At 50.8% G+C, this 57,671-nt stretch carries 53 protein-coding genes and 1 other annotated feature (1 of these 54 running past the window's edge); of the genes, 38 read left to right on the top strand and 15 right to left on the bottom strand.

What is annotated here, in order from left to right:
* Both lon and yihA read left to right on the top strand, forming a co-directional pair.
* On the top strand, window positions 1-1,038 hold the final stretch of the coding sequence (gene lon / locus Psfp_RS06435) for an endopeptidase La (RefSeq protein ID WP_134217731.1). The gene continues 1,380 nt to the left of window position 1, outside the view; 1,038 of the gene's 2,418 nt are visible here — the last part of the coding sequence; the start codon falls outside the window, past its left edge; its stop codon occupies window positions 1,036-1,038.
* Window positions 1,035-1,640, top strand: coding sequence for a ribosome biogenesis GTP-binding protein YihA/YsxC (gene yihA, locus Psfp_RS06430; RefSeq protein WP_134217730.1), 606 nt, complete (start codon window positions 1,035-1,037; stop codon window positions 1,638-1,640). The genes lon and yihA overlap by 4 nt, the downstream gene beginning before the upstream one ends.
* Before the next feature lie 142 nt (window positions 1,641-1,782).
* On the opposite strand, the gene Psfp_RS06425 is transcribed toward yihA, so the two are convergent.
* Both Psfp_RS06425 and Psfp_RS06420 read right to left on the bottom strand, forming a co-directional pair.
* On the bottom strand, window positions 1,783-2,457 hold the full coding sequence (locus Psfp_RS06425; protein ID WP_134217729.1) for a hypothetical protein: 675 nt from the start codon (window positions 2,455-2,457) through the stop codon (window positions 1,783-1,785).
* A gap of 311 nt (window positions 2,458-2,768) precedes the next feature.
* On the bottom strand, window positions 2,769-3,845 hold the full coding sequence (locus Psfp_RS06420; RefSeq protein ID WP_190239257.1) for an ABC transporter substrate-binding protein: 1,077 nt from the start codon (window positions 3,843-3,845) through the stop codon (window positions 2,769-2,771).
* A gap of 136 nt (window positions 3,846-3,981) precedes the next feature.
* On the opposite strand from Psfp_RS06420, the gene Psfp_RS06415 reads away from it, so the two are divergent.
* From Psfp_RS06415 to Psfp_RS06405, 3 genes are all read left to right on the top strand, one after another.
* A complete protein-coding gene (locus Psfp_RS06415) occupies window positions 3,982-4,476 on the top strand; it encodes a TIGR04086 family membrane protein (protein ID WP_190239256.1) in 495 nt (164 codons plus the stop codon).
* 681 nt (window positions 4,477-5,157) lie between these two features.
* Window positions 5,158-7,809 carry a valine--tRNA ligase gene (locus Psfp_RS06410; RefSeq protein ID WP_134217726.1) on the top strand — a complete coding sequence of 884 codons (2,652 nt, stop codon included), beginning with the start codon at window positions 5,158-5,160 and terminating at the stop codon, window positions 7,807-7,809.
* A gap of 263 nt (window positions 7,810-8,072) precedes the next feature.
* Complete coding sequence (locus Psfp_RS06405) at window positions 8,073-9,356, top strand: folylpolyglutamate synthase/dihydrofolate synthase family protein (RefSeq protein ID WP_134217725.1); 1,284 nt, start codon at window positions 8,073-8,075, stop codon at window positions 9,354-9,356.
* Here the strand turns inward: Psfp_RS06405 and Psfp_RS06400 are convergent.
* Window positions 9,353-10,441, bottom strand: a complete 1,089-nt coding sequence (locus Psfp_RS06400; protein ID WP_134217724.1) for an endospore germination permease — start codon at window positions 10,439-10,441, stop codon at window positions 9,353-9,355. The two genes, Psfp_RS06405 and Psfp_RS06400, sit on opposite strands and share 4 nt — an antisense overlap.
* 81 nt (window positions 10,442-10,522) lie before the next feature.
* The gene (locus tag Psfp_RS06395; RefSeq protein WP_134217723.1) at window positions 10,523-11,611 is read right to left on the bottom strand and encodes an endospore germination permease; all 1,089 of its coding nucleotides are present in this window, start codon (window positions 11,609-11,611) and stop codon (window positions 10,523-10,525) included.
* A 238-nt stretch (window positions 11,612-11,849) separates the two neighbouring features.
* Between Psfp_RS06395 and Psfp_RS06390 the strand changes: the two genes are divergently transcribed.
* The 28 genes from Psfp_RS06390 (at window position 11,850) to leuS (ending at window position 40,030) form a co-directional block, all read left to right on the top strand.
* Window positions 11,850-13,613 carry a spore germination protein gene (locus tag Psfp_RS06390; protein WP_192895291.1) on the top strand — a complete coding sequence of 588 codons (1,764 nt, stop codon included), beginning with the start codon at window positions 11,850-11,852 and terminating at the stop codon, window positions 13,611-13,613.
* Window positions 13,597-14,856, top strand: coding sequence for a Ger(x)C family spore germination protein (locus Psfp_RS06385; protein ID WP_192895290.1), 1,260 nt, complete (start codon window positions 13,597-13,599; stop codon window positions 14,854-14,856). The genes Psfp_RS06390 and Psfp_RS06385 overlap by 17 nt, the downstream gene beginning before the upstream one ends.
* A 79-nt stretch (window positions 14,857-14,935) precedes the next feature.
* Window positions 14,936-15,163: a hypothetical protein gene (locus Psfp_RS06380; protein ID WP_134217720.1), complete on the top strand. Its 228-nt coding sequence runs from the start codon at window positions 14,936-14,938 to the stop codon at window positions 15,161-15,163.
* A gap of 104 nt (window positions 15,164-15,267) precedes the next feature.
* Window positions 15,268-15,525: a DUF4321 domain-containing protein gene (locus Psfp_RS06375; protein ID WP_134217719.1), complete on the top strand. Its 258-nt coding sequence runs from the start codon at window positions 15,268-15,270 to the stop codon at window positions 15,523-15,525.
* A 1-nt stretch (window position 15,526) separates the two neighbouring features.
* Entirely contained in the window at window positions 15,527-16,105 is a 579-nt protein-coding gene (locus tag Psfp_RS06370) for a Maf family protein (RefSeq protein ID WP_134217718.1), read from the top strand.
* A gap of 51 nt (window positions 16,106-16,156) precedes the next feature.
* On the top strand, window positions 16,157-16,855 hold the full coding sequence (gene radC / locus Psfp_RS06365; protein ID WP_134217717.1) for a DNA repair protein RadC: 699 nt from the start codon (window positions 16,157-16,159) through the stop codon (window positions 16,853-16,855).
* A gap of 22 nt (window positions 16,856-16,877) precedes the next feature.
* Window positions 16,878-17,909 (top strand): rod shape-determining protein, encoded by a 1,032-nt coding sequence (locus Psfp_RS06360; protein ID WP_134217716.1) that lies wholly within the window; start codon window positions 16,878-16,880, stop codon window positions 17,907-17,909.
* Between the two features lie 209 nt (window positions 17,910-18,118).
* Window positions 18,119-18,976: a rod shape-determining protein MreC gene (mreC, locus tag Psfp_RS06355; protein WP_134217715.1), complete on the top strand. Its 858-nt coding sequence runs from the start codon at window positions 18,119-18,121 to the stop codon at window positions 18,974-18,976.
* 3 nt (window positions 18,977-18,979) lie between these two features.
* Window positions 18,980-19,471: a rod shape-determining protein MreD gene (gene mreD / locus Psfp_RS06350; protein WP_134217714.1), complete on the top strand. Its 492-nt coding sequence runs from the start codon at window positions 18,980-18,982 to the stop codon at window positions 19,469-19,471.
* Window positions 19,472-19,638: 167 nt separating this feature from the next.
* A complete protein-coding gene (gene mrdA / locus Psfp_RS06345) occupies window positions 19,639-21,597 on the top strand; it encodes a penicillin-binding protein 2 (protein ID WP_134217713.1) in 1,959 nt (652 codons plus the stop codon).
* A gap of 160 nt (window positions 21,598-21,757) precedes the next feature.
* Window positions 21,758-22,165 carry a septum site-determining protein MinC gene (gene minC, locus Psfp_RS06340; RefSeq protein WP_243120509.1) on the top strand — a complete coding sequence of 136 codons (408 nt, stop codon included), beginning with the start codon at window positions 21,758-21,760 and terminating at the stop codon, window positions 22,163-22,165.
* Between the two features lie 90 nt (window positions 22,166-22,255).
* Window positions 22,256-23,050 carry a septum site-determining protein MinD gene (minD, locus tag Psfp_RS06335; protein ID WP_134217711.1) on the top strand — a complete coding sequence of 265 codons (795 nt, stop codon included), beginning with the start codon at window positions 22,256-22,258 and terminating at the stop codon, window positions 23,048-23,050.
* Between the two features lie 19 nt (window positions 23,051-23,069).
* A complete protein-coding gene (minE, locus tag Psfp_RS06330) occupies window positions 23,070-23,342 on the top strand; it encodes a cell division topological specificity factor MinE (RefSeq protein WP_134217710.1) in 273 nt (90 codons plus the stop codon).
* A 115-nt stretch (window positions 23,343-23,457) separates the two neighbouring features.
* Window positions 23,458-24,639, top strand: a complete 1,182-nt coding sequence (rodA, locus tag Psfp_RS06325) for a rod shape-determining protein RodA (protein ID WP_134217709.1) — start codon at window positions 23,458-23,460, stop codon at window positions 24,637-24,639.
* Window positions 24,640-25,047: 408 nt separating this feature from the next.
* A complete protein-coding gene (locus tag Psfp_RS06320; RefSeq protein WP_134217708.1) occupies window positions 25,048-25,788 on the top strand; it encodes a M23 family metallopeptidase in 741 nt (246 codons plus the stop codon).
* Window positions 25,789-25,810: 22 nt separating this feature from the next.
* On the top strand, window positions 25,811-26,683 hold the full coding sequence (locus Psfp_RS06315; protein WP_134217707.1) for a M50 family metallopeptidase: 873 nt from the start codon (window positions 25,811-25,813) through the stop codon (window positions 26,681-26,683).
* 394 nt (window positions 26,684-27,077) lie between these two features.
* A complete protein-coding gene (locus tag Psfp_RS06310; protein WP_134217706.1) occupies window positions 27,078-28,922 on the top strand; it encodes a TIGR03960 family B12-binding radical SAM protein in 1,845 nt (614 codons plus the stop codon).
* Between the two features lie 2 nt (window positions 28,923-28,924).
* Window positions 28,925-29,614 carry a TIGR03936 family radical SAM-associated protein gene (locus Psfp_RS06305; protein WP_134217705.1) on the top strand — a complete coding sequence of 230 codons (690 nt, stop codon included), beginning with the start codon at window positions 28,925-28,927 and terminating at the stop codon, window positions 29,612-29,614.
* An 84-nt stretch (window positions 29,615-29,698) separates the two neighbouring features.
* Window positions 29,699-31,393, top strand: a complete 1,695-nt coding sequence (locus Psfp_RS06300) for an Rne/Rng family ribonuclease (protein WP_134217704.1) — start codon at window positions 29,699-29,701, stop codon at window positions 31,391-31,393.
* 154 nt (window positions 31,394-31,547) lie between these two features.
* Window positions 31,548-31,859 carry a 50S ribosomal protein L21 gene (rplU, locus tag Psfp_RS06295; protein ID WP_134217703.1) on the top strand — a complete coding sequence of 104 codons (312 nt, stop codon included), beginning with the start codon at window positions 31,548-31,550 and terminating at the stop codon, window positions 31,857-31,859.
* Window positions 31,860-31,908: 49 nt separating this feature from the next.
* Window positions 31,909-32,175, top strand: coding sequence for a 50S ribosomal protein L27 (gene rpmA / locus Psfp_RS06290; RefSeq protein ID WP_190239235.1), 267 nt, complete (start codon window positions 31,909-31,911; stop codon window positions 32,173-32,175).
* 138 nt (window positions 32,176-32,313) lie between these two features.
* Window positions 32,314-32,892 (top strand): Spo0B domain-containing protein, encoded by a 579-nt coding sequence (locus Psfp_RS06285; RefSeq protein ID WP_134217701.1) that lies wholly within the window; start codon window positions 32,314-32,316, stop codon window positions 32,890-32,892.
* A gap of 20 nt (window positions 32,893-32,912) precedes the next feature.
* Window positions 32,913-34,181, top strand: a complete 1,269-nt coding sequence (gene obgE, locus Psfp_RS06280) for a GTPase ObgE (protein WP_134217700.1) — start codon at window positions 32,913-32,915, stop codon at window positions 34,179-34,181.
* 125 nt (window positions 34,182-34,306) lie between these two features.
* Window positions 34,307-35,431, top strand: a complete 1,125-nt coding sequence (gene proB, locus Psfp_RS06275; protein WP_134217699.1) for a glutamate 5-kinase — start codon at window positions 34,307-34,309, stop codon at window positions 35,429-35,431.
* A gap of 88 nt (window positions 35,432-35,519) precedes the next feature.
* Window positions 35,520-36,146 (top strand): nicotinate-nucleotide adenylyltransferase, encoded by a 627-nt coding sequence (gene nadD / locus Psfp_RS06270; protein WP_134217698.1) that lies wholly within the window; start codon window positions 35,520-35,522, stop codon window positions 36,144-36,146.
* Window positions 36,147-36,252: 106 nt separating this feature from the next.
* Window positions 36,253-36,507, top strand: a complete 255-nt coding sequence (locus Psfp_RS06265) for an RNA-binding protein (protein WP_134217697.1) — start codon at window positions 36,253-36,255, stop codon at window positions 36,505-36,507.
* A gap of 120 nt (window positions 36,508-36,627) precedes the next feature.
* Complete coding sequence (rsfS, locus tag Psfp_RS06260; protein WP_134217696.1) at window positions 36,628-36,984, top strand: ribosome silencing factor; 357 nt, start codon at window positions 36,628-36,630, stop codon at window positions 36,982-36,984.
* Between the two features lie 76 nt (window positions 36,985-37,060).
* Window positions 37,061-37,342, top strand: a binding site (T-box leader).
* A gap of 204 nt (window positions 37,343-37,546) precedes the next feature.
* A complete protein-coding gene (gene leuS, locus Psfp_RS06255; protein WP_134217767.1) occupies window positions 37,547-40,030 on the top strand; it encodes a leucine--tRNA ligase in 2,484 nt (827 codons plus the stop codon).
* Window positions 40,031-40,361: 331 nt separating this feature from the next.
* On the opposite strand, the gene Psfp_RS06250 is transcribed toward leuS, so the two are convergent.
* From Psfp_RS06250 to Psfp_RS06205, 10 genes are all read right to left on the bottom strand, one after another.
* Entirely contained in the window at window positions 40,362-41,441 is a 1,080-nt protein-coding gene (locus tag Psfp_RS06250) for an ATP-binding protein (protein ID WP_134217695.1), read from the bottom strand.
* Window positions 41,442-41,476: 35 nt separating this feature from the next.
* Window positions 41,477-41,776, bottom strand: a complete 300-nt coding sequence (locus Psfp_RS06245; protein ID WP_134217694.1) for a hypothetical protein — start codon at window positions 41,774-41,776, stop codon at window positions 41,477-41,479.
* Complete coding sequence (locus Psfp_RS06240) at window positions 41,757-42,779, bottom strand: V4R domain-containing protein (protein ID WP_134217693.1); 1,023 nt, start codon at window positions 42,777-42,779, stop codon at window positions 41,757-41,759. The genes Psfp_RS06245 and Psfp_RS06240 overlap by 20 nt, the downstream gene beginning before the upstream one ends.
* Window positions 42,776-43,498: an ATPase domain-containing protein gene (locus Psfp_RS06235; RefSeq protein WP_134217692.1), complete on the bottom strand. Its 723-nt coding sequence runs from the start codon at window positions 43,496-43,498 to the stop codon at window positions 42,776-42,778. The genes Psfp_RS06240 and Psfp_RS06235 overlap by 4 nt, the downstream gene beginning before the upstream one ends.
* A gap of 6 nt (window positions 43,499-43,504) precedes the next feature.
* Entirely contained in the window at window positions 43,505-44,890 is a 1,386-nt protein-coding gene (locus tag Psfp_RS06230; protein ID WP_134217691.1) for an ATPase domain-containing protein, read from the bottom strand.
* A gap of 214 nt (window positions 44,891-45,104) precedes the next feature.
* Entirely contained in the window at window positions 45,105-46,895 is a 1,791-nt protein-coding gene (locus Psfp_RS06225) for a sigma 54-interacting transcriptional regulator (RefSeq protein WP_134217690.1), read from the bottom strand.
* A 287-nt stretch (window positions 46,896-47,182) separates the two neighbouring features.
* On the bottom strand, window positions 47,183-47,728 hold the full coding sequence (locus tag Psfp_RS06220; RefSeq protein ID WP_134217689.1) for a 2-oxoacid:acceptor oxidoreductase family protein: 546 nt from the start codon (window positions 47,726-47,728) through the stop codon (window positions 47,183-47,185).
* Entirely contained in the window at window positions 47,715-48,560 is an 846-nt protein-coding gene (locus tag Psfp_RS06215; protein WP_134217688.1) for a 2-oxoacid:ferredoxin oxidoreductase subunit beta, read from the bottom strand. Before Psfp_RS06215 ends, Psfp_RS06220 begins: the two co-directional genes overlap by 14 nt.
* A gap of 16 nt (window positions 48,561-48,576) precedes the next feature.
* Window positions 48,577-49,716, bottom strand: coding sequence for a 2-oxoacid:acceptor oxidoreductase subunit alpha (locus Psfp_RS06210; protein WP_134217687.1), 1,140 nt, complete (start codon window positions 49,714-49,716; stop codon window positions 48,577-48,579).
* A gap of 1 nt (window position 49,717) precedes the next feature.
* A complete protein-coding gene (locus tag Psfp_RS06205; RefSeq protein WP_345789057.1) occupies window positions 49,718-49,936 on the bottom strand; it encodes a 4Fe-4S binding protein in 219 nt (72 codons plus the stop codon).
* A gap of 272 nt (window positions 49,937-50,208) precedes the next feature.
* Here Psfp_RS06205 and Psfp_RS06200 point away from each other — a divergent pair, with 272 nt between their 5' ends.
* From Psfp_RS06200 to Psfp_RS06180, 4 genes are all read left to right on the top strand, one after another.
* Complete coding sequence (locus Psfp_RS06200) at window positions 50,209-50,880, top strand: DUF421 domain-containing protein (protein ID WP_134217686.1); 672 nt, start codon at window positions 50,209-50,211, stop codon at window positions 50,878-50,880.
* Window positions 50,881-50,960: 80 nt separating this feature from the next.
* Complete coding sequence (locus Psfp_RS06195; RefSeq protein WP_134217685.1) at window positions 50,961-51,608, top strand: ComEA family DNA-binding protein; 648 nt, start codon at window positions 50,961-50,963, stop codon at window positions 51,606-51,608.
* Window positions 51,609-52,226: 618 nt separating this feature from the next.
* Window positions 52,227-54,701: a DNA internalization-related competence protein ComEC/Rec2 gene (locus tag Psfp_RS06185; RefSeq protein ID WP_134217683.1), complete on the top strand. Its 2,475-nt coding sequence runs from the start codon at window positions 52,227-52,229 to the stop codon at window positions 54,699-54,701.
* Between the two features lie 150 nt (window positions 54,702-54,851).
* Window positions 54,852-55,541: a UbiX family flavin prenyltransferase gene (locus Psfp_RS06180; RefSeq protein ID WP_348981109.1), complete on the top strand. Its 690-nt coding sequence runs from the start codon at window positions 54,852-54,854 to the stop codon at window positions 55,539-55,541.
* Window positions 55,542-55,616: 75 nt separating this feature from the next.
* Here Psfp_RS06180 and Psfp_RS06175 read toward each other — a convergent pair whose 3' ends face one another.
* Window positions 55,617-56,825 (bottom strand): PucR family transcriptional regulator, encoded by a 1,209-nt coding sequence (locus Psfp_RS06175; protein WP_134217682.1) that lies wholly within the window; start codon window positions 56,823-56,825, stop codon window positions 55,617-55,619.
* A gap of 605 nt (window positions 56,826-57,430) precedes the next feature.
* Here Psfp_RS06175 and Psfp_RS06170 point away from each other — a divergent pair.
* A partial coding sequence (locus Psfp_RS06170) for a hypothetical protein (RefSeq protein ID WP_134217681.1) occupies window positions 57,431-57,671 on the top strand: 241 nt, incomplete at its 3' end.

Here is a 57,671-nt window from a genome sequence, read left to right as displayed (position 1 = left end):
TCCAACGTTATGTTCATCACCACCGCCAATCTCCAGCATAATATTCCCCGCCCGCTGCAGGACCGGATGGAGATTATCTACCTGTCCGGTTACACTGAGGAGGAAAAAGTGCAGATAGCCATGCGCTACCTGTTGCCCAAACAGATTAAAGAGCACGGGCTGGACAAAAGCATGTTGAAGATGACTGAGAATACGATCCGTAAAGTAATCCGCGAGTATACCCGCGAATCCGGCGTGCGCAACCTGGAAAGGCAGATTGCCACCGTTTGCCGCAAGACTGCCAGGCAGATCGTTTCAGACAAGGTCAAGAAGGTCCAGGTGACACCTTTGAACATTAACCAGTTCCTCGGTACGCCCCGCTTCCGTTACGGCGTGGCTGAACAGGACGATCAGGTGGGTGTTGCCACCGGTCTGGCCTGGACGGAAGTGGGCGGCGATACCCTGGCAATTGAAGTAACCATCTACAAGGGCAACGGCAAGCTTACTTTGACCGGCAAGCTTGGCGATGTGATGAAGGAATCCGCTCAGGCCGGCTACAGCTACATCCGCAGCCGGGCTGTAGAGTTGGGAATTGATGAAGAGTACTATGACAAGCAGGATATCCACATCCATATTCCCGAAGGGGCTATACCTAAGGACGGTCCCTCGGCCGGCATATCCATGGCTTGTGCCCTGGCTTCGGCCATTACCGGGCGCAAGGTGCGCCATGATGTAGCCATGACCGGTGAGATTACCCTGCGCGGCCGAGTTTTACCCGTGGGGGGCATCAAGGAAAAGGTGCTGGCCGCCCACCGGGCCGGAATAAAAACTATCATTATGCCGAAGGATAATAAAAAGGATCTGGATGAGATTCCTAAAAAGGTCAAGGATAAAATGCATTTTGTCCTGGTTGAGCACATGGATCAAGTCCTGGATGAGGCCCTTACCGAAAAGGAGTTTGAGCCTGTCGACTTATCAGATACCTCTCCCGTAGTGCCGCAACCGCCTGCCTACCAGCCGGCAGTAATAAACGAGGGAGGCGCCCATATCCCTTCATGAAAATAACAAGCGCCGAATTTGTGACCAGTGCGGTCAAACCGCCTCACTACCCGGCCGGGGAACTGCCTGAAGTCGCCCTGGCCGGGCGTTCCAATGTAGGGAAATCTTCCCTTTTGAATAAGTTGATCAACAGGAAGCGCCTGGCTCGTACCAGCAACACTCCCGGCCGCACCAGGTTGATCAACTTTTTCCTGGTTAACGGCATCTTTCATCTGGTGGATCTGCCTGGCTACGGATATGCCAGGGTACCGGTCGGAGAGAGGGATAGCTGGAGGAAGATGATTGAGAGCTATCTTAAAACCAGGCCAAACTTGAAAGGGGTTTTGCTGCTGGTAGACAGCCGCCACCCCCCTACCGCAATGGACCTGCAGATGTATGGCTGGCTCAAGTTTCGCGGGCTCCCCGCGGCGGTGGCGGCAACCAAGGCCGATAAGCTCTCGCGCTCCAGGCTGCTGCAGTCTCTCAGAGTAATCCGGGCGGAACTTGCGCTGGCCGAAGGAGACGCCCTGATCCCTTTTTCAGCTGAAACAGGACAGGGTCGTGAGGAATTACTAGAAGTAATAAACCGCTGGACAACCACAACAAACCTACATAACGCGTAACATTTAATCTCAAGTTTCGACCGGCTTTCAATCGCACAAAAACTGCGTAGCAGTTTAAGGGATTTCTACTGCATTTCTTGTGCGAATTAATTCGCACTGTCTAGTTTCTTGGCTGTAGGGGGGAACCATTATCTTGGTTCCCCTAATTATTTTGGTTTTTTTCAAGCTCGGTTTTTGACTCTGCAGGTGTTGTCTTCTTAGCCGGTGTTTCAGGGGCTGTTTTACTTGGGGCGGGTGTTGGCGTTGGGGTAGGCGAAGGCGCAGCCGGGGTGGGGGTCGTAGGCGCAGGAGTCGCCGGAGTCGCCGGAGTTGTGGTGGAAGGGGAGGGTGTGGCCGGTGTTGGTGTTGTCTGGGTTACGGTTGCTGTTTTGGTGATTTCAAAACCCACTCCGTTGATGCTCCTGTTGCTGGTCAGGTTCAGGCTTACAGCTGTGACCGGATTGCTTTTGTCCCCCTCCTTGACGCTGGTGTATTTTGCCTTGACGTCCAGCCACACGAAGTCCTGGGCCGGAATCTTTTGAGTGATGTCCGTGATTTCCACCCTGCTGCCGGTGGCTTTTTCGCCGGCGCTGGCCAGGAGATAATTGGTCCCGTTGACCTGTACCCAGGTTGCCTGTTCCCTTTTGGAAATATCGGAAGCAATATTCTTTACTACATCCGGAGCATTATTCAAATCAACCGGGCTGAAGCCCACTTTCGATGTTTCAGGGACTACCAGCGGCTTGGGGGCTGGTTCCTGCACCTGCTTTTGAGCCAGACAACCCGCAGTGCCAAGGCAGAAAATAATAAGTAGAAGCCCAATCATAATTTTTTGCATTGCAAAATACCCTCCCATCGTTGTTTCTTATATTTTTTTCTGGGAGGATTAGATTAATACATGGGATGTGGGACGTGAGACGTGAGACAGGTGAGTATCCTGCGTTCCAATACAGTCAATGATTAACCTGGTGAAGTACCTGGTAGCCGCCCCAAAAATGTCTGTGCGAATTCATTCGCAAAGACACACAAGGAATGCATTTGAAATTCCTTAAACTGTACGCAGTCTTTGTGCGATTGAAATCGCACCTATATCAAAACCAACTTAAAGATGATAATGTGGGCGCATATTTTCATTGGTGGACGGATTTTCTATTGAAATACTCGCTGGAAGAGGTTTTTCTTCGGCTTTGGTTCTTCCTTAACATAGACTACGGTCTGTACCGCTTGCTGGGCAAAGTCATTTATTACCGCGGTTTCATATGCTGTTGGTGAAGTTATTTCACCAGCTTTTTTTGCGGCCGCCTGAAACTTATCATAAGATTGCCTGGGAATCAGAGGGTCGCTGGACCACACCCCAAGCGTACGGTAGCGTTCAATGGATTTAATTAATACCTGCCGATCGACGTTGGTAAAGAGTGGGGCGACCACCTCAGCAGCCTCTTCTGAGCTGTGTTGGCCGAGCCAGAGCTGGGCTTTGTAGATAGCATTGGTAAACCGTTGAATTACAGCCGCTTTGGACTCGATGTAGCCCGGCAGGGCGGCGTAGGCGGTTACTACCATGTCACCGGTGATGATGCCGACTGACGCCGCCACTCTTCCGTAATCTTTTGATTCTGCCAGGCTGGCGGCAGGCTCCAGCAGTTGAATATAGTTGCCGGTTCCGGCCCGGAAGGCTCCCAACCGAAGGGTATCAGGGATATTATGATAGATGCTCACGCTTCGGTTGGGTGTTTGTCCCTGTTGCCGCAAGGCCTCTTCCAGGGCAATTTCAGAGCTGTCATCCTGGGAGCCCCCGATAATTGATTTATCTTTAAGGTTTTGCCACTGAAAGTTGTCCGCATCTTTTCTGGCCAGGAGGAAGGATCCGTCTCGCCTCGCCAGGGTGGCAAATACTTTAGGCTGGGGGCCTTTGGCGCCCGGATTGAAAAGTATTTTCTGCAGCCCGCAGAGGGCAATATCGGTTCTTCCGTCAGACAGGGCGGCCCTGATAGCCTCCTGGCTGGTAGTAGTTATGCTTACGGAGAGGTCTTGTTCTTTAAAGTAGCCCAGATTTAATGCCAGGTACTGGGGCAGGAAATACGGTGAGCGGACAGACTCCAGCACCCGGACATTTTCTATATGTGTAACGGGGGCAGGTTCTTTGAGGCTGTGTCTGACACCCAATCCGATTACACTTATTAAGAGCGCCAAGAGCAAAATGTTTTTACGCCCGAGCAACCGCTTCAATTTGTCCCCTCCCAACAGTTTACTGTTTTAACATTTTTATTTTTAGTTTAAGGTTTTCATGCTAAAAAGAGAGGTCGTCCGAATAATCTCCGTTAAATCGCATAAGTTAGTATTAAATGGAAGGGGAGTGATAATTATGAAAAATCTCACTTTGATGAGCTGGACTGCCGAAAAAAAACCTCTGGTCAGAAGGATTAAGCCGGTCGCCGTCATGTCCGGCCTGGCCTGGGCTTTCAGCGCCACCCTGGCTGCCTGTATCCTGATGTATGCCTGGGTAGTACTATCGGCTAGCCCGGTTTATTATTTGGGGGCACTGATTATTGCCGGCGCGGTCCTGGGCGCGCTCGCCGGCGGGATTGCGGCAGGACGGGCGGCCCGGACACTTGGCTTACTGCACGGGTTTTTGGTGGGTTTGTGCTACGGTCTGCTGCTTTTGGCCCTGTTTATGCTGGGAAGCAATGCTGGCTTTGTCCCTGTGGAAATAATGGCGCGGGCGCTGTTACTGGGGATTGCAGGAGCTCTGGGCGGTTTATTGGGAATAAACATTCAGTTTATGGTAAACAGGAGGCTGCCTGAAAGGGCTGGAAGAAAATTTTTGCAGAAGGATTTACTCTTCCCCCGGAGAAACTAAAGCTAACGTTATCGCCAGACCGCTGTCTAACTAAAGCAGCAATATCAGGCCACGGAGTTTTTTGGGAGCGGTGGCCTTAATATATTAAAGACCAATTTAGTACAACGTAAGCATCCACAAGTTCGGCGCTAACGTGCCGTGGGCAATTGAAATCGCACGCACATGAACACTGGAGAAATCATGGAGGTTTCATCCTGTGCCGGCGTTGCGTCAGCGTCAGCGGTTGTGGAGCCGGCCTGAATTTTCTCCGGACCATTTGGGAGACTTATTCTATTGTTGACACTGGCCTTTAAAATAGTTAAGATGTTGGAAAATAGTTATATTTACCGGCGATGAAAGGGAGGGGAGTGTCTCACGGGGACCGGCTTTTAGCTTCCAGAGAGGGAGACCCCAGGCTGTAAGGTTTCCTGCCCGTGTTTACTCCTGTCGCCCCGGAGTCCCCGCGCTGAATTGTAAGTAAGCACGGGCGGGCCTGCCCGTTACAGCTTTGTTAAAGAGCCGCCTATTGGGTACGGGACGTGGGACGTGAGAAGCCGGAAACCCGCGAACCGATCTTTTTTGGTGGAATTCAGGGTGGTACCGCGGATGAACCCCTTATCCGTCCTTGAGGCGGAAGGGGCTTTTGTTTTTGTGAGTGCAGAGGTGAATTTTATTAATATGTAATGTGGGGAGTGAGGCTTTTTGCCAAAATTTGATTTGCCCAGTACTTATGATCCCCGTGCGGTCGAAGATAAATGGTATAGCTATTGGGAGCAAAACGGGTTCTTTCACCCTGAGGTCAACCCTGAACAGGAGCCGTTTTGCATTGTCATGCCGCCGCCCAATGTAACGGGACAACTGCACATGGGTCATGCCCTGGATAATACATTGCAGGACATCCTGACCCGCTGGCGGCGCATGCAGGGCTACAACGCCTTGTGGGTACCGGGCACCGACCATGCGGGTATTGCCACCCAGGCCAAGGTGGAGGAACAGTTGGCCAAGGAAGGACTGACCCGCTACGATATAGGCCGGGAGGCATTTTTAGAAAAAGTGTGGGAATGGAAGGAACAGTACGGCAACCGGATTACTGCCCAACTGCGTAAGTTGGGTGCTTCCTGCGATTGGCGGCGTGAGCGCTTTACCATGGATGAGGGCTGCTCGGAGGCGGTGCTGGAGGTATTCATCAAGCTCTACCAGCGGGGGCTGATATACCGCGACTATTACATTACCAACTGGTGCCCCAAGTGCGCCACCACGATTTCCGACATAGAAGTTGAGCACCTGGACCGCCCGGGTCACTTGTATCACGTAAGGTACCCGTATAAAGACGGAAGCGGTTATATTGTGGTTGCGACCACACGCCCCGAGACTATCCTGGGTGACGTGGCTGTCGCGGTACACCCGGGCGATGAACGCTATACCTCGCAAGTGGGCAAAACATTAATCCTGCCCATAGTTGGCCGGGAAATGCCGGTTATTGCCGACGAATACGTCGATCCCTCTTTCGGAACGGGCGCTGTGAAAATTACTCCCGCTCATGATCCAAACGACTTTGAGGTTGGACACCGTCACAACCTGCCTCAAGTTATTGTAATCAATAAGGAAGGGAAAATGAATGAAGCCGCAGGTGAGCGCTACAAGGGGCTGGATCGTTACGAGTGCCGCAAGAAAATTGTGCGGGATCTGGAAGCGGACGGTTTTCTGCTCAAAACACAAGACCATACCCACGCGGTGGGGCACTGTTACCGCTGCAACACTGTTATAGAACCGATGCTTTCACGCCAGTGGTTTGTTAAAATGAAGCCTTTGGCTAAACCGGCTATTCAAGCGGCCAGGGAAGGCCGGGTAGAGTTTATCCCGGAACGGTTCACCAAGATCTACCTGCACTGGATGGAGAACATCCGTGACTGGTGTATCTCCCGTCAACTCTGGTGGGGACACCGCATCCCGGTATGGTATTGTCAGGATTGCGGTGAAATAATCGTATCCAAGGAACCGGTCAAAAACTGCTCCAAGTGTGGCAGCGGGCACTGCGAGCAGGATCCTGACGTGCTGGATACCTGGTTTTCCTCTGCCCTGTGGCCCTTTTCGACGCTGGGCTGGCCAAAACAGACCTTGGACCTGGCTTATTACTATCCTACCTCGGTCATGGTCACCGGGCGCGATATCATTTTCTTCTGGGTGGCCAGGATGATATTTTCCGGCCTGGCTTTTATGAACGAAGTCCCCTTTCCGCAAGTTTTCATTCACGGTCTGGTTATGGATGCCCTGGGACGCAAGATGAGCAAGTCTTTGGGCAATGGCGTGGACCCCATTGATGTGATCGAGTCACACGGAGCGGACAGCCTGAGGTTCATGCTGGTTACCGGCAACACACCCGGCAATGACCTGCGTTTCCATTTTGAAAGGTTGGACGGCGCCCGCAACTTTGCCAACAAGCTTTGGAACGCTTCCCGCTTTGTGCTGATGAATTTGGAGGACTTTGAGCCGGAAGGTCGGCCCGGTAAGTATTCCCTGGCCGACCGCTGGATCTTGAGCCGTTACCAGAAGGCAGTCGCTGAGGTGACGGGCTTCCTGGAGTCTTATGAACTTGGTGAAGCGGCCAGGGTGCTCTACGAATTTATCTGGAACGAGTTTTGCGATTGGTACATTGAGCTGGCCAAACCGCGGCTGTATGGTAAAACCGGTAAAGCCGACCGTGTTACCGCCCAGTACGTGATATCTTCGGTTTTAAAAGGGACGTTGGAGCTCCTGCATCCCTTTATGCCGTTTATTACCGAGGAGATCTGGCAAAACCTGCCGGGCCGCGGCTTAACCATCATGCGGGCTGCCTGGCCGGTCGTCCGCGGTGAACTGGTGGACCCGGAGGCGGAAAGCGAAATGGAACTGCTGATGGATGTCACCAAGGCCATCAGGCATATTCGCAGTGAGATGAACGTCCCGCCGGGACGCAAAGCCGAAGCTCTATTAGTGGCGCCCGAGGACACCACGCGGGCATTGGTGATGAAGAATGCAGGGTATATTGAAGGGCTGGCCGCAGCTGAGCTGAAAATAATGACGTCCTTGCCGGGTGTACCGGAACAGGCAGCCCATGCTGTCACCCGCGGCCTTGAGGTATTCGTCCCGCTCAAAGGGTTGATCGATGTGGATAAGGAAACTGCGCGTCTGGAGAAGGAACTGGCCTCGGTTGAGAAGGACCTGGTCCGGGTCAAGGGCAAGCTTAGCAACCAGGGCTTTCTCGGCAAGGCTCCGGCTGACGTGGTGGAAAAGGAAAAGGCCAAGGAAGAGGAGCTATCCGGAAAGTCCTCCGCGATCAGGGACAGGCTGGCTGTACTGACGGGGGGCAAATAGGGCGTAGGTCGTAGGGCGTAAGGCGTAAGTATGATATGCATTCCTGTGGGGGCAAGATTCGTTCCGTGCCGGGTGTCTGACGGGTTAGAGATGTGGGCTTGAAATAATGTGAATATATCAATGAGCCCGTATGTAGGTGCGAATTCATTAGCACCTGCATTAAAACCAGCTAAGGAAATAAATGGTTACACTTATACTAGGTTGATTATGATGAAAGGAAGCAGGAGAACCGTCCCCTTGCTTCCTTCTAATGAGGCGATGAAGTGAAATTCCATGAGGCTATGGAGTATGTGGCAAGCCTGGGCAAGTTTGGTTTTAATTTCGGGCTGGAACGTATTGAGGAGCTTTTGGGCAGGCTGGACAATCCCCACCGCAAGTTAAGCATTATTCACATTGGGGGAACCAACGGCAAAGGCTCCACCACAGCGATGCTGGCCGCTATCCTGCAGGAAGCGGGTTACCGGGTGGGGACCTTTACTTCACCGCACCTCCATTCTTACACGGAGAGGTTTCGTATCAACGGGGTCAACATACCGGAGGAAAGCATAGCCGCGCTGATTAGTGAACTCCGCCCGCACCTGGACGCCATGGTGGCGGAAGGGTTTGAACACCCGACCGAGTTCGAGGTGGCTACTGCCGTGGCTTTCCTTTATTTTAACCGGGAGAAGATCGATTATCTGGTCCTCGAAGTGGGGCTGGGGGGGGCTATCGATTCGACTAATGTAGCCATGCCCCTGCTTTCGATCATTACCAATGTGGCGATGGACCACATGGATTACCTGGGCCATACGATCAGGGAAATTGCCGGGGTAAAAGCCGGTATCATAAAGCCGGGGGTTCCGGTGGTGACGGCGGCTGAAGGAGAGGGGCTCGATGTGATCGAGGAGGTCAGCCGTGAGAATAATTGTCCTCTCATCAGGGTGGGCCAGGATATTACATGGGAGCATATCTCACGTTCTCCGGTTGCGCAGAGATTTACCATCCGGGGGCGCGTAAGGGTTTATGAAAACCTTACGCTCCACCTGATCGGCAGGCACCAGCAGGTCAACGCGGCCACTGCTGTGGCGGCCGCCGAAATTTTGACGGAGCTGGGTGTGTCAATCAGCCCGCCAGCGGTACGATCCGGACTGGCGGCAGCTCGCTGGCCCGCCAGGCTGGAAATCATGCGCCGGGAACCCCTGGTGATCATAGATGGCGCTCACAATTTTGCCGGCGCCAGATCCTTGCGCCTGGCGCTGGAAGAAACCTTTCCCGGCAGGAGCATAGTGCTCTTAATCGGCATGCTGGGAGACAAGGAGCGGGCCAGGGTGGTCGCGGAGCTGGCACCGTTGGCCAGGGCCGTGGTAGTGACCAGACCCAACAGCCCCAGGGCGGGGAACTGGCAGGAACTGGCGCGGGAAGCTAAACGCTACACTCCTGGGGTCTATGTGATAGAGGACATAAGTGATGCGTTGGACAAGGCGCTCTCCCTGGCGGGTCCGGAGGAGTTGCTGTGTGTCACCGGCTCGCTCTACATGGTGGCTGAGGCAAGGGAACTGCTTATCTAATACTTCGGTTTAACCCCCCTGATGATGGCGATGAGCAGCAAAGCCAGCGGGAGCGCCCATTCAAAAAGATAGGCGAATGGGGGGAAGCCCTTTGTGATGTGGGTGGGAATTTCAACGACGTTTTGAAAGGACAAAATTGAGAAGGCGGTTAGAATAACACCAATGGGCAAAACTATGGGCTTGTAATCCCTCAGGTTCAATAGCTGGGCGGTACCCAAAACTGAAACGTAATAAAATATTGCCAGCTTTGTCAGTAGTCCTGCCGTCCAAAGGATCACAAATAAAGCGTCAATTCGTAAAAATCCGCCCAGTAAAATTTCACTTGGAATCATAAAAGTTGGATATCTCAGCCGGGTGACCTCCCGTCCAAATACCGTAATATTGGCGATTTCGTCGATTACCAGTAAGAAACCCAGAATTATCACCGACCAGATACCTATTTTTCTCCCCTGGTGGGGTTTCGACAGGTAAGGCAGAATCATGCCCAGGAGCAACATTTCGCCCATCCATCCCAAAGGTGTAAGCGAAGCCAATAAAACCGGCGCAAAACCGTTTTCCAGCACGGGCAGAAGGCGGGAATAATCCGCCTTCTGCAAGCCGAATAAGATTATCACTGTATAGAGGGTAATCACCCAGGGTAAAAGCAATTCCGATAACCTGCCGATCACTTCCAGGCCGGAACGTACAGAGTAAGCCGCTAACAGGACGATTATTGTGTTGAAAATTAAAACGGGCGTACGAGGCATAATTGTTGCGCTGAGCAGTTCACCGAATTCCCTGATGATCACCCCGGAGCTCTGAAAAAAGAAAAACAGATAAAGAACGCCTACGGCTTTGCCGGGCCAACTACCCAGGATATCCTGTGTGTACTCAATCAAGGACTTGCCGGGAAACCTCCGGCCAAGCGCCGTAACCAGCAGGATTACAACGATTCCGGAAACAGCGGAGACGACAGGCGTAAGCCAGGCGTCCCTCAGGGCGGACCTGGCCGTTACGGCAGGGAGAGCCACTACAGCAGTGGCGCCAACCAGGTTTATTAAAATAAGTGCCAGCGCTATGCCGGATATTTTGCCCCTCTCAAGCATCTATTTTAACTCCTCTATCCAAAGTCCGTATTCGTTCAAAAGCCGGGTAAACCTGCCTGACTTTGTCGGCTGATTTTGGTTTTAATACTTTGGTTTCAAACCTCTGCCAGCGGCGATAAGCAGCACAGCCAGCGGGATTACCAATTCCACCAGGTAGGCGAACGGCGGGTAACCGGTTGTCGCATAGGCGGGGATACCTGTTGAGTTTTCTATAGATAAAATTGATAAGGCGGTCAGGATTACACCTATAGGTAGAGTTATTGGCTTGTAATCTTTCATGTTAAGCAGCTGCGCGGTACCCAATACCGCAGCGTAATAAAACAGGGCTATCTTGATCAGCATCGTCACCAGCCAAATAATAACAATAGCAATGTCGACACGTAAAAACCCGCCGATTACCATTTCATTTACTATTGTAAAACTGGGGAAAACCTGCCGGCTGGTGGAGGGGCCGAAGATAGCAGTGTTAAGAACGGCGTCAGCTATCAATATAGCCCCTATAATTATCACCGACCATATTCCCATCCTTCTCCCCTGCGAGGGCTCTGCCAGATATGGCAGGAACATTGCCAGAATCATAACCTCCCCCCGCCACGCCGAAGGCGTGATCGAGCCTTGAAGAACAGGCTTGAAACCGTTTTCAAGCACGGGCAGGAGGCGGTGAAATTCCGCCTTTTGGAAGCTAAATAATAACAAAATGACGTACAATATGAAAACCCAGGGAAAAGTTAATTCCCACAGTCTGCCGATTACTTCCAAACCGGAACGCACCGCGTAAGCAGCCAAAAGGACAAATATTGTGTGAAGAACTACAATGGGTGTGTGAGGCATCATCATGGTTGTAATCAGTTCTCCAAATTGCCTGATGATTACCCCGTTGGTATGGATGAAAAAGAATATATAAAGAACAGCAACGGCTTTTCCGGGCCAGTTGCCCAGGATAATTTGCAGGTATTCGATGATTGTTTTACCGGGAAACCTGCGGCCCAATTCGGTAACGAGCATGATTACGACGATTCCCGGGATGGTGCTGATAACTGGTACCAGCCAGGCGTCCCGCCCGGCAAATTTAGCCGTTAAGGCTGGTAAAAACACCACCGCCGTCGCTCCTACGAGATCTATTAACAAGAATACCAGCGCAATACTGGAGATTTTCCCCTTTTCAAGCAAACCTTCTCGCTCCCGTAAATCATAATGATATGGCCATTACCATAGTATCCCTTGCGTGGAGGGATATATTCTTTTGGCAGGCAATAAGTGGTGATGAACTTGCGTACCGCTATATTTTTGTTATTTCCGGTAACTGCTAATAATTGAAGATTTATTAGCCATAATAGTGATTAGCATAATAATGAAGGAGTATATGAAACTTCTTTTTCTTATTGGGTATTCCAACGGGGGATGCGTTTTGAGGTTAAATATTTTTTCCGGTCTAATCAGAAAAGCGGCTAAAAAGCCGGAACCTGGCACAAGCGAGCCTGGGTCTGTAGATAGCAAAGTGTTTAAGGATGAAGAATTGAAAAACGAAAAGATCTCCAGGAGCCTTAAAAAAAACGTGGAGTACCTGGATACCATCTTGGGCCGGAATGTAGACGCCGTGTTCAGAGAGTTCAGGCTGGGCGCGGGAAAAAAAGAGAACGCCTGCCTGGTTTACCTTGACAGCCTCACCGACGAGACCCGGATCAGCGAAAATATTTTAAAACCGCTGCTGCTGGGGGTGGCTGGAATTGACAGTCCTGGCGATAATTTAACAGATGTAGTTGGAAAATCAATTTTAGTCGCCGCCGAAATCCGCTCCAAGGTCTATAATATGCAAGACGTTGTCAGTGAAATACTGTACGGGGGTACGGCTTTATTTATCGATGGCTGTGAAGAGGCTGTCATTACTATCCTGAAAGAGTGGCCTCAGCGCCCGGTTGATAAAGCCGATGTGGAAGGGACGGTCCGCGGGCCAAAGGAAAGCTTCAACGAGATCATTAGTGTGAGTACCTCCCTGGTCAGACGCAGGCTGCGCACACCCAATCTTGTCATCGAGGGTCTTAACCTGGGACGCATGACCCACACTTCCGTTGCCGTCGCCTACCTGAAAGGAGTGGTCTCTCCCGGACTTCTCAAGGAAGTAAGGCAGCGGATCGACCGGATCGATATCGACGGGATTCTGGAAAGCGGCTATATCGAGGAGTTAATCCAGGACGATCCTTACTCCCCCTTCCCGCAGATAGCTTATACCGAAAGGCCGGACCGGGTGGTGGCGGCTCTCCTGCAGGGGCGGGTATGTGTCTTTACCGACGGCACTCCGATGGTGCTTTTTATGCCGGCCACATTCAGTGACCTGGTTCAGAATCCCGAGGATTACTATGAACGATACCACTTTGCTACCATGATCAGGCTTATACGGTCGCTGGGTTTGGCGGTAGCCCTGCTCCTGCCATCTTTTTATATTGCCATAACCACCTTTCACCAGGAGATGATTCCCACCCAGCTACTGATCAGTATCGCCGCGTCCAGGGAAGGGGTGCCTTTCCCCGCCCTGGTGGAGGCGTTGATTATGGAAATTACCTTTGAAGCATTAAGAGAGGCCGGATTGAGGCTGCCCCGGGCAGTTGGCCAGGCAGTCAGTATCGTCGGGGCGCTGGTCATCGGCCAGGCGGCGGTACAGGCGGGTATTGTATCTCCATTGATGGTGATTGTAGTCGCTGTAACGGGAATAGCGTCATTTATGAGCCCTTCTTATAGCCTGGCCCTGGCGCTGCGGCTGATCCGCTTTCCACTCATGTTTCTGGCCGCTACCCTGGGTCTGTTCGGGGTGATGACCGGAGTTTTGGCGATGCTGATCCACCTGGCCGGCTTGCGTTCTTTCGGTGTGCCCTACCTGTCGCCCCTGACCCCTTTGAAAATTTCCGATCTTAAAGACTTCGTGGTCCGCGCGCCGTGGTGGGCTATGCATAAGCGTCCGTCGGAGCTTGTAAAAAGGAATGTAAGGCGGATTGCTCCAGACTTAAAGCCGCAACCTCCCACAGGGAGTGGCGATGAAAAGGCCTTTGCGTCAGGCCATGAGAGTGCCGGTCCCAATGCCAGTACCAATGGCTCCGGCAAACATGACAAGGTCAGGACACCTGCCGTCTCCAGAGCCGGGTCGAAAGGGGGCGGCGGAAGTGGGCAAGGGGCTTAAATGCCTGATTTTATGTGCGCTGATAGTTGTTACGGCTTTAAGCCTTCAGGGATGCTGGGATCAACAGGAAGTTGAGCGGCTGGGTATCGTCCTTGCCACTGCCATGGACCAGGCGCCGGACGGCAGGGTAAGGCTTACAGTCCAGGTGATCAATCCCAAGGTCGTGGCAGGTGGCGGCAGGGGCGGAAGCGCTGCAGGGGAGCCAACCATAGGCAGCTACCGGAACATAAGTACTGAAGGCAGCACAATTTTTGACTGCATCCGGCGTCTGTCTCTGGAAGTGCCTTATGAACTTTACTTTGCCCACAATATGACCCTTCTGATTTCTGAAGAGTTGGCCAAAAACAGAGGTATCGAAGAAATTATAGATTTTTTTGAACGCAACCCGCAGATAAGGCGCAATAACTATATCCTGATTGCCAGGAGCGACATAAGCAGTATTTTGGAAATGCCGGGACAAATAACACTCACTCCATCGCAACGTATAGCAGGTATAATCAGACACCAAAGAATGAGTTCTTATTACCCTGAGATTCAACTGGGGGACTTATTGGAATTAATGGAGACTGAAGGCAGCGCTGCCTACGCAGCCGGAATACAAGTGGAACCTAATGAGGTTGATGTGCGGGATAAAATATCGGGAGGTTGGTCCTCCAAGGAAGGACGCCCAAAACCAATTGGCACAGTTATAAAAGTAGGCGGCACGGCGGTTTTTAAAGGCAACAAGATGGCCGGCTGGCTGGACGAGAGGGAGAGCCGGGGACTGCTCTGGGTAAAGGGTAAAGCTAAAGGCGGGGCGATTACCGTACCCTGCGGCAGCGGTAACGGGAGCGGGGAAGGCCCGCGTCTTTCCCTGGAAATTATACGTAACGGCTCCAAAATTGAACCGGAACTTACTGAAGGTGAGTTAAGTGTAACTGTAAAGGTAAATGTACAGGCAAATATCCTGGAGGCCGAATGCCCGGAGGAACTGGATAAGCCGGAGGTTATCGCAAGCATTGAACAATCACTGGCTGCCGCTGTCCAGGGTGAGGTGGAGGCTGCTTTGAGCAAAGCGCAAAAGGAGTACAACACCGATGTATTCGGGTTTGGGTCGGCTGTCCATCGAAAGTACCCGGGGATCTGGAAAGAAATAAAGGAGAATTGGATGAATGTTTACCCCGGTCTGCCTGTATATCTTGAGGTTGACGCCAACATCCCCCGCACCGGTCTGATTACCAAGCCTGCTCAGGTACGACGTTAAGACCTGGTAAAGCGGCTATATCGGGGCGGCCGGAAAGCTTTTGGTGCGTGAAAACACATGAAAACACGGAGGCTTTAACATGATAGTTTTACTTGTCCTGGTATTTATTGCCATAATTGCTTTTGAAGCGCCTGGCCTGGTGAAAAAGAAAATGTGGCGGGAACTGGTTGCTTTCAGCGTGCTGTTGCTCATAGGTATGGTCCTCAGCTTCGGGCAGGCATTGAAGCTGCCTGTGCCCAATCCCACCAAAGGAATAGATGCGGTTTTTAAGCCGGTCACCCAATTTATAGAGAGTATGCTGACCTGATTTTAAAATATCGACCATAGCTTGTCATTAAATACTTGAAATGATAAACTGTTATAGAAGTATGTGCTTATTCGAGCTCTTTTTTTTGATCCGGGGGTATTTTTATGGCTAGAAGCATAAAAAATACGGGAAGTGTCTGGGTTCTTGTCCTGCTGCTGCTGGTGGGTGGGTTGAGTGGCGGGGCACTTGGCAATGCTCTGGCGCCGTCCCTCCCGTGGCTGAATTCGACCACACAGGTAGGTTTAAAGCCCTCTACCCTGGACCTGCAGTTTTTCAACCTGACCTTTGGGTTTACTTTTGCTCTCGGGCCGCTGACCGCCCTGGGGATGATCTTAGGCTACATTGTCTACCGCAAATTGTAAGATGGACGCTAAAATTGTACTTGCTTCATCATCGCCCCGCCGTGCGGACCTTTTAAAGCAAGCCGGGCTGGAGTTCAACATCATGGTCAGTGAGGTTGATGAAACCCCCACCCCCGGCTTGGCCCCGTACGAACTGGTCGAGCTGCTCGCTTTAAGAAAGGCGAACGCTGTTGCAGGCAGGTTGATCAACGGGATCGTCATCGGCGCCGACACTGTGGTTGTTCAGGGCGGCCGGATCCTCGGCAAACCTTCCGGGCCGCAGGAAGCGGTTGCTATGTTACGTCTCCTGCAGGGAAGCGGACACGAGGTCTATACTGGAGTTGCCCTGGTGAACGCCGCCTCACGCGAAACGTTGGTAGGGCATGAGCTGACACGTGTATTTTTTAATTCGCTGACAGAAGAAGAAATCTCTCGTTACATAGCCACCGGTGAACCTTTGGATAAAGCTGGAGCGTATGGTGTTCAGGGTTTGGCGGCTCTCTTTATCAACCGTCTGGAAGGATGCTATACCAACGTGGTTGGCTTGCCCCTGGCCAGGCTGGCAAAAATGCTGAAACAGATAGGCTATGAAGTTCTTTAATACCACCTAAAATTGTAGGTACCTTCGTATTGTTATGGGGAGCGGTTGCCTATGGTTTCCGTTACATACCGGCTTACCCTGAAAGAGCTTCCCGAGGATACCCGCCCCCGGGAGAGGCTGTTGAAGGAAGGGGTCGAGGTCCTGTCAGATATTGAGTTGCTGGCCATCCTTCTGGCGACTGGTTCCCGCGAAGCCACCGCTCTGGAACTGGCTTCCCTGGTTATATCCCGCTTTCACAGCCTCCGTTTGCTGGGGGACGCTACGGTAGAAGAGTTAAGTGGGGTTAAGGGAGTCGGTCTTGCCAAAGCCTGCACGATTAAGGCTTCTTTGGAACTGGCGAGGAGGCTGTCTCAGTTCACAGACCAGCCGCGCCCGGTGATTACCTCGCCGGATGACGCAGCCGGGCTGGTTATGGAGGAAATGCGCCGTCTTGACCGGGAGCATTTTAGAGCTCTGCTGCTCAACACCAGAAATCAGGTCATCGGTGTGGACAAAGTTTCAGTTGGTACACTTAACTGTTCCACCGTTCACCCCAGGGAGCTATTTCGCAACGCGATCAAGAGAAGCGCCGCATCTATCATTTTGGTGCACAATCACCCTAGCGGCGACCCTGCGCCCAGCCGGGAGGATTTGGATATTACCGGCAGGCTCAGGGAGGCGGGAAAGATTGTCGGCATAGATGTCCTAGACCACATTATTATTGGAGATAATAGGTTTACCAGTTTCAAGGCCAAGGGGCTAATAGAGTAATATTTCAGAGAGGGGCCGGAACATGCGCGTCGGTCTGTTTTCAAAAGATATGGGGATGGATTTAGGTACCGCTAATTCCCTGGTGTATGTCAAGGGAAGAGGAATTGTAATCAGAGAGCCGTCGGTGGTAGCCATCCAAAAGGACAGCGGCCAGGTATTGGCCGTAGGTGAAGAGGCAAAACGGATGATTGGCCGTACCCCAGGCAACATCATTGCTATCAGACCGCTCAGGGATGGTGTCATTGCTGATTTTGATGTTACCCAGAGCATGATCAAGTATTTCATTAACAAATCACTGCGTAGCCGCACTTTCCTGGTCCGGCCGCGAGTGGTTGTAGGGGTTCCCTCCGGTGTAACCGCCGTAGAGGAAAGGGCGGTGCGCGAGGCGGCTTTACAGGCCGGCGCCAGGGAGGCTTACCTGATAGAGGAACCGATGGCCGCCGCCATAGGCTCGGGACTGCCCGTGCACGAGCCCACCGGCAACATGATTGTAGATATCGGCGGGGGTACTACAGAGGTAGCTGTTATTTCTCTTGGCGGCATCGTAACCAGTCGAAGCATACGCATTGCCAGCGATGAAATGGATGAAGCCATTATCAATCATGTCAAGAGAACCTACAACCTGATGATCGGTGAGCGCACGGCAGAACAGATAAAAATGCAAATCGGCACGGCTTACCCAATTCAAACCGTTGAAACAGAAGAAGTTAGGGGCCGGGACCTGGTTACCGGCCTACCCAAAACAGTCTCAATAACTTCTGAGGAAATCTATAAGGCTCTCTCCGAGCCTGTGTCCAGTATCATCGAGTCGATCAAGGCAACTCTTGAGCAGACCCCCCCGGAACTGGCCGCCGACATTATGGATCGCGGCATCGTTATGGCCGGTGGCGGCTCGCTCTTAAGGGGACTGGATCACCTGGTCAGTGAGCAGACCGGCATGCCGGTACATCTGGCGGACGAACCTCTCCTGGCCGTGGCTTACGGGGCCGGGCGAGTCCTGGAAAACATTGACGTCCTGCGCAAAGTGTTGATCCAGCCTAAAAAGCTGGCGTAGCGGTCGTCGGTCATCAGATGTCTGACGTCGGTATATGCTGTATTCCTTTAGGGTCAAAGATTAAGATAACTGCTGGTACTGCTTGTGGCACGAGAGATAGTGCCCGGCATACTAAGCAATATCCAAAAAAATGTGGGTACGAATTCATTCGCACAGAGATTTGCTTGTTTGTTACAAATCATTAAGTATTGTTGGGAGTGAGCAATGGGGTGGGTTGGGTTACTGCCAAGAGGCTGTTTTTCCTTGTTATCCTGGTGGCGGTCACTCTGGCGGCCATACATGTTACCATCCCTGAGCCGGCCCGGCTCACACCTCTGGGTTCTAAATTCAGGGATGTTCTCGCGCCGGCACAGTCCGGCTTAACCTGGCTCAGCAGGCAGGCCCGTCAAGTTGTTTCCCTGCCTGTTTCTTTGTACGGGGCCGCCGAGCGCAGCCAAGCCCTGGAGCAGGAGGTAGAACGCCTGCAGAGCGAGATTATCCAGTTGAATGAATATAAGGCTGAAAACCAGAGGCTGACCGACCTGCTAAACTATAAGCAGGTGATGGTCCAACAGTACGACCTGCTGGCTGCTTCGGTAATTGCCAGAGACCCGGGTAACTGGTTTGCTACCGTAACGTTGAACCGGGGCAGCCGTGATGGCGTGCGTGAAAACATGACTGTCCTGACCCCGCAGGGGTTGGTGGGCAGGGTTATAACGGTTACCAACGCAAATTGTGAGGTTTTACTAATAACTGACCCGCGCAGCGGAGTGGGTTCACTTATACAGGAAACCCGTACCCCCGGCATTGTTGAAGGCACTGTCGGCAGTTCCGGAACGGCCCGCATCATACATATACCCAATGACGCGCAGGTTGAAGAGGGGCAGGTTGTGGTGACATCCGGACTTGGCAGTATTTTCCCCAAAGGTATACCCATCGGTCAGATTGCCAGTGTCAGTATAGAGTCGGCAGGCCTGTTTAAAAGTGCGGATATCCGACTCTTTGCCGGCGTGAACCAGCTGGAAGAGGTGTTAATCGTTACCAAGGTATACCCCGAGGCCGATACTCCCCCGGCGGGAGGAGGTTAGGAAATGCCGCTTCCTTTTTTGCTGATCTTGTTGCTGGCAACATTGCTCCTGCAGACTTCGGTGCTGGAAGTTGTGTCTGTGGCGGGGGTAAAACCCGACCTGGTCATGCTTATTGTAGTACTCAACGGCTTCCTCTTGGGTCCCAGGGAGGGGGCTTTTTTGGGTTATATCAGTGGCATAGTTGAGGACCTCTTTTTAGGGGAGTACATCGGTCTTAACGCTATATCCAAGATGGCCGCGGGTTACCTGGCCGGGGTGGCCGGAGAACGACTTTACAAAGAGAATATAATGGTTGCCACTGGTGTAACCTTTTTTTCTGCCGGCGCCGGCCTGCTGGTGAACTACCTTTTGCTTTTTTACCTGGACTTGCACGTGTCCCCATACTATGCTTTGCTGAGGTTGGCGCTGCCGACCGCGGTTTATACTTCACTTTTGGCTCCTTTCATATTTGGTCGCATATTTCGTTATTTACAGGTGCGCGGCAAAGATTTTTAACGGCCTTCGTACCCATAAGGAGTACCATAAAAATGCAGGCGCGCATTTTATGCCTCCGTGGCGTCGCGACAGAGGCGCTGGCACTAGCTTAGCAATCCGCCTCTTAAGTTTGATCTTCCTCACTTTTACTTGATATCACCTCTTATCCGGAAAGGAGGGACATTATTATGGAAAGAAAATTGATGGAGAGAAAAATGCAGGTCTTCCTGGTGATTGTCTGTGCTATTTTCGGCCTGCTTACAGTTAGATTGTTTTACATGCAGCTGCTCCAAAACGATAAATTTTCAACCCTGGCCAGGGAAAACCGGATGAGACTGACCAATATAACAGCCCCCAGGGGAGAGGTGTTCGATCGCTATGGGGTGAAACTGGTGGGCAATGAACCTGTCTATACAGTTTCCCTGGTTAACCTTGCCGGTGAGAGCGTCGATGATGTCGTATCCAGGCTGGCCTCCATAATGGGTATAAACCCTGTGGAAATTGAAGAAAAGATTGCAGATCAAAAGCAGCTCTATGAGCCGGTAAAGATTGCAACCAGGGTATCCCCGGAAATTGTAACCAGAATTGAAGAGCAGCGGCTGGAACTCCCCGGGGTCGTAATTGATATAGAGCCCCAGCGGCAATACCCCAGCGGCAGCATCCTGGCCCATGTGATGGGTTATGTGCGGCAGATCAACCCGGAACAGTTGGCGGCGCACCAGAGCGAAGGCTACAAGATGGGGGATCCCTTCGGTCAGTCCGGCCTGGAATATACCTACGAAAAGTACCTGCGCGGACAGGACGGGGGCAGGCAGGTCGAGGTTGATGCAAAGGCCCGGCCGGTAAGGGACCTGGGGGTTAAGGAACCGGTGCCGGGCAACAACCTGGTCCTTACCATCGACCAGCGGGTGCAAAAGGCAGCGGAAGAAGCCCTGGACAGGAGCTCCCAGCTGGCTGTCAGCCAGGGCTATGGCGAAGCGCGCGCCGGGGCGGCGGTGGCCCTGGACGTAAACAGCGGTGCGGTGCTGGCGATGGCCAGCTACCCAAGCTACGATCCGGTCAAATTGTCCGGGTTGTTAACCCAACAAGAATCCGACGAAATCTTCAACTCGCCCTGGAAGCCCATGTTAAACCGGGCGCTGCTGGCCTACCCGCCGGGTTCAACCTTTAAGATGGTGGTGGCCATGGCCGGCTTGGATACCGGAAATACCACCCTTGAGTCAACCATCTCCGATCCCGGCTACTTTTTCTGGGGCAGTGCTTTTAATGACTGGAAACTGGATGGCCACGGCACGGTAAACCTGATCAGGGCGATCAAGGTTTCCTGCGATACCTATTTTTATCAATTGGGCCTGCGGATGGGCATCGATGACATTGCCCGTGTGGCCAGGGAATTCGGTCTGGGTGAAAAGACAGGGATCGAGCTGCCCGGGGAAGAAAGCGGTGTAGTGCCTGGTCCGGTCACCAAGACCGAGCAATGGATTCCCTATCTAAGCGCGGATGATACAAAAAAGGTTAGAGAAATTCAACAGCGATATAATGACCTGCTGGAAAAAACCACGGACGAGGCCCAGCGCAAGACGCTTATGAGCAAACGGTCGGCTGAATTACGGGCGGTCGAATGGGAATTGGACTGGCATGACTATGACACCATCATTTCCTCCATCGGGCAGGGCGACAACCGCTACACACCATTGGAACTGGCCAATTATATCGCAACCCTGGCCAACGGAGGCACCCGCTATAAACCGTACCTGGTGCAGAGGGTAGTCAGCCCGGACGGCCGGCTTATCCAGGAAAACAATCCGGTTGAGCTGGGACATGTGAGCGTCTCCCCGGAAGCTATGGCCGCGGCCAGGCAGGGCATGCTTGAGGTGACCTTGCCGCCTGACGGGACTGCGTACGGGTTCTTCAACGGGTTTCCCCCTGTTGCCGCCAAAACCGGTACCGCTGAGGTTTACAATCGTGACTCCCACGGCCTGTTTGTGGCCTTTGCCCCCTATGAGAAACCGGAAATTGCCGTAGCGGTGGTGATGGAACACGCAGGTCACGGCGGGACCATTGGCGGGCCGGTGGCCGAGGCGATGCTGGCGGCCTACTTGGGTTTGCCCATACCCGGACAGAAAACGATAAATAGTCCCGAATAATGAAATCTGACCCGTTTTATCCTCATTAATGGTGGGAAATTGTCACAAAACGTTTTTCTTTCCTTAGAAGGATTTGGTTGCCTCCCGTAGAATAAACTGATAGTTGCTGTTTATGGAGGAGATAACTGTGGCCTATTTAAGAGGGAGCGCCCAGGGAGATATCCTTTCGGGTTTTGGTCAGAGCAGCCAGGCCGATGATAACCTGGTTGACGAAAATACAATTTTGGTCCAGCGCACCCTGCGTTCCGGCCAGAGTGTCCGTTACAGCGGCAATGTGGTTATCCTTGGGGATGTCAATCCGGGTGCCGAAGTGGCGGCAACCGGCAATATAATCGTTATGGGCGCCCTGAGGGGTGTGGTGCATGCCGGGGCCAACGGCGACGAAACAGCAGTAGTGATGGCCTTCCGTCTGAATCCGACGCAATTGAGAATTGCCAATCACATTACCCGCCCGCCGGATAACGAAACGGTGGATATGGATTTGCCGGAGATAGCCCGGATCAAGGATGGGGTTGTCACCATTGAAGCTTTTCAGACCGGCGGAGAGCGTCAGGGGAAGGCTATCTAAGGGTCCACGCGTCTTAAATGATCAGTCGTCTAAGGGAGCCGTATTTTTGATAACGGCGTGTCACCACTTAATAGAGGAGGAGCTTTACGAATGGGTGAAGTAATCGTTATTACTTCCGGTAAGGGCGGAGTGGGCAAAACCACCACCACGGCCAATATCGGCACAGGCCTGGCAGCTTTGGGTTATAAGGTGGCGCTGGTCGATACCGACATCGGCCTGAGAAACCTGGATGTGGTCCTGGGACTGGAGAATAGAATCGTATATGATATTGTGGATGTCACCAGCGGCAGTTGCCGCCTTAAGCAGGCCCTGATCAAAGACAAGCGCCTGGAAGGGCTGCACCTTCTGCCGGCGGCCCAAACCAAAGATAAGACTGCGGTTAGCCCTGACCAGATGCGTCAGCTCTGCGAGGACTTAAAAAGCGATTTTGATTTTATCATCATCGACTGCCCGGCGGGAATAGAGCAGGGTTTTCGCAATGCCATAGCCGGGGCGGACAAGGCCGTGGTGGTGACCACCCCCGAGGTATCGGCGGTGCGGGACGCCGACCGCATTATCGGCCTTTTGGAAGCTGCCGATTTGCGCGAGCCGAAGTTAATCATCAACCGGATCCGGCCTAAAATGGTCAGGCAGGGAGACATGATGGGCATTGAAGACATCATTGATATTCTTGCCGTGGACCTTTTGGGGGTCATTCCGGAAGACGAGATGATCGTCATAACCACCAACCGTGGCGAGCCTGTGGTTACCGATCAAAACACGCGGGCGGGACAGGCCTACCAGAATATAGTCCGCCGTGTTGCAGGCGATGAAGTGCCGATGATGAACCTGGATGAAGAAAGCGGCTTCTTTAAAAAATTGAAGAAAATAATTGGCCTGAAGTAGCAGGAAGGGGGCGCTTTAAGTGCTGGATTTACTGAAAAGGGTCTTTAGTAGGGATAGCGGAAGCAAGCACGTGGCCAAGGAGAGGCTGCGCCTGGTTCTGGTACACGACCGGAGCAGCATATCACCCCAGTTGCTTGAGACTTTAAGGTCCGAGTTGATCCAGGTTATCTCCAACTACATGGACATCGATGAAAACGGTCTGGAGGTCAGCCTGGACTCCAGCGGCAATACAGTGGCGCTGGTGGCCAATATTCCTGTGGTGGGCATGAAGAGAACTGGTACAGCCTATTAGTTTTCGGTAGTGAATTAATACCAGTCCGTTATGCATATAGCGGGCTTTTTTTGTGTAAAACAGTGTAATATAATATAGTGTAGTATGTTTAAAATTATTAGAAAGCGTGCTGACTATGTTTACCCAAAGCAGACTGCTAAAAAAAGTAGACTATACCCTGTTATTGACGGTCACCACGATCATCCTTTTCAGCCTGGTGATTATTTATAGCGCCACCAAACCAACCGAAGTCCTGCCGGTGGTTGATGGTGTGAACAATAGCGGCGATGCATTCGCATCTGTCAGAAGACAATTGATAAACATCGTCCTTGGTTTTGTGGCCATGGGGATGGCGCTGTACATCCATTACGAGGATCTGGCCAAGCACACCAAAACCCTTTATATCCTCAACCTGATCATGCTGGGTGCGGTGCTCTTTTTTGGTGATTCGGCCCTGGGGGCACAGCGCTGGATAGAAATCGGCCCTTTTCGCTTTCAACCTTCGGAATTTTCAAAGCTCATCATTATCATCTGTTTTGCTGCCTTTTTGAATTCGCGACAGGGCAGGTTAAACAGCTTCAGGGACCTTTTGCCCTGCTTTGCCTTTATCGGCGTGCCTCTGCTGTTTATTTTGAAACAGCCGGATTTGGGTACTTCCCTGGTGTTTATGGCCATCATGTTCGGGATGCTTTTTGCAGCGGGAGCGCGGCCTTCACTGTTAATCGGTTTGCTCCTGGGTGGTTTGACCCTGGCTATCCTGTGGATCGGGGCTCATTTTTGGCTGGAGGCCCACAATGGTTTTAATCTCTGGATACCTTTAAAGGAATACCAGTTAAAACGACTGATCATTTTTATCAATCCCTGGCAGGACTGGCACGGAGACGGCTACCATATCATTCAGTCCCAAATTGCCATCGGCCAGGGCGGATTGTTCGGGCGCGGCCTGTTTAACGGCAGCCAGACACACGGGAACTTTCTACCGATTCAGGAAACGGACTTTATTTTTTCAGTGGTGGGGGAAGAACTGGGTTTTGCTGGGTCGGTATTTCTCCTCTTTTTGTTCTTTGTGTTGATCTACCGGTGTATCTTCATCGCCATCAACGCCAAGGATAATTTCGGCTTCCTGCTGGCGGCCGGCGTGGTATCCATGCTAACTTTTCACGTCCTGGTTAACGTGGGTATGACTGCTGGGATTATGCCGGTAACCGGTATCCCATTACCGATGTTCAGCTACGGTGGAAGCAATATGATTACCAACCTGGCGGCTCTCGGTATTCTTCTCAATATCAACATGCGAAGGCAAAAGATTGTATTTTAACGGAAGCAGGGGGACGGTTCTTTTGCTTCCTTTTCTCTAAAGATAGCCGTACAGCTGTTCAGCTCACAGTGCGAATTCCAAAAAAAGTGCAAATTTATTTGCACAAATGTAACATTAAGTTGCCGCAAGTGCGGCGCTGGCAGGACTGAAACCGTACTTGCATCGCCATGTTTTCATGATCGTGGCGCCGTGCTAACGGCGCCGGCAACTCCCTGAAACGATCGGTCTATCGCGACCAATCGATGGTTTTCATGCACTGCCGGTTCGTTGCGGTAGGTGTATAATAATATATTAATTTTTGTGCGCTATCTTCTGAGCCTTCGGGCTCTATTTTTATGAGAAGGACTGTCATATTTCCTATATAAGGAAATATACTTTATCAGACAAGCCTTCACGGGGGGATATACTTTGAAAGGTACAGGTATTAAGCCAAGCGGAGCATTCAAGCCGGAGGACCTTATGTCCGCCTACCGGCCTCCTCACTGGAAGAAGCCAAAGCGTGTGATCTATAAAAGCCATAGCCTGTTCAGGATTTTTGCGGCGCTGCTAATCCTGGTAGTTTTCCTTGCTCTCAAAGAAACCGCCAACCCCTGGGGTGTTGAAGCCAGGGAAACCCTCAAGGGTGTCCTGACCACAGAATGGAATTACCAGCCTGTATTTGACAGGGTGGTCCAGTTTGGTCTGGAAATAGCCAGTACTGACTGGCCTTTGCTCAGCAACCCCCAGCCTGTTATTTCTAAAAACGGTCTGACCGCTGCGCCGGAAAGCCTGCAGGTTCCGGTCTCCGGCCAGGTGGTGCGTGGCTATGGTATGGTTACGGATCCCATTGACAACATGGAGCGTTTTCACTCGGGGATTGACATTGCCGCGCCGGTGGGCAGCCCGGTGAGAGCGGTACAGGACGGTACGGTACAGCGGCTGGGAGACAGCCCTGAATTAGGCAAGTATATCTTGATCGAACACGCACAGGGTTCTTTTTCCTTCTACGGTGAACTGGCGCGGTTGACGGTGGAGGAAGGACAGTCTGTCCAGGCCGGGCAGGTCATAGGTGAGGTGGGAACTGCCGGTGATATCCCCGGAGGGGGACTGCATTTTGAAATGAGGGAAAACAATAAGCTCATTGATCCGTTAACCAGGTTGCAGTTTTAGGTAAAGAGGAAGGGGATTTTCTTTGAAAGTCGGCCGCATAAATGGCGTGAATATCAACCTCAACAATGGTTTTTTGGCCCTTCTGGGGCTGTTTTTTATAGCCGGGGTGCTGGGTAAGGGGCTGATTGCCTTTGCCGTGGTACTGCTCCATGAAATGGCCCATATAGCGGCGGCCCGTTGGTTTGGAGTCAATGTTTCCGATGTTGAACTATTGCCCTTCGGCGGTGTAAGCCGCATCGGCGGTGAGGTAGTGTTCGATCCTTCCAGAGAAGTATACGTGGCTGCTGTCGGCCCTGCCACCAACCTGCTGCTGTTTGGACTGGGCACCGCACTGAAAAACAATGGGTTGTGGGACAACGACCTCGGCCCTTTCTTCCTTCAGTGCAACCTGATGGTGGCTGCCTTTAACCTGCTTCCGGCGCTTCCCCTTGACGGCGGGAGGGTTTACCGGGCTTACCTGGCCAGGCGCATAGGCTTTAAAAAGGCGACTTACCGGGCCGCAAGGTGGGGGCAGTTCTGGGGCGCGGCCATCGTGCTGGGTGGAACCGCGGGGCTGGCTGCGGGAATGTCCGGGCTCGATATAATGGTAACCGGCCTTTTCCTCCTTTATGCCGCTACAAATGAAAAGTCCCTGGCTTCATACCATTTTATCAGGCACCTGGCCCAGAAAAAAAAGGAACTGGCCTCGGCCGGCGTGTTGCCGGGCGAGCCGCTGGTTTCGTTTGATACAGTCCGATTGGGAGATATCATCCGGTTGTTCGTCCCCAAGCGCTTTCACCTGGTCCTTCTTGTGGATAAAGAGTATCAGTATCGCGGTGTGGTCAGCGAGGCCCAGATTGTTGACGCCCTGCTTAAAGACGGCATAGATAGCCCTGTCGGCAGACTACTCAAATAGTAATTGTGGTTTTATTTACATAAAGTTGGTGAATGCCATTCATTGTACCGTGTTAAAAGCAGGTTAGATTTTGGTCGTAGGGCGTAAGGCGTAAAAATTGTCGTGGGACGTGGGTATGATAATATTCTCCGGGTTTAAAAGACCCAATAGAAAAGCAGTATAATCTACGCCCTACGACTGTTAGGTTGTGGTTTGTTCTCAGGTAGCATGATAGCTGTCCCCTTACTTCTAACGCCAGACCTGCCTCTTATTTTGGATGCAGGTTTTTATTGACTGGTTGTAGAATAACCTGTACCGGAATATTCTTCCGGCTTTTTTGGGTTATACTATTGGTAGAGTATTGTTTGACCCGCTCGAAAAAGGAGTGACGGAGAGTTTAGGAGATATAGAATATATGGATGTGCTTGATCAGATACTGCCCCTGGTAAAAAAACCCGCCCGTTACGCCGGGGGGGAATGGAACGCAGTCCACAAGGAGTGGAGCGATGTGGACTTAAGGGTGGCTTTTGCTTTTCCCGATGTCTATGAGGTGGGTATGTCCTACCTGGGGCTTCAAATTTTTTATGAGATTGTAAACCGGCGCGTGGATACCTTAATGGAAAGAGTCTTTGCGCCCTGGCCTGATATGGAAGAAAAAATGCGGGAGTACAATCTCCCCTTATTCAGCCTGGAATCCCGCCGGCCGGTGGGGGACTTCGATGTGGTGGCATTTACCCTGCAGTACGAGATGTCCTTTACCAATGTGCTTAATATGCTGGAGCTGTCGGGTATTCCCCTGAAATCCACGGAGCGGGACGAAAAATGCCCTTTGGTGATAGCCGGGGGGCCTTGTGCCTTCAACCCGGAGCCAATGGCTGCTTTTATCGACCTCTTCGCCATAGGCGAGGGGGAGGAGTTAATCAGTGAATTGCTGGACAGTGTTCGAAAGGGAAAGCAAAGGGTTCTTCCACGCCAGGACTTTTTGCTTGAGGCGTCAAGGCTTCCGGGTGTGTATGCGCCGGGGCTGTACCGGGTCGAATGCCGGACAGATGGAGCTGTGTCAAAGGTGAAACCGGTACAGGAAGGTGTGCCTGCCAGGGTTACCAAAAGAATAGTGCGGGATTTTGATCAGGCGCCTTTTCCCAGGCGGCCGCTGGTCCCTTCCACCGAGGTGGTGCATGACCGGATTATGCTGGAGGTGCTGCGGGGCTGCACCAGAGGATGCCGTTTTTGCCAGGCCGGCATGCTCAACCGCCCGGTGCGTGAAAAAAAGCCTTCGACCGTGTTGGAACAGGCCGCCGCACTGGTGGAGAGCACCGGGTACGACGAGATTTCTCTGACCTCTCTCAGCACCAGCGACTATACACCGGTCAGCAAGGTTATTAAATCCCTTCTTGATCAACACGCCCAACGTGGGGTGGGGGTATCGCTTCCTTCCCTGCGGGTGGATAACTTTTCGGTGGAACTGGCCAAGGAGGTGCAGCGGGTGCGGCGCTCCTCGCTGACCTTTGCCCCCGAGGCCGGTACCCAGCGGCTGCGGGACGTCATCAATAAAGGTGTTACCGAAGAAGACCTGCTTGAAACCACCGCCGCGGCTTTCAGGGAAGGCTGGCGCGCGATCAAACTATATTTTATGATCGGCCTGCCTACGGAAACAGACGAGGACTTGGACGGCATTGTCCGGCTGGCCAAAGAAGTGCTTGACCTTGGCCGCAAAGCGCGTGTACCGCGCAACAAGCTGAGGGTTACGGTAAGCGTTTCATCTTTTGTCCCCAAGGCGCACACGGCTTTCCAGTGGGAGCCCCAGGATACCCTTGCCGAGCTTAAAAGGAAACAGGATTATCTGGCCGTCCGCTTGAAGGAGCGCGGCCTTGTCTTCAACTACCATGACGCCGGGCTAAGCTTCATGGAGGCGGTTTTTGCCAGGGGGGATCGCCGGCTGGAAACAGTTTTAATCCATGCCCTGGAGTTGGGCTGCAAGTTTGACGGGTGGTCGGAGTATTTCAATTTGGAACGCTGGCTGGAAGCCTTCCGCATGTCCGGCCTTGAGCCGGCCTGGTACGCAGGCCGCCGCTATGATTATGAAGACCCTCTGCCCTGGGACCATATCAACAGCGGTGTTTCCAGGCGCTACCTGGCGGAAGAGCATCGCCGGGCCCTGTCGGGTATGACCACTGTAGACTGCCGGACAGGAGACTGTCCAGGCTGCGGGCTGTGTCCAGATCTGGAGGCCAAACCCAGTTTGGCGGGGGGGTTATAAATATGCCTGTGTACCGTATGATGTATGCCAAGGAAGGGCCTGCCCGCTATATCTCCCACCTGGATTTGTTGAGGACTTTTGAGCGGGCGGCAAGGAGGGCCGGGTTGCCCATAGCCTTTACCAGCGGCTTCAACCCCCATCCCAAAATAGCCTTCGCGGCCCCTCTGGCGGTGGGAACGGCGGGGGAAGCAGAGTATGCGGACCTGGAGCTGGTCAGGGAGGTACCTGTGTCCTCCATCCAGAGAGACTTGTCCGGGACACTGCCGGAAGGCTTGCGCCTGGTTGAGGTGAGAAGGATTGGGGAGCGGGCGCCCGCCCTGATGTCTATGGTTGAGCGTGCTACCTACCGAGGCGAGGCCAGGCTCAATAGCGCGGTTAGCCAAGGTGCTTTGGACCGGGCTATAGAAGCCTTTCTTGGCCGATCCGAGATACTGGTCCAGAGAAAAAACAAGGCGGGGGAAAATAGAGTTTACGATATCAGGCCAGGCATTTTTGCCATGTCGGGCAGGTTGGATAATGATATAATAATAATTGAAACCGAGTTAAAAACCGGAAGCCGTGATAATATTAGGTTTGAGGAGGTGGTGGAGGCTTTTTCAACAAGCAGCGAACTACCAATAGAGGGAAAATATGTGCTGTACAGGACCAGCCTCTTTAGCGCGGTAGACAAAGATAATAAAACGCTGTGGTAAGGTGCTGTACCTAATAAATAAAAATATAACCTATCGGGTGTTTTAGAAGTATCTTGATGTATTTATAGAGGAGAAAGGATTTTTATGTTTAGGGAAATTGTCGTTAATGTTGCCGAAGAGGAAACCAGGGTCGCCGTACTGGAAGATCGAGTCCCTGTTGAAGTATATATTGAAAGGGCGATTAACCAGCGCCTGGTAGGCAATATCTTTAAAGGCCGGGTGGAGAATGTGCTGCCCGGCATGCAGGCGGCCTTTGTTAATATAGGATTGGAAAAAAATGCCTTTTTATACGTTGAGGACGCCCTGCCCGCACGCACGCCGGAAACCAACGGGATGAGCGGTTCGGCTCTTGGGAGCGCCAACATATGCGATATTTTAAAGCAGGGGCAGGAAACTCTGGTACAGATTGTCAAGGAGCCAATCGGTACCAAGGGACCACGTGTGACTATCCATATTACCCTGCCTGGACGTTACCTGGTGCTGATGCCTACAGTGGATTACATCGGTATTTCACGCCGGATCGAGTCCGACAGGGAGCGTGATAGGCTGAAGGATCTTGCCGCCAGGGTTAAGCCGGAAGGTATGGGCTTAATCGTCCGTACTGTGGCGGAAGGGGTGGAGGAGGAAGAACTGCGCCAGGACATTAATCTGCTGACCAAACTGTGGCGCAAAATTCTCAGCAGGGCTGCGTACGGACCCGTACCAAACCTGGTCCACCGCGACCTGGAATTGGTTCAGCGGATTCTTAGAGACATTTTTACCGAGGACGTCGATCGCCTTACCCTGGACTCCCGCTACGAGTATGAAAAAGTGCTGGACCTTTTGGACATCACGGGTCCCCGCCTGAAGCTGAAAGTTTTTCTTGACGAGCGGGAAAATATTTTTGAGGAATATGGTATTGAGCAGGAAATAGAGAAGGCGTTAAAGCGTAAGGTCTGGCTTAAAAGCGGTGGGTACCTGGTGATAGACCAGTCCGAGGCGCTGACCGCCATTGACGTCAACACCGGGAAGTATGTGGGTACCACCAACCTTGAAGACACGGTAGTGAAGACCAATCTGGAAGCCGCCCGTGAAATCAGCAGGCAGCTGCGCCTTCGCAACATTGGTGGCATTGTTATTGTCGACTTTATTGACATGACCGAGGAAAGTCACCAGCAGGAGGTGCTGCAGGCGCTTGAAGCAGAGATTAAACGTGATAAAACTAAAACCAATATTTTGGGCATTACCCAACTGGGGCTGGTGGAAATGACCCGTAAGAAGGTTCGTCCCAGCCTGTCGGAAGTTTTACAGAAGCACTGTCCTTATTGCGATGGCAGAGGAAGGGTGCTTTCCGAGGAGACCCTGGGGATCCACTACAAGAACCAAATTTACAATATGGCCCGCCAGACCACGGCCCAGACCATCCTGGTGGAGGCCAACCCCGTGGTTGCGGCGCGGCTGATTGGCAGCGGTGGAGCCAATTTGCGCGACCTGGAAAGCAAGACCGGCAAAAACCTCTATATCCGGGGTTCGACCAACCAGCATATCGAGTCGGTGGCTATCCGTCCGCTGCAGGACAACGAGGGCATCCAGGCGCACAACTTCCCGGTTAAGCCCGGTGAAGTACTGGAAGTCAAGGTGGAAGAACCTCATGTTTCCAATACCAACGACGGTATTGCCAGGGTTAACGGTTTTATCCTGGACATCGAGGGCGCCGGGACCCTGGTTGGTGAGACCATACCTGTTGAAGTCAGCAAGGTTTACCGGACCTATGCTAAGGCGCGCCCGGTCAAAATCTGATTGAACTTGACAAAACCTCCCGGTGTGTTAAAATATTAAATTGTAGGCGTTTTTACTATGCGGTAACCGCACGGGACAGGTTTAAAATGGGCCTGCTGGTTTGAGTCCCTACCATCCCCGGCGAGTCCCGAAATATAAGGGGGTTTTTAGTTTAATGTACGCGATTATCGAAACAGGCGGCAAGCAGTACCGGGTGAGCGAGGGTGACACCCTCTATATTGAGAAGCTGCCCGCCCAACCGGATGAAACGGTTGAAATAGACCGTGTTCTGGCGCTGGTCGACGGGGATAGCGTGAAAATCGGTTCTCCGCTGGTGGATGGAGCCAGGGTAGTTTTAAAAGTGGTTCGCCACGGCAGGGGTAAGAAAATTATAGTCTTCAAGTATAAGGCTAAGAAGAATTACCGTCGCAAACAGGGCCATCGCCAGGCGTTCACCCAGGTGACTGTTGAAAAAATTGAAGCTTGATTGGCCTTTCGATAGAATTTAAAGTATTTGAAAAGAGAGGTGAATTGCATTGGCACATAAGAAAGGTGTAGGTAGTTCCCGGAACGGACGTGACTCCCAGCCTAAAATGCTCGGCGTGAAGCGGGCAGACGGCCAGTTTGTTTTGGCCGGCAATATTTTAGTCCGCCAGCGCGGCACCAGAATACACCCGGGCTTAAACGTTGGCAAAGGTGGGGATGACACCCTGTTTGCAAAGGTAGACGGTGTGGTTAGTTTTGAAAGAAAAGGCCGTGATAAAAAGGTTGTCAGTATTAATAAGGTCGAGGAAATTGTATAAAATGCATTGAAGAACAGCGGTCCTCCAGCGGACCGCTTATTTTTTTGAAGGGTTTAAAGAATGTTTCGTAGAATGTATATGTCACCATTTGGCAATCGTCAAAAAAGTGCTTTGGGAAACATTTAAGGAGGCTACGATTTGAATCTGGAAAAGCTCTTAGACGCTATTCAGGTGCAAAGGCATGATTTTTTAAATCATCTTCAAGTTATTTCCGGGCTGTTGCAGATGAATAAGGTAGACCGGGTTATGGACTACCTGAATCAGGTTTGCATAGAGATAGCCCAGTACAGTAAGACGGCCAGGGTGGCCATACCGGAGCTGACCGCTGCCCTGATAATTGCCATCAACGATGCCGCCATGTACCAGATAGAGCTTGTGCTCAATATAACTTCTGACCTGTCGGAGAGCGCAGTCCCGGGACCGGTGGTAGGGGAGGTGCTGGAACTCTGCCTCAGGAGCGCTTTTGAGACGATGTCGGCGCCTGAAATTGTGGATAGGCGCATCGAAGTGGTCCTTGGTGAAAGTGAGAGGAAGTACACTTGCCGGTTGCTTTTCCCGGAACCCCTTTTGGCTGATCTCAGCCGTTTCGAGAGCGCGCTTATACCGGCCGGGGCACTTCTCAGCCCGTATGGGGGGAGATTGAATCTGGCCGTGGCCAATAACGGCATTGAGATCTTTTTTACATTGCCCCGTCAAGGGCTTAATAAAATTGGTTAAAATATGAACGGGTGATATACATGTTTTTTGATAAAGCAAGGATTTTTGTCAAGGGCGGCGACGGGGGAAACGGCTGTGTCGCCATGCGGCGGGAAAAATACGTACCGGAAGGCGGCCCGTGGGGCGGTGACGGGGGCCGGGGCGGGGATATTGTGTTCCAGGCCGATGAAGGACTGCGCACTCTGGTGGACTTCCGTTACAAGCGCCACTATAAGGCACAACGGGGCAAGCACGGCGAAGGCAAAAACAGGTACGGGCTTTCTGCTGACGACCTGGTGGTCAGGTTGCCGGTCGGAACGGTAATCAGGGATGATGACACGGGCGAATTGATCTCGGACCTGGTCAGAAATGGCCAGCAGGTGGTAGTAGCCCGCGGCGGTCGCGGTGGCAGGGGCAACGCCCACTTCGCCACTCCCAACAACAAGGCTCCCAAACTGGCGGAAAAAGGCGAGCCGGGTGAGGAACGCTGGCTCAGTCTGGAACTCAAGCTTCTGGCGGATGTTGGTTTGGTGGGCTTCCCCAACGCGGGTAAATCAACTTTGATTTCGCAGGTATCCGCGGCTAAACCGAAGATAGCCAACTACCCCTTTACCACTGTTACGCCCAACCTGGGTGTGATACGGGTCGATGACGGGCGCAGTTTTGTTATGGCCGACATCCCGGGCCTTATAGAAGGCGCTCACGCAGGAGCCGGCCTGGGACATGAGTTTTTGCGTCACGTGGAACGCACCAGGCTCTTGATCCATGTGCTGGATACCGCGGGTAGCGAGGGACGAGATCCGGTGGAGGATTTTAAGGTAACAAACCGCGAACTAATCTTGTACAATCCTGTGATCGGGTCCAGGCCACAGGTTATTGTCGCCAATAAAATGGACCTGCCTGAAGCTGCGGAAAACTTGACAAGGCTTAAGGAAGCCTATGGCAATGACTATGAGATCTTTCCCATCTCGGCGGCGACCGGTAGCGGGCTTGACCCTTTAATTTACAAAGTAGCCGCGCTGCTGGAAGACCTTCCCGACATAACTCCCCCTGAGGAAGAAACGGCGGATCATGTCGTCCACCGTGCCGAACCGCGTTTCAGCGTATCACGCGAGGAAGGGATCTTTCTGGTAGGCGGCAAGGAAATCAAACGCCACGTGGCCATGACCGACCTGGAAAACGATGAGGCGGTCGAGCGTCTGCAGTGGATCTTCAAGCGCATGGGTATCGATGACGCCCTCAAGGAGGCCGGCATAAAAGAGGGCGACACGGTTAAAATCGGAGATTTTGAATTTGAATATGTCGAATGAGCCGGTGCCTTTTCGAGCAATTTTCTGTCCGCCCCCTTGCTTCCTTTAGGTTTTTGAACTTTGTTCGTGAATATGGGTATGGTATACTTTTTCCAGGTTAATTTTGAATGATACGGGTGTAGTGCATGGGTAAACGTAATTTTCAGGTTTTCAAGCGGATCGTGGTTAAGGTGGGCACCAGTTCTGTTGCTCATGCCACCGGCAAGCCCAACCTTTTTAAGATTGAAAGCCTGGTCAGGCAGTTGGCGGACCTCTATAATATGGGCAAAGAAATAATTTTGGTCACTTCGGGGGCAATCGGAACGGGAGCAGGCAAGCTCGGCCTGCCGGGGCGCCCCAGGACCATCCCGGAGAAACAGGCGGCCGCCGCAGTTGGTCAGGGTGTCCTGATGCATATTTATGAAAAGCTGTTTGCTGAGTACGGGGTCACCGTGGGTCAAGTACTGTTAACCCGCGAGGATTTTTCCGACCGCAAGCGCTTTTTAAACGCCAGGAACTCCCTGCACGCGATGCTCCATTTCGGGGTCATCCCCGTCATCAACGAGAACGATACAGTGGCGGTGGATGAGATCAAGCTGGGTGATAACGATAACCTGTCGGCCCTGGTGGCCACCCTGATCGACGCCGAACTACTGGTTTTGCTGTCTGACATAGATGGACTTTTTACTGCGGATCCGCGCAAAGAGAAAAGCGCCCAACTGATCCGGGACGTAACGGAAATGACTCCTGAAATTGAGGCCTTGTCCGGTGGCGCAGGCTCCAAACTGGGAACCGGCGGGATGGCTACCAAAATTCAGGCCGCCAGGATTGCCATGCATTCCGGTACTGTCACGGTTATAACCAATATGGAGGAAAAAAATATCATCCGCCGGGTTATTGAGGGAGAGACGGTGGGTACCGTTTTTTGGCCTTGCGCCAATAAAATGGAAAACAAAAAGCGTTGGATAGCTTTCAGTTCCTCAATTTGCGGTAAGATATTCGTTGATGAGGGAGCCGCCCGGGTGCTGGTTAAACAGGGTAAAAGCCTGCTGCCATCCGGTATAACCAGAGTGGAAGGCTCTTTTGATATAGGCAACACGGTAGTTATTGCCGGACCGGACGGCACAGAGATAGCCAGGGGCATCGTTTCCTACTCCTCGGAAGATATTGAACGGATTAAAGGGGCGCAGACCAAGGACATAGCACGCATCCTGGGGCACAAGGATTTTGATGAAGTTATTCACCGGAACAACCTGGCTCTGGAACTGTAATATTTATATATATGGTTAACGAGTCTAACATGTAAGTTGTTTCTACATTTTACTTGCTTTTCTCCAGATCAGACGTTACAATTGCTTTATGAGTAAAGAGCCAAAACAAATATCCCGGCTTGGCATTATGGGGGGCACCTTTGATCCCATTCATTATGGGCATCTGGTGACCGCGGAGGGCGCCAGGTATGAATACGATCTGGAAAAGGTCATTTTCATCCCGGCCGGTCAGCCCCCTCATAAGCCAAATTTTAAACGAACTCAAGCCTGGCATCGGTATGAGATGACCAGACTGGCCGTGGCCACGAATCCATTTTTCGAAGAGTCGCCTATCGAAATAGAGCGTCCAGGCCCGACCTACACTATTGATACCGTTCAGGGGATATCCCGCCTTTATCCTGGCACCCAGATTTTTTTTATAACTGGAGCCGATGCAGTTGCGGAAATACTTAACTGGAAAAAGGTCGAAAGACTCTTATCAATTTGTCGATTTATAGCAGCCACCCGGCCTGGTTATAAACAGGGAGAGATATGGAAGAAAATAGGAGCCTTGCCGCAGGGTCTGAAAAATAATATTTTTTACATGGAAGTACCTGCCCTGGCCATATCTTCCACCGATATACGGCAGCGCGTACGCAAGGGAAAGCCGATTAAGTACCTTCTTCCCGAACCAGTTGAGGCGTATATAACGAGCAATAATATTTACCTGGATTGAAATATGGAAAAATCTTTGACTGGTTAAGATTGCATTAGGTTATTCCCTTTTGCAAATAATAGCTTCATTAAAAACAGTTTCTTAAAGGGAAAGAGGTGATTAGTCAATGGCGCGAACCCTATATGTAGGCAATTTACCTTGGGCGACAAAAGCTGAAGATCTTGCTGACGCTTTTTCTGCGCACGGTGAAGTGTTGAGCAGTCGCGTTATTACTGATCGTGAGTCCGGTCGCTCCCGCGGGTTTGGCTTTGTTGAAGTCCGGGATGAAGATGCAGAGACCATGATCGCAGCAATGAACGGGACTGAGCTAAGCGGGCGGGTAATTACCGTCAATGAAGCCAAGGCAAGAGACGACCAGTAGAAATAGAAACCTCCCAAGAGGAGGTTTTTTCTTAACCTTTTATTGAAGCAGGAAACTTCCTGTCGTAGTAGAATACTATGGTGTATTGGAAGATACCCCCACCAACAAGGAGGAGTGACGTTGTTATTAAGTCCACAGGCAATGGTGAATATTGCTGTGCTGGCGGCGGAAGAAAAAAAATCTTGGGACGTGACCGTACTTGATATCAGGAAAATCACTGTTATTGCTGATTATTTTATCATCTGCAGCGGCAGGTCCAAGACCCAGGTCCAGGCCATCGCAGAGAACATTCTGGAAAAAATGGAAAGAGAAGGGGTCACCGCCCAGCGCCGGGAGGGCTTCAGGGAAGGTGAATGGGTACTTTTGGACTTCGGTGATGTTGTAGTCCATATCTTTCAGGATGCTGTTCGCCAGTTCTACAATCTTGAGCGTCTTTGGGGAGACGCGCCGGTGGTAGGGGTTCCGGTAAATATTTAAACAGCTGGCTGCTAATTATAGTTAGTTATATGTTGACAGAAGTTTTGGGTATCTTACAATAAGTCTCAGTTTAACTAGAAAGGCAATGATAGGGAGCAGTAGGCAGCGCAACTTATTCAGAGAGCCGCCGGATGGTGCAAGGCGGTGGGTCAGGCTGGCGAACTCGCCCAGGAGCCGCACGGGGGAAGCAGTACTCCGGGCCGGACGCGCCGTTATCGCGTGAAGCGGGTAAAGACGCGGGGGCTTAACGTCATCGAGCCGGTTTCCTCAAAAAAGGAAATGTTGTTCTGATGGTGGTTGGCTACAGATTGCTTTGCCAAAAAGGGTGGTACTGCGGGAAAAACCTCTCGTCCCTGTTGGGATGAAGAGGGTTTTTTTATTTATTCTGCGTTTCTATGATGTCGTGTGCGAATGAATACGCCCGCATTTTTTTACGAAAACACTATCAATTATGATAGAAACTTGAGGATTTACAGATTTTGTGATAGAATTTTTGGGGGAAGGCGGGCTTTTGCCCGCTTTAATCCAGTAGCGCGCACTTTTGCTATTAGGGGGATGTCCTATTAACGACAAATATAATTTTTCAGAAGTTGAAGCCAAATGGCAGACCCGCTGGGCAGAAGAGGGAACATATGAAATCCCCGATTATTCGGATCGTCCCAAGTATTACTGCCTTGAAATGTTTCCGTACCCGTCCGGCAAACTACATATGGGCCATGTCAGGAACTACTCCATCGGCGATGTGGTAGCCCGGTTTAAAACGATGCAGGGCTTGCACGTTCTTCATCCGATGGGTTGGGACGCCTTCGGCCTGCCGGCTGAGAATGCGGCGATCAAACACGGCGGCATCCATCCGGCCGACTGGACTTTTGCTAATATCGACAACATGCGGGCCCAGTTAAAGCAGATGGGAATCAGCTACGACTGGAACCGGGAAGTTGCAACCTGCCATTCCGGGTACTACAAGTGGACGCAGTGGCTTTTTCTCCAGCTTTTTAAAAACGGACTGGCTTATAAAAAGGAAGCTGCCGTCAACTGGTGCCCTGCCTGCGCCACGGTGTTGGCCAACGAACAGGTCAAGGACGGGGGTTGTGAGCGTTGCAATACCCCTGTGGAAAAAAAGGAACTGGCCCAGTGGTTTTTTAAGATTACCGACTATGCGGAGCGCCTGTTGCAAGACCTGGAACTCCTGCCGGGCTGGCCTGATAAGGTCAAGACCATGCAGGAGCACTGGATCGGTCGCAGCGAGGGCGCGGAGATAGATTTTAAGCTGGACGGACTCGACGGGGTCATCACAGTCTACACAACACGGCCGGATACCATTTTTGGGGTAACTTACATGGTCCTGGCGCCGGAACACCCGTTGGTGGAAAAGCTGATTGCAGGCTCAGAGCGGGAAGCGGAGATCAAAGAGTTTATCCGCAAGGTGCGGAACTTGAGCGAAATCGACCGTACTTCGAACGAGGTAGAAAAGGTTGGTTTGCAGACCGGGGCATATTGTATCAACCCCCTGAATGGGGAAAAAGTTCCGGTGCTGATTGCCAACTACGTCCTGCTGGAATACGGCACAGGCTGTGTCATGGGCGTGCCTGCCCACGACCAGCGTGACTTTGAATTTGCCCGTAAGTACGGCTACCCAGTCCGTGTGGTGATCCAGCCGGAGGGCATTGAGCTGGATGCGGCGACCATGGAATCAGCCTATGATGGGGAAGGCTTACTGGTCAACTCCGGTCGTTTTAACGGACTGCCCAATACTCGCGCCATGAAAGAAATCACCAGCGAACTTGCAGGTATGGGTAATGGTAAGTTCCGGGTCAATTATCGTCTGAGGGACTGGCTGATTTCCCGCCAGCGCTACTGGGGCGCGCCAATTCCGATCATATATTGTGAACGTTGCGGGGTTGTTCCGGTACCCGAGACTGACCTGCCGGTGCTGCTGCCCATGGACGTGGAGTTTAAACCCACCGGCAGGTCGCCGCTGGCTGACTGCCCTGATTTCGTCAACACCGCTTGCCCCTCATGCGGCGGGGCGGCCATCAGAGAAACCGATACCATGGACACCTTTATGTGTTCTTCCTGGTACTACTACCGTTACACCAGCCCGAGAGACATTGACGGGCCCTGGGACAAAGCCAAGGTGGACTACTGGCTGCCTGTAGACCAGTATATCGGCGGGGTGGAACACGCCATCCTGCACCTTTTATACTCGCGTTTCTTCACCAAAGTGCTCTATGACTTGAAACTGATTAGCAATCAGGAGCCGTTTACCAACCTGCTTACGCAGGGGATGGTTCTAAAAGACGGGACCAAGATGTCCAAATCCAAGGGCAATGTGGTGAGCCCGGAGGATATTGTGGCCCGTTACGGGGCTGATACCGCCAGGCTGTTTATTCTCTTCGCGGCGCCTCCGGAGCGCGACCTGGAATGGAGCGACCAGGGGGTGGAGGGCTGTTTCCGTTTCCTCAAAAGAGTCTGGCGTCTGGTGGCTTCACTGGCGTCTACGCTGAAAACCGCGCCAAAGCGTCCGTCCAGTGGACTCGTTGGCCTAAACCGGTCGATGCGGAGAGTTACCCACGCCACCATCAAGAAAGTGACGGAGGACATCAGCGCCAGATTTAATTTTAATACCGCCGTTAGTGCAGTAATGGAGATGGTCAACGCTCTTTACCAGTACAAGGAACTACCCGAAACTGACCGTGACCCGGCAGTAATAAGAGAGGCAGTGGAAAGCCTGCTGCTCCTCTTGGCGCCCTTCGCCCCGCATATAACTGAAGAATTGTGGGAGGAGACCGGTCATACCGGCAGTATCCACCGTCAGCCCTGGCCTTCCTTCGACCAGGCGGCGCTAGTGGAGGATGAAGTCACCATCGTCGTGCAGATCAACGGCAAAGTCCGTGACCGCATGCTGGTACCGGCCGGGATTGGCGCGGCCCAGATGCAGGAAAAAGTAATACAGGATCCGAGGGTGCTGAAACTGACAGAGGGTAAGCAAATCATTAAAGTCATCCCGGTCCCCGGCAAACTGGTCAACATTGTGGTGAAGTAAGTACTGATAATAGAGGTTTTTAGCCATGTAACCAGCGGGGGCTGCCATGAATCGGCAACCCCCGCTATGCTTATAAATTGCAAACTGTTTATAAATGTGGGTGCGAATTCATTCGCACAAATGTTACATTAGCTCCAACAAGTTTGTCCCTAACGCGCCATGCGCGATTGAAATCGCACCCACATTGGTTATCATTTCTGCTGGCGCCGAGCTATTGGCATATTCTAATACTAATGAGAATACATCTTCTCGACCCTACAGGAATGCAGAATATACCCACGTCCCACGTCCCACGTCTCACGACTAATAATCCTAAGCCCATAACGCTACTTTACATACCTGTACTAGTATATGCATGTTGTTGCTCAACGGGCAGTAACACTGTTACTGTGGTCCCTTTACCAGGTTCGCTCTGTATTTCAATCCGGCCTCCGTGATTGTCAATAATTTTTTTGCTTGTAAACATGCCCAGGCCGGTACCGCTTTCCTTGGTAGTAAAAAACGGGTTGAACATATTTTCTAGAGTTTCCTTATCGATCCCCACGCCGGTATCCCTGAAAGAAATTTGCACAAAACCTTCAAGTTCGTTCGATGTGGTTTGTACAAAAATTTTTCCACCTTCGGAGAGAGCGTCAAAGGCATTTTTTATAATATTTATGAAAACTTGTTTTAGTTGTCCGCTGTCAACAATGACTTTTGGAATATTAACATCAAGGTCTACCTCTATGTTAAATTGGCGAGACAGAGCTTCACTTTCCACAAGCAAAACCACATCTTTTATTATTTCAACTATAGAACACCTGCCAGGTCTGGAATAACCGGGCTTGGCAAACTGCAAAAACTCTGAAATAAGCCTGTTGGCATGGTTTAGTTCGGCCAGCATTATGGGTATATATTCTTCTTTGGGATTTCCCTTTAAACACTTATGCAATAATTGCAAAAAGCAGCCGACTGCTGTGAGCGGGTTTCTTATTTCATGCACCATTCCAGCCGCCATCTGTCCCAGGATAGCCAGCTTTTCGGCTTTCACAACTGCGTTTTCCATCTCTTGCAGGCGTGCTGCCGGTGAAAACACGGCCATAGCGCCCACCGTTATACCGGTCCTGTTCCTGACCGGGTAGGTGTTTACCAGACAGGCAACACAACAGGAGACTGTAGTCACGGCTTGGGGCTTAACATTTTGAAACTCTTTACCTGTAATAAGGGTCTGCAGCAATATGTTAAATTCAGTTCCCCGATCGTCCATAAGTTCCAGCAATGGCCGGCCCAGGACTTTTTCACTCTTTAGTCCGAGAAACCTTGACAGGGTCTGGTTAAAAATGCGAATTTTCCTGTGACGGTTAATTACTAATAATCCTACAGGCAGGTGATCTAAAGCCAAGCGGGACCATTCTTCTGCTAATTCCAACAAAATGAGCACACCTCCACAACCGTAAACACCATAAGTTACCTTAAGTGCGGCTCAATGCCATATTTCTCGCATTGTTCCTGGAAATAGACGCTGACCATGTTGCTATTGCTCAGGTAATAAATATTGACCTTTTTTGTACCGCCTATTTCCAGAATGCCAATGGCGCAAAGTGTATTAAGCGCCAGCTCAACCTGGTGTTGAGAGCGGTGCAAACGAAGGGCCAAACCGTCAACTGTATCTCGTGTATGCGGATTTGCCTGAAAAAAGGTTAACAGTTCAATCCGTATGATACTTTGTAGGACTTGATCAAATTCATCAGTCAATCCTCCTGTCACGGGGCTCCTCCTTATCCAACAGGTTCTTTGGAAGGGGCATGGCCAGGAACTCGCAGTAATCTCCCCCTATTGATTGGCAGTCCATCTCTTCGCAAATGATTTCTTCATCCAGTATGATGCTGACAAAAGATGCAAATATCCCCCTCAAGAAGTCGCAATTCACCTGCGGGGTCCGGTAAAGGGAGCCGTGCTCTTTTGCTATGAACGCCTGGATAGAATCATAACACCTTAACCTGGCCCGGCCATGGGAGGGGTTGAAGGAAATCAGTTCTACATACCCCAACCCAAGATTTTTAATTTCATCTAAAAGTGCTTGTAAGCACTCAACCGGGTCTGGGTATAAACTTTTGGTTTTAAGAGCAACGGAAGACCCCGACCGGTAACCGGCGTCATAAAGCACGTGTTTTAAAGTGTGGGGGGCGTGTTCTTTAATCGACGTCAGCAGGGAGGCAAAGGTCAGATGTGATAGAAGTATAGCCCGCCGGCCTGCTATTTTCAGCATGTGTCCATCGCGGTTAACAATCTCCTCTTTAGGTTTGGTTGTGGGGGACAGCTTCCCGTGGCAGATTCCGCTTTGGTCTGTTTCAACTGTCGCTTCATAATTTTTACCCAGGATTTTGTGTAAAACCGCCTGAAAAGTACCGACACGCGCACAGTAAAAAAGTGACCCTTCCTCCGGGGCGTGCATGCAATATTTCCGGTAAATACATTTATCACGCTCAACATGTACCAACAGGTCATCCCCAAATTCTTCCATGTGGTAATCCTCACTAAGCAAAAAACCCTTGCTTTCCAGAAAGTCAAGAAAGGTTATACAAACCTCTACGGGGTTCTTTGAGGTAAAATGCAGCTCATCATCGTACTCTTCGAGGATATATTGGGCCGGTCCCATCATAATCTGCTCTACCCAATAGCGGTTGCTGAAGGGAACATTTTTGAGTGTCTTACATATGCTCATATACAAATAGTTGATTATTTCTTTGGAAATTACGTCATCGTTCATACGATCACCCCCATATCAGCGGGCACAAGAATACCGTACACAGGACTTATTGTAAATATGTGGCGAGTGGATACAAATTGCTGGCTTTTTACCTTGCCAATCTGCAATAGGCGCACAGGATTATGCCTGTTGCCGCTGAAACTCATCTTCAGCATAAAATTATAGAGATGACCGGTGATGGTTACCAGCTTGGGTTCCAGGACCCCGCTTACAAATATATCCATAGCCAGGATCCCTTTTTTCCGGAGATGTTTAATCCGGGCCCTGTGAAAATCCAAAATATCAGCGGGATCTATGGAAGTAAATAGGGTGCTCAAACTGTCTACCACCAACCTCACCCTGCGACCGGCGCTGCCACGCAGTACTTCTGTTTCCAGGGCAAAATACTTATCCAGGTTGCGAAGATCCGAAAGGGCGTATTTTTCCAGACTTTCTCCTTCTTCATAGGCGTCGACAAAGATTAACCTGCCCGTTTCTTCATAGGCAGGGGTGCCGACTTTGAAGTTCAGTAAATGCTCGCGCATCGCCATGGGAGGCTCATCACAGGCTACATAGACACAAGTATCGCCGCAACGCAAACCCTCTTTAATAAATTCCCCCGCCAGCACGGTTTTACCAATACCGGAATCGCCCTCCACCATAATCTGGGAACCATACAACAAGCCTTTCTCAAGGTTGCGATCCAAACCTTCCACTCCAAAATAAGCTCTTTTACTCATCTGAAACTATCCTCCTAGCCGGGGGAATACCTGTATACCCGAAGAATTGATTTCCAACAAGTGGTTGCCCATGGCATGGTTGACTCCCCGCATTTTATATAGCTCCAACTGCCTGACCCGGCGATTTTGCGATAGAATTGACTTAAGCAGGATGGTTCCCTGGACTACCGAATGAATTACTTCAATTTTGCCGTTGTCTGCCAGTTCCCAGGCCGGGCTGATTAATAAAGTGGTGCAGTTAAGGCTGTTTAAATAGGTGACCAGGCTATAGAATTTTTCATGCAGGACAGCTGCGTTGTCAATACGTGAAAGAAAAACATAAATGGAGTCTATTACCAGCCGGCGGGCTCCAAATGATTTTGCCATCTCGCCCAGCTTGATAATAGTCTCATCTATTTCCATCTTGGAAAGAGGCATATATAAAACTCGAAGCTGTCCTTGTTCTTGAAGGGCAGACATATCCCAGTCAAAGCGCCGGGCGTTGGCCATTAATTGCTGTGGGGTTTCCTCGAGAGACAAAAATAACCCTTTGTCGCCGAAGTTCTGGGCTCCCTTAACCAGATACTGCATACCCAATGCTGTTTTACCGGTTCCTGAACTGCCGGCAACCGCTACGCTAAAACCCCTGGGCAACCCACCCTGCAATAATTCGTCGAGTCCCGGCACACCTGTATGCAGCAGCCCGTTTTCCTGGTGTTCCACGACACCAATGTCCACTGAACCAATCAGAGGAAAAACTTTAATCCCTTCATTAGTAATGCGAAAGGTTTGTTTCCCGGGAATGTGCTCCTGGCCCCGGGTTTTGGTTATTTCCAGCACCCGGTGCCGGTGCAAACCCGGACGTTCCCTGTTTTCCAGATGGATTACCGCGTCAACCACATATTCTTCAAATGCGTAATCACGGGTCCCATCGCTAACCCGCTCCTTTACCAAAAAGGCTGTCAAGCCCAGACGGCGCAAACCGTTGCAAAAACTATAAACTGATTTACGCAGGAACAGCGGGTTATTAATAACATTTTGAAAATGGCTGATACTGTCGACCAGGATTCTCCTGGCGCCAACCTCGCGAACAACAGTTTCTATCAGGTTAACATCAGGGTCCACCAGTACCTCCGGAGAGGTGCATAGGATTCGCAATTTGTTGGCCTTCTCCAGAGCCTTCAGGTCCCAGCCAAAGTTAAGAGCGTCGCGATATATTGATTCGGGTAATTCCTCGCATGTAACAATTACCCCGTGCTCATTAAATTCGGTGATCCCGTGGTAGATGAACTCTATACCAAAAGTGGTTTTACCGGCGCCGGGGACCCCCTCCAGTAGAACAGTATTGCCACGTATAATTCCGCCGTACAACAATTCGTCAAAGCCCTTTATTCCAGTAGGTGCTTTATCCAAAAAGGAATTTCCTCCTTTCTCATAATGAACATTTTTTGGATTGTTGTGACTGTTCAGTTTTCGACATCAATTGGAAATTTCCTTGTGGAAAACGGTGCAATTTATCTTAATATGAAAATTTTAGTTCCCCTGGCTATACTGGGCAATAGTCATATAATATAGCAAAACCCGCTCCCATAAAGGCAGCGGGTTTAGGTGAAGTCTTATGTGTTCTTCAAGCGGGGGCCAGGTCGTACCTCTGAATTTTTCGGTAGATGGTTGCCCGGCTGATCCCGAGGACTCTGGCGGCCCTGGTTTTTCCTTCATCAGTCCAACCAAATTGGTCCAGGGCAGTTATAATGGCCTCCTTTTCCAACTGAGCCAGGGGCATCAGCTTACCGTCACCGGTAATGCCGGCGGATGTTCCTTTTTTGACCGACTCGCGCAGGGCCTGAGGCAGGCTCTCCATGGTAATCAAGTGGTTTTCCTCCAGATTGATGGCGTATTCCACGGCGTAGACCAGCTCCCGAACATTGCCTGGCCAGTAATATTTTATGCAGGAGTTCAGCGCCTCGTCGTCAAAACCCTTGATTTCTTTGCCCAGTAGCTTGCTGAACCGTTTCATGTAAAAGTCCAGAAGGATCGGGATATCTTCCTGCCGTACCCGCAGTGGGGGTATCACCAGGGGAATGACGCTCAGCTGGTAGTAGAGGTCGTCCCTGAAGATATTTTTCCTTACCAGTTCCCGCAGGTCAGTGTTGGTTGCGGCAATGACCCTGACATCCACCGGGATTACCCGCGTGCCTCCAACCCGCTCAATCCCTTTCTCTTTGAGGACTTTCAGGAGCTTTGTTTGCAGGTACAGGGACATATTGCCGATTTCTTCAAGGAAAATAGTGCCTCCGGCGCCCAACTCAAATTTGCCCTGTTTGCCCCCGCGCCGCGCTCCGCTGAAGGCGCCCTCGTTATACCCAAAAAGCTCTATTTCCAGGAGGTTTTCCGGCATGGCAGCGCAGTTAATGGAGATAAAAGGCCGGTGACCGTGTGGCCCGGCCGCATGAATTGCCCTGGCAAAGATTTCTTTGCCGGTGCCGCTTTCTCCCACAATTAAGACGGTCGAGTTGCTGGCTGCTACTTTCTGGGCCTTGGCCTTTATCTCCAGCATCGGCCTGCTGATCCCCACGATGTCTTCAAAAACAATCATTTCCTGGTTGCTCATGATTTCGTAAGCGAGTTTTTGTGTTTCTTTAAAGTCCCGGAAGGTGCCCACAACACCGACTACCTGTCCGCTGTCCAGCTTGATTGGCTTGAGCGTGCTCAACAGATGGAGCTTGCGCCCTTCATAAGCAATGAAAACCTCGCGCGAGTTGAAGCCCTTGCCTTCTTGCAGCACCTCCCAAAAGGGCAGGGTGGGCAGGATTTGTTTGGAGTCCTTGCCAAGGATCTGTTTCTTCCTGGTGCCGAAGACACGCTCCGCAGAACGGTTGAAGTGGGTGATAAAGCCTTCGCTATTGACGGCGATAACGCATTCGTCAACAGAATCGACAACAGCTTCAAGGTGGTTTGACATTACCATGCGTTCTGTTAAAATCTCGCTCTCCAGGGCCTTGCTGCTTATTAAGTCCGCCATGCGGCCGATGAATTCGATCAAAGAATCGGAGTTGGTTCCGAGGGTTTCCTTTTGTTCTTCATTAAAGGCAATCAAGCTGATAGTCCCGATAGTTTCCGAGCCTGCGGTGATCGGATAAACAATGGAAGCCTTGTAAAAGCACTGCCCGGTCAGGGGACAGGACAGGCAAATCTCATGAAAACCGGCCTCCCTGATGAAAATATGGTTACCGGTCTGCAGGACGTGTTTATTGACAAAGCCGCGCAACAGCCTGGTTCCGACATCGTAACGAATTATACCTGTGCCGGCCACGCGGACCAGATCGGTATCGATTATTTCTACATCGACTTTTAGCACCGTGGCAATGGCCTCGGCTACTTTCTGGCCACTTTCACTGACCTGGGCGAGTCTTGTCATTGATTAGTACTCCCATACTATAAACTCTTGGGGCGGTTAGTAATATTATTCTTTAACTTCTAATTAATTCCTACCAGGGTTTCAAACAAAATCAATCGTTTGCCGCAAGCGCAATATAATATAAAAGCGCCTGCAACCCCCAAGCGGGTGTTTTAGGCGCCAAAAACCAACAACTGCTAACTCAAATCAAAACCGTTTATTCCCACCAAATAGAGGTGATTTACTTCGACCCAAAGAAATACAGAATATACCTTGCGCCCTATGCCTAACGACCTACGACCAAACTGCTAGGCCGCGGCCTGGTGTGCGCTTTTCCAGCCGAGTTCCAGCGCCTTTTTATTTAAAGCTTCCGACCCCGGTGGTATCCGGGACATCAGAGCCAACTGTAGTGATTCCTTGGTAACTATACCTGTAATTGCGGCCAGAGCGCCCAGCGCCACCACGTTGGCGAACATTTCCTTGCCGAGGTTTTCCCTGGCGATGCGGGTGTAAGGTACGGCGAAAACATTGGCGCCTATTGGGAGCTGGTCCGTAATATAAGTGTCGTCGATGATCAATGTCCCGTTTTCGCTGATGCTGCCCGCATATTTTTTAAGAGCTTCCCTGCTCATAACAAGCAAAATGTCGGGTTTGGTGACTTTGGGGTAATCAATTTCTCCGTCGCTGATAATGACTTCTGCTCTACTGGCCCCGCCACGGGCTTCCGGCCCGTAAGATTGTGTCTGGACAGTATTCTTACCGTCTCTGATCACGGCGTCCGCCAGGATTTGTCCCGCCAGGATCAACCCCTGACCACCTGTGCCGCTTAGTATAATTTCACTAGTTAACGCCACGATGCCGCTCCTCCTCGTTCTTTTTTTGCTTCTCCTCTATGAAACGCTCATAAATGTCAGTGAACTCGGGAGCATCTGCTTTATACAGTTCACCAATTGCAAACTTTCCTTCCATTTCTAACGGCGTCAGCTTTCTGGCTTTTTCAACAGGGACGCTGTGCTCTTTCTGCCAGAGCAGCATGTCGTAGCCATTGCCCATCTTGTTGCGCCGGCCGTAAGAGATCGGGCAGGCGGTGACAGCTTCCACGACGCTGAAGCCTTTGTGGTCAGCTCCGTTCCTGATTAACTGGGTCAGCATGTTGGCATGGTAGGTGGTGCCTCTTGCCACGTAAGTGGCTCCCGCTCCCCGCGCCAGTTCCGCCAGGTCAAAGGGTCGTTCAAACGTCCCCTGGGGAGCGGTGGTTGCCCTTGAGTTGAGCGGTGAGAGAGGGGAGGATTGCCCCCCGGTCATACCATAGATACTGTTATTGAAAATAATGGCAGTAAGGTCGATGTTGCGCCTGGCAGCGTGGATAAAGTGGTTGCCGCCAATACCAGTGCTGTCGCCGTCACCCATTAAAACAAACACCTTAAGCTCCGGCCGGGCCATTTTGATCCCGGTGGCGAAGGCCAGGGCCCTGCCATGGGTGGTGTGCAGGGTGCAGAAATCAAGATAACCGGTGGCCCTGGAAGAACAGCCGATCCCGGAAACAACGACGGTATTGTCCTGGTCGCAGTCTAAAAGGCCGAAAGCACGGGTTATGGCGCCCAATACAATTCCGTTGCCGCAGCCGGGACACCAGATATGAGGGAGCTTTTCAGAGCGCAAATATTTATTAACATTATTTTGCATCAATGATTCACCGACTTTACTGTTTTATGATTGCGTCCAAAATTTCGCCGGGAGTAATCAATTCACCGTTGACCTTATTGACTCCAATAACCCTGGACCTGCCCGAGGCGGCACGCTCAACTTCCAATTTGAGCTGGCCCAAGTTCATCTCGGGTACTATCATGGTGTGAGCCTGCCGGGACAGGACAGCGATTTCTTTTTCCGGAAACGGCCAGATGGTGATGGGGCGGAACAGGCCAACCTTAAAACCAGCCACGCGCGCTTCTTTGATCGCTTTCTTGGCTGAACGTGAGACGGCGCCGTAGGCTACGATAATAATGTCCGCGTCTTTAGTCAGCCAGGACTCACTCAGGACAATATCGTCCAAGTTATCCATAATTTTATTGTTTAAGCGTCTGATTAATTTTTCGGCAACATCCGCGTCGGTAGTGGGGAAGCCGCTTTCGTCGTGTACCAGACCGGTTACGTGAAAGCGGTAATTTTCACAAAAATCAGCCATAGCTGGAACGCCGTCTTCGCCAGGCCTGTAGGGATAGTATTTTTCAAGACCGGCCGGTGGTTTTTTGCGGTCGATCACATTCAGTTTATCCGGTTGGGGCAGGATCACCCTTTCCCTCATGTGGCCGATGACCTCATCGGTAAGAAGAATTACCGGTGTCCTGTATTTTTCTGCAAAATTAAAAGCTTCCACGGTCAGCGAATATGATTCCTGTACGGAAGCAGGACAGAGCGCGATTGCCGGGTGGTCGCCATGGGTGCCCCAGCGCGCCTGCATAACGTCCCCCTGAGCTGGGGCGGTGGGAATACCGGTACTTGGTCCGTGACGCTGTACATTGACCACCACGCAGGGCACCTCAGCCATCGAGGCAAAGCCGATGTTCTCTTGTTTAAGTGAAAAGCCGGGACCGCTGGTAGCGGTAAGTGACTTCAATCCAGCCAGGGAGGCGCCGATGATGGCAGCCATGCTGGCCATCTCGTCTTCCATCTGGATAAACCTGCCCCCATAGAGAGGTAATCTGGCAGCTAATAGTTCTGAAATCTCAGTGGACGGGGTAATGGGATACCCTGCAAAGAAGCGGAGGCCGGCGGCCAGCGCGCCCTCCACAATAGCTTCATTACCCTGCATTAAACGGGCCAGCTGAGCAACATCATTCATATTAATTCACATCCACTCCAATTGATATGGCAAAGTCGGGGCAGTGGGTCTCACAAATGCGGCAAGCGGTACAGAGGGAAGGGTTCGCCGCGAAAACCTTGCCGCCGCCGTCCATGGCCAAAACCTTGGAGCAGAGTCCGGCGCAAATCCCGCAACCCTTGCACCAACTCTTATTTATTTGAATATTTTTGGGATTGCGGTGGGGCATTGTTTCTGACACTGTCCTTACCTCCGTTGTCTAGTTGTATAAAGTTTAAAGGTCTTTTACATTCAACAGACATGGTTTTTTATGTAGCAATATGAGATGAACTGTGTTTCAGACAAGGAGAATTAATACTGTCTTATTTTGAGATATATCTCATTTTAATACAAGTGAGCATCCTTATAAATATTTTACTCGTTTTTAACACATTGTAAAGTAATAATTTTTATTAAAAGCGGCAATTCATAAATTTGTATAAATATAAATCAATTCGAAAGACCGGTGTCCAAATGCTGATATGGGAATATGTATACCGTACGGTTTTCGTATATTTTGTGGTCCTGTTGGTAATCAGGTTAATGGGAAAGCGGGAAATCGGTCAGCTTTCTCCATTTGACTTTGTTGTCGCCATCATTATTGCGGAACTGGCGGTCATACCGTTGGAGGCCAAAGAGGCGCCGCTGTGGCACAGCATCCTCCCTCTGGCCATGTTGGGGGCTTTAGAAGTTGTGGTCTCGTATGCGACCCTTTTCAGCCATACCCTGCGCAGTATTATTTGCGGCGCCCCCCAGGTGATTATTAAAAATGGGGAACTTTTACGGGGGGAGATGCGCAAGGCCCGCTACAACCTTGATGACCTGCTGGCTCAAATGCGCGATAAAGGAATCGTCGACCCGTCCGAGGTGGAATTTGCAGTCCTGGAAACTTCCGGTAAACTCAGCATTATACCAAAGTCCCAGTACCGTCCGGTAATCCCCGCTGATCTCGGGATCCAAACACCCTACGAAGGACTGCCCACGGTATTGGTTATGGACGGCAATATCATGCGCAAAAATTTACAGGATATCGAACTGGATGAGAAGTGGCTGACAGAGGCCTTAAAGAAGCGTGAACTGACCCCGCGAAAAGTCCTGCTGGCCACCCTGGGGACCGACGGCCGCCTGTTTGTAAGCAAAAAATAAAGGAGGAAATAGTCGCTCTTGGTAGAATTAACCTAAAAATACTCTTAAAGGGTTTGCCCTTGGACAGGCGGGAGGAGCGCATGTTGCAGCTGGATCGCAAACAACAGCTGGTAATCCTGGTGCTGGTGGGCATAATTATCTTCGGCGGGGGTTACCGGTTTGCCCAAATGAAAGAACGTGCCGCCGAGGAAAACAAAGCCGCCCTTGACCGGGGAGAGGTGGCGGATGACAGCAAAACCAAGGATCTGTTAATCCACGTCACAGGAGCTGTGGTAAAGCCCGGTGTCTACCAGTTACCTGCGGGTTCGAGGATCATCGACGCGGTAAATAAGGCCGGCCCCACTGGTGAGGCCGACCTGGATGTTTTAAAACTGGCGACACCGGTAACCGACGGGCAGACCATCTATGTGCCGGTTAAGGGAGCGGCAGGCCAGCCTGGAGCAGTAGGGTCAACGAATCCATCAGCGGCGGCTGCTGTTTCGCCCGTTGCGGCGTCTTCAGCAGGGGCGGGAAATAGCGCCCAACAGGCCGGTGGAAAGGTGAACATAAATACAGCCGACCAGGCTCAGCTGGACACGCTGCCGGGGGTTGGACCGGCGTATGCCCAACGGATAATTCAATACAGGGAGATTAACGGCCCTTTTAAAACCATTGAGGACATCAAACAGGTATCCGGGATCGGGGATAAACGGTTTGAGCAGTTGAAAGACCTGATCACGGTTCAGTGAAAAAGTGGGGACGATGGCAAAAAAAAACTCCCTTTTCAGGTGGCAACCGGGGACCCGTTTGTATATGATGATGAAAAAGGGTGAGGCAATTGCTTGAAAAGGAACATCGTCATTGGTATGCCGGGTCTACATCTTTCGAGTTTGATCACTCGCATCAATGTTCAGGATATACCGAGTTGTCTTACGAATCGGGTCATAGCCATTATCACCGCATCATTATTATAGTTGTAAAGGATAGACCCCATGGTCATGACCACGTAATAGAAATAATGACCGGCCCTGCTATTTATAATAAACATGGGCATTATCACCGGATCAGCACTAAAACGAGCTTAAACGGCAGGCCAAAGCATCGTCACCGTTTCGAAAGAGTTACATCACCACCAATCGGCTATTATTATTAGCCGCTTGGTGAAGTGATCATTATGACGACTGCTGAGCTAAAAGGTTCGATCCGTTAACGGTTCTGAAATCCCGGTATTGGCCGGGATTGTTTATTGTGAAAAGCAGCAGGGCCTGAATTTACATAATTATGAACCTTGTGCATTTCATGGTAGGACTATGTGGGGAGGACATAGAATTAGCTTATATTAATCCAACTACCAAACGGAGTGTGCAATGCAAAGGCCCCTGGTGATTTTTACCGCCTTATATATGGCAGGTGTTTTGCTGGGTGATTTGACCGGTTTCAAGGTTTCAGTCGCCTTAGCCCTGGCTGTTGGCTGCTTCCTGGTTGCTGTGGCAGGTTATACTTTCGCCTGGCGGTACAACCCGGGGGTTATTTTAGCGCTTTTTCTTTTGTTAGGACTGGTTTTTTCCCGGCTCTCCATCGAAGAGAGCAGGACCCCCCTGGTTGATTACGCGGGACAGCAGATAACTTTGATCGGTCGTTTGGTCTCCGGAGCGGATTTAAGAAGCGATAAGGTCTTTTATCTTTGCGAGGCCAGGGAATTGGTTAAAGGGGGTGAGCGGAAACCGGTCTACGGACAGGTGCGCCTGTCCGTAAAGGACGTCGAGCTGTTATATAGCTACGGTGATCTGCTTAGAATCACCGGCCTGTTGTATTGCCCGGATCCCCCCGGCAACCCCGGCGCTTTCAATTACCGGACCTACCTGGAGCGCCAGGGTGTCTGGGTTACCCTTTCCGTCAACAACAAGAATTCCGTAGAGAAAATTGGCGAGGACGGAGGTAATCCGGTGGGGCGGTTCGCCCTGTGGGTCAAGCAGAAGCTTTCGACCGCTGCAACCTATACACTCCCGCCCTCTGAAGCGGCGGTTTTAAACGGAGTGGTTTTCGGCACCCAGGGGCTAATAGACAGGGAAACACGGGAAGCTTTTAATGAAACAGGTATAGTGCACATCCTGAGCGTTTCCGGCCTGCATGTGGGCCTGTTGCTGGCCGGTCTGGTTTCTCTTTTCGGCATGCTGAAGATTTCGCCGGGCCTGACCGCGCCTCTGGCCACCCCGGTTTTACTTTTTTACGCTATTATGACAGGTATCAATCCGGCTGTTATGCGCGCCACCCTGATGGCGCTGCTTTTTCTTTGGGCGCGCCACCTGGGCCGCGATCAGGATTGGCCCACCACTCTCGCTCTGGCCGCACTGGTTATCTTGCTCTGGAACCCCTTACAGATTTACCACCCAGGCTTTCAGCTCTCTTTTGCGGCGACCTGGGGTTTACTTTATCTGAGCCCGCTGCTTGCGAAATTTTTCATGGAACTGTTTAAAGGAATTTCTCCAACAATTGCGCGGGCTGCGGCCCAGGGTATCGCTATTCCCCTGGCGGCGCAGCTTGCTACCATACCGCTGGTGGCCTGGTATTACAACCTTATCTCACCCGTTTCCATCCCGGCCAACCTGCTGGCCGTCCCCCTGGTCGGATTGATCCTGGCCCTCGGGCTGCTGGCGGCGGGACTGGGCCAGGTCTGGCTGCCGCTGGCCGGTCTGGTCAACGCTGGTACCGTCATTGTGGTGGACCTGTTCCTGGGTTTGGTGCAATTCTTACAGCAGTTGCCCGGTGCGGTGGTATATCTGGCTACGCCGCCGGCTCTTTTGGCCGTGGCCTGGTATGGCGGGCTTCTTTATGCGGCCGGCGCCGCTTACACTGAATCCGGTTCTCCGGCACGGCAGAGGCTGAAAAGCTGGGCTCCGGCAGGCGCCGCTCTGGCTTTGGTCCTGCTCATAATCTGGTGGCCCTGGCCGGGCGGCAAAAGGATGGTGGTGCATTTCATTGATGTGGGGCAGGGGGACAGCATTCTGGTGCAGACGCCCGGCGGTAAAAATATGCTGATTGATACCGGCGGCAGGCGGGAGGAATTCCAGACCGGTACCGGCACGGGTGACCAGGTAGTGGCGCCCTACTTGAGGAAGATTGGGGTGAACCGGCTTGATGCGCTCGTGCTGACCCACCCGCATGAGGACCACTGCGGGGGAGCGGCATATCTGATTAACAACTTTCCCGTGGACCTGGCGGTGGTATCGCCTGTAGGTGGCGGGACCTTGGATGGTGAACCCGCGTCAAGTGACCAACCAGCTGGCGGCGTTGCTAACGGCACAAAGAAAACAGGCGAGGAGGTACCTCCAGCCTACACCGCATTGTTGAAAAAGATGAGCGCAAGCGGAATCCAGGTGCAGGCGGCCGGGTCAGGGGACATATTGCGGCTTGACCCGGAGATATATATAGAAGTGCTGTGGCCGGAAGAAAATGGGTCCATAGGAGGGGCCGAATTCAACAACGCCTCCCTGGTGTTAAGGTTGACCTATGGCCACAGCTCGTTTATTTTTACCGGTGATATAGAATTGGAAGCCCAGCAGAAAATGCTTCTCAGTGGCGAGGGCCTGGAGTCGGATGTGTTCAAACTGCCTCACCATGGAAGCCGCTCCCTGTTGCCTGAACTGGTTGACAAGGTAAATCCGTCCATTGCCGTTATAACCGTAGGAGCCCACAACACCTTCGGCCACCCTGCGCCATCCACCGTGGACCTGTTGTACCAGGAAGGCGTCACGATTTACCGCACCGACCAGGATGGGGCGGTGATTATGGAAACGGACGGGAACAGGATTGAGGTTAAGACGGGGAAAAAGAGCAGCTAAAGCTTTGTAGACGGAATAGGGTTTTGTGAGAATTTTTGGTCAGGCAGTCAACCGTGCATTTCTGTTTCTGAGCTACTCGGTTTTGCTAAGCCAAGCTACCCCATGATAGGCCAGCGAGACCTCACCAGGCTTGGGAGCCTGTCCCTGCTGATGATGCTCGCAGTGGATGCAGTATACGGAAAGGCCGCCTGGTCAACAGCGACCGGTTCGCGGGGAGCAGCTGGCCCGGCAAAGCAACCTGATAAGGATCATTGTAATGGTCGCTTTCCGCTCATTTTGCTACTTTGGACTGGTGGCGTTCCTTCCCCTTTATTATCAGCAACAAAATATATCTTCTCCGGCGCTATTTATGGGATAACCATTCTGAAGTATTTGAATTTGTGTCAGATTGAAGGGCGTCTCATTCTAAGCCGCTGGTCCAGACATACCATAATAACCGAAACTGACTATACACCCGAGCAGGTGATGGATTTTGCTCACTGTTGTTATGAAGAAGATGATATGGCAGCAGCTGTCTCCAGCGGTTCCTTTAAGCACCATGTGAAAACCCTTGCTGCTGTTGCATCAGGTTATTCGGATAAACTGATTGCCCGCGCAGCGGATGTTACTATCAAAGAAAATCGCAAGCTGGTACTAATGCCGAGAGAAACCCCCTTAAGCCCTATTCACCTGGAAAATATGCTCAAACTGGCGCGTATCGGAGTAGTAATCATGCCGCCATTGCCTGCCCATTATAATCGTCCGGAAACTATACAGAAGATCGTCAACCATTCTGCCGGGCGTGCACTTGAACAGTTGGGTATAGAAAATAAGTTGTTTCACAGCTGGGGAAGTGAATAATATAACATTTTATTGTGTACCCTATCCTGACACCATATTAGATTTATCGAAGTCATAAAAGTCTAATTAATCTAGTTAAGCTATTGTATTTGCAAAGCTTTTCTGTACCACTCTTAGATATTCAGCAATCTTAACACCAATGTAAATTTCAAGTCTCGTATCTGGATTTTCAAGATCTATGTTTAAAACTTTCAAAATATGATTAATCCGGTATTTTACGGTATTGTAATGCACAGATAATTGTTTAGCAGTTTCATTAATATTTCCGAAGCATTTACAAAACATTACAGCCGTTTTATAATAGTCCGTATTATATTCCTGGTCGTACTTAATTATCTTTTCTACAGATTTATGAAAAAAGTATTCAAGCTCTTCGTTTTTTTCAAATTTGCATAAAATCTTAAAGATACCTAAGGTATCAAAATGAATAACCGAATTTGTTTGAACTAAGAGAGGCCCAAAGTTCAGAGATTGGACCGCTTCATTATGGCTCTTCCGTAAATCTAAAATATTGTTATATGCTCTTCCAATCCCGATCAGGATTTTCAGGTCGGGATATTCTTTTTCACATCGTGCTTTTATATCTTTCCCGTATTTAGTAAATTGAGATTGTGTTTCCATAGAGGCATCTATTTCGTAAAGAATAATTATTTCTTTTTCATATTGGAAAACATATGAATAGTATATATTATTACTATTTTGAATAATGGAAACGACTTGCTTAATAAAATTAATTTTATTAAGCCTTATTACTATAACACCGTAAGATTTGGTAAAATTCCACCCGAGAGTAGAAGCTTTTCTTAATAGTGTTGTATCTGAAAAATTTGTAGAGAACAATAATTCACATATAAAAGAAATATGTGGGTTTTCTAAAACCTCTTTTTGTGAAGATTTATGGGAATTAAGAGTTTTGGTTATAGTACTAATCAATTGACTGGGGGTTACATTATAAGGAAGAATAATAATCGGTAAACCTTCTTCATCTGACTGCCATTTCATTATTTCCGGAATGTTGTTCATGTATCTGTGTAGTTTGATACCAATGGCAGATACTTCTTTTTTGGCCAGTTTACTAATGATGTTAAGTTCTAATCCAGGATTTGACCTAAACAGATATGTGTTGGTAATTAAAAAATCATGTGGCATGACCCAGTTGACACTATCTGGAGCTTCCATAAAAGAGATGGATTTAATTAATTTTTTAGTTCCCTGTTTTCCGGCAATCAAATGGGCTCCTGATAATAGGGGGAGCTTAAGAAGTTCATGTACAGTAAAAGGCATAAAAATACTCCTTTCCTGTCGGTTTATTTTTAATAGAACCCAGAGGTGGTTATCTTGCCTAAAACAGATAAAGAACAGAAGGAACTTTTTGAGGCTTAAGCCCGGTAGCAATACAGTGTTGACGTATTATATTTTGCCCTCCAAGTCCTTAGTACTAAAGGGTTTCTAAATCCCTAGTGCTCGCAAGGTCATACTCCAAATATTGTGTTTATTTCGACATAATTTAACAAATCCCTTTGATTTAAGTTGTAATTTTTTATAAAATAATTACCTTTTTAAAAAGAAATTATAAATCATTAAGATGAAATTTAAAAAATATTGTAAATATTTATTAGTTTTTACAGAAGTGAAAGCTTGATTCTATTTAGAATTTAATTAAATAATAGAGTAAGGAAATAGAGTTGCTTCTTTTAATACTTTAAAAAGATAGGGAGGGGTTATGCGAAACTTCATAGGGACACCTATTTGCCTGGTAGATTGTGAGTTACCTCAGTAAACAAAAACTAAGTTGTATATGTTATAAACAAACTTTGGATATTGGATAATATTGTGTAAACTTTACTCTTATAAACAAAACTAATAAAAATTAAGGAGACATAGAAAAAATGGCTGTAGCCATAGTGGATAGAGAAATCAAAGGGAGCCCTTCCACTGAAAGAGTCAACAGGCGTTACCGGGAACTTCTGGACAATGAGCCTTTTATCGATTCAGAAAGAGCTGTACTGTACACGGATTATATCAAAGGACACTGGACCGAGCCCATGTATCTAAGGGCAGGGGGAGCGTTGAAGCACGTGCTTTCCAATCTGACACCGAAGATCTGGGATGATGAGTTGCTGGTGGGAA

This window comes from Pelotomaculum sp. FP (genome assembly GCF_004369245.1).
Taxonomy (GTDB): domain Bacteria; phylum Bacillota; class Desulfotomaculia; order Desulfotomaculales; family Pelotomaculaceae; genus Pelotomaculum_C; species Pelotomaculum_C schinkii.
This window is presented reverse-complemented; position numbering and strand designations above follow the sequence as displayed.

Coding starts and splice junctions, on each gene's coding strand:
- yihA (WP_134217730.1), top strand. CDS start 1,035: ATGAAAATAACAAGCGCCGAATTTGTGACCAGTGCGGTCAAACCGCCT.
- Psfp_RS06425 (WP_134217729.1), bottom strand. CDS start 2,457: ATGCAAAAAATTATGATTGGGCTTCTACTTATTATTTTCTGCCTTGGC.
- Psfp_RS06415 (WP_190239256.1), top strand. CDS start 3,982: ATGAAAAATCTCACTTTGATGAGCTGGACTGCCGAAAAAAAACCTCTG.
- Psfp_RS06400 (WP_134217724.1), bottom strand. CDS start 10,441: ATGCTTGAGAGGGGCAAAATATCCGGCATAGCGCTGGCACTTATTTTA.
- Psfp_RS06380 (WP_134217720.1), top strand. CDS start 14,936: ATGATAGTTTTACTTGTCCTGGTATTTATTGCCATAATTGCTTTTGAA.
- Psfp_RS06375 (WP_134217719.1), top strand. CDS start 15,268: ATGGCTAGAAGCATAAAAAATACGGGAAGTGTCTGGGTTCTTGTCCTG.
- Psfp_RS06370 (WP_134217718.1), top strand. CDS start 15,527: ATGGACGCTAAAATTGTACTTGCTTCATCATCGCCCCGCCGTGCGGAC.
- radC (WP_134217717.1), top strand. CDS start 16,157: ATGGTTTCCGTTACATACCGGCTTACCCTGAAAGAGCTTCCCGAGGAT.
- Psfp_RS06360 (WP_134217716.1), top strand. CDS start 16,878: ATGCGCGTCGGTCTGTTTTCAAAAGATATGGGGATGGATTTAGGTACC.
- mreD (WP_134217714.1), top strand. CDS start 18,980: ATGCCGCTTCCTTTTTTGCTGATCTTGTTGCTGGCAACATTGCTCCTG.
- mrdA (WP_134217713.1), top strand. CDS start 19,639: ATGGAAAGAAAATTGATGGAGAGAAAAATGCAGGTCTTCCTGGTGATT.
- minD (WP_134217711.1), top strand. CDS start 22,256: ATGGGTGAAGTAATCGTTATTACTTCCGGTAAGGGCGGAGTGGGCAAA.
- rodA (WP_134217709.1), top strand. CDS start 23,458: ATGTTTACCCAAAGCAGACTGCTAAAAAAAGTAGACTATACCCTGTTA.
- Psfp_RS06310 (WP_134217706.1), top strand. CDS start 27,078: ATGGATGTGCTTGATCAGATACTGCCCCTGGTAAAAAAACCCGCCCGT.
- Psfp_RS06305 (WP_134217705.1), top strand. CDS start 28,925: ATGCCTGTGTACCGTATGATGTATGCCAAGGAAGGGCCTGCCCGCTAT.
- Psfp_RS06300 (WP_134217704.1), top strand. CDS start 29,699: ATGTTTAGGGAAATTGTCGTTAATGTTGCCGAAGAGGAAACCAGGGTC.
- rplU (WP_134217703.1), top strand. CDS start 31,548: ATGTACGCGATTATCGAAACAGGCGGCAAGCAGTACCGGGTGAGCGAG.
- obgE (WP_134217700.1), top strand. CDS start 32,913: ATGTTTTTTGATAAAGCAAGGATTTTTGTCAAGGGCGGCGACGGGGGA.
- proB (WP_134217699.1), top strand. CDS start 34,307: ATGGGTAAACGTAATTTTCAGGTTTTCAAGCGGATCGTGGTTAAGGTG.
- nadD (WP_134217698.1), top strand. CDS start 35,520: ATGAGTAAAGAGCCAAAACAAATATCCCGGCTTGGCATTATGGGGGGC.
- Psfp_RS06265 (WP_134217697.1), top strand. CDS start 36,253: ATGGCGCGAACCCTATATGTAGGCAATTTACCTTGGGCGACAAAAGCT.
- Psfp_RS06240 (WP_134217693.1), bottom strand. CDS start 42,779: ATGAACGATGACGTAATTTCCAAAGAAATAATCAACTATTTGTATATG.
- Psfp_RS06235 (WP_134217692.1), bottom strand. CDS start 43,498: ATGAGTAAAAGAGCTTATTTTGGAGTGGAAGGTTTGGATCGCAACCTT.
- Psfp_RS06225 (WP_134217690.1), bottom strand. CDS start 46,895: ATGACAAGACTCGCCCAGGTCAGTGAAAGTGGCCAGAAAGTAGCCGAG.
- Psfp_RS06215 (WP_134217688.1), bottom strand. CDS start 48,560: ATGCAAAATAATGTTAATAAATATTTGCGCTCTGAAAAGCTCCCTCAT.
- Psfp_RS06210 (WP_134217687.1), bottom strand. CDS start 49,716: ATGAATGATGTTGCTCAGCTGGCCCGTTTAATGCAGGGTAATGAAGCT.
- Psfp_RS06200 (WP_134217686.1), top strand. CDS start 50,209: ATGCTGATATGGGAATATGTATACCGTACGGTTTTCGTATATTTTGTG.
- Psfp_RS06195 (WP_134217685.1), top strand. CDS start 50,961: ATGTTGCAGCTGGATCGCAAACAACAGCTGGTAATCCTGGTGCTGGTG.
- Psfp_RS06185 (WP_134217683.1), top strand. CDS start 52,227: ATGCAAAGGCCCCTGGTGATTTTTACCGCCTTATATATGGCAGGTGTT.
- Psfp_RS06180 (WP_348981109.1), top strand. CDS start 54,852: ATGATGCTCGCAGTGGATGCAGTATACGGAAAGGCCGCCTGGTCAACA.
- Psfp_RS06175 (WP_134217682.1), bottom strand. CDS start 56,825: ATGCCTTTTACTGTACATGAACTTCTTAAGCTCCCCCTATTATCAGGA.